Below are 56,250 nucleotides of genomic sequence, written 5' to 3' on the forward strand. Positions count from 1 at the left end.
GCGTCGCGAACGCGGTCGAGGAGGTCGACGCGGTCCGCGTGCCGATGGGGGAGGGCAACGCCTACGGCAATGCGTTCACCAAGCGCACGACGCGCCTGCGCACCGAGGCGGAGGGTGCGCGCGACGCCGACCCCGTCGCCGGTCGCGTCTGGCACATCGTCAACACCGAGCGGCAGAACCGGCTCGGCCGCCCCGTCGGCTACGAGCTCCGGGCGGAGGGCACGCCGACGCTCCTCGCCGACCCCGAGTCGGTGATCGCCAAGCGCGCCGGCTTCACGCGCAAGCACCTCTGGGTCACCCGCTACGACCAGGACGAGCGCTACCCGGCGGGCGACCTCGTGAACCAGAACCCCGGCGGCGACGGCCTCCCGCGCTACACCGAGGCCGACCGCTCGATCGACGGCGAGGACATCGTCCTCTGGCACACCTTCGGCCCCACGCACTTCCCGCGCGTCGAGGACTGGCCGGTCATGCCCGTCGACTACGCGAAGTTCACGCTCAAGCCGTACGGCTTCTTCGGGCGGAACCCCACCCTGAACGTCCCCTCCTCCGAGGCGATGGGCATGGCCTGCCACACGGATGCCGCGGCCGGCGGATGCCACTGCGAGGCGGGCGCGTGCACGTGCTCGGGGCACGGGCACGGGGCCTGACGCCCGGGCGATCGAACGACGGCGGGCGGATGTCGCGGGGCGCGGCATCCGCCCTTCGCCGTCCCCGCAAGGAGGTCTACGCTGTCCCGGGTGGGCGACGCACTGGACGAGGGGCCGTTCTACCACGGCACGAAGGCCGACCTGGAGGTCGGGGACCTCGTGACGGCGGGGTTCCGCTCGAACTACCGCCCCGAGGTGGTCATGAACCACGTCTACTTCACGGCGCTTCCGGATGGCGCCGGCCTCGCGGCCGAACTCGCCGCCGGCGACGGCGAGCCGCGCGTCTACGCGGTCGAGCCGACCGGATCGTTCGAGGACGACCCGAACGTCACCGACCGGAAGTTCCCCGGCAACCCGACGCGGTCGTATCGGAGCACGGAACCGTTGCGGGTCGTCGGCGAGGTCGCCGACTGGACCCGGCTCGCGCCGGAGGCGCTGCAGGCGTGGCGGGATCGCCTGGCGGAGCTCGCGGCAGACGAGCGCGGCGAGATCATCAACTGACCCGCGCCACCGGCGCAGCGGCATCCGTCGCCTTCGACAGACCGCGGTCGGCGGTCAGCGCAGGAGGTCGAGGTAGCCGTCGAGCGATCGGGTCAGTCGGTCCGTGGCGGCGCTCGCCGGAGCGACGACCGCGATGACCTGCACGCCGTCGAGCATCGCCATGAGGTGATCGACGACGACCGGGATGTCGACGTCGTCGCGGATCTCGCCGAGGCGCTTGGCGTCGGCGAGGTGCCCTCCGAACTCGACGCGCCACTGGTCCATGGTGCGCTCGTGCAGGGCGAGCAGGTCGGGTTCATTGGCCGCGTACTCCCAGAACGGGATGACGATGCGCGCCTCGAGGATCCGCTCCTCGTCGAGGGGGAAGATCTGCAGCATCAGCTCGCGGAGGGCCGCCATGCCCTCGAGGTCGGCGCGCACGGCCGCGAAGCGCTCGTTCGTGGCGGCGAACACGTGCTCGAACGTCGCCCCGATCAGCTCCTCCTTGTTGCGGAAGTAGGGGAAGAGCCCGCCGTTCGCGACGCCCGACGCCTTCGCGATCTCGCGCATCGTGGTCGCACGGAACCCCTTCTCCGCGATCAGGCGCCAGGTCGCATGCACGATCTCGAGGCGGCGCGCGTCGTGGTCGACGATCTTCGGCATGGTCCCCTCTCGCGACGCCGCGGCGTCGGGGTCAACGATACGCGCCGCGGCGGGCCGACCTCGGCAGGCGGGGACGGGAGCGCGGCACGGCGAGGGCCGGGAGCGCGATCGCGCTCCCGGCCCATCCCTGCCCGCCCCCGCGGACGCTCCGCAGGTCAGCCGTTGACGACCTGCGGGACGCCGAGCGCCTTGAGGCCCTCGACGCCGAACTCGAGCCCGTAGCCGGACTGCTTCGCGCCGCCGAACGGCGCCATCGGGTGGACCGCGCCGTGCGCGTTGATCCACACCGTGCCGGCCTCCAGGCGCGCGGCGATGCGGCGCGCCTCGTCGCGGTCGGTGGACCACACCGACGCGCCGAGCCCGACCTCGACGCCGTTCGCCATCGCGATCGCCTCGTCGAGGTCGTGGTAGCGGATGATCGGCAGCGCCGGCCCGAACTGCTCCTCCTGCACGAGCGGCGCGGCGTCATCGATGTCGGCCACGAGCGTCGTCGGGTAGAAGTTGCCGGGTTGCGTGCGATCCGGGTCGCCGCCGAGCAGCACCCGCGCGCCGCCGGCCTTCGCCGACTCCACGAGCCGGTCGACGATGTCGAACTGCGGCCGGTTCTGCAGCGGCCCGAGCACGTTCGCCTCGTCGAGCCCGACGCCCATGGGCATCGCGCGTGCGACGTCGACGAGCGCCTCGCACACGGCGTCGTAGACCTCGTCATGCACATACAGCCGCTTCAGCGCGGCGCACGTCTGACCCGTGTTGATGAAGGCGCCCCAGAACACGCCCTCGGCGATCGCCTTCGGGTCGACGTCGGGCAGGACGATGCCGGCGTCGTTGCCGCCGAGTTCGAGCGTGAGGCGCTTGACCGTGTCGGCCGAGCTGCGGATGATCGCCTTGCCGGTCGCCGTCGAGCCGGTGAACATGACCTTCCCGATCGACGGGTGCGACGCCAGCGCCGCGCCGACGTCGCGGCCACCTGAGACGACCGAGACGACGCCCTCGGGCAGCACGCGGTTGATGACCTCGATGAGCGCGAGCACGCTGAGCGGCGTGTACTCCGACGGCTTCACGACGACCGTGTTGCCCATCCGGAGCGCAGGCGCGACCTGCCAGATGGTGATCATCTGCGGCCAGTTCCACGGCCCGATCGCGCCGACGACGCCGATCGGGCGGTAGTGCAGCTCCGCACGCGTCTCGCCGTCGTCGACGACGACCTCGGCCTCGAGCGGCGTCGCGGCGGCGGCCCGCATCCACCCGGATGCCGCGCCGACCTCGAAGCGCGCGTTGGGACCGTTCAGCGGCTTGCCCTGCTCGCGCGACAGCACGTGCGCGAGGGCCTCCGCCTCGGCGTCGATCGCGTCAGCCGCCCGCATGAGCAGTTCGCTACGGCGCTCGTGCCCGAGTGCCGCCCATGCCGGCTGGGCCGCCTTCGCGCGGGAAACCGCACGCTCGAGGTCCGCGACGGAGTGCACCGGGGCGTGACCGACGAGCCCGCCCGTCGCCGGGTCGAGGATCTCGCGGCGTTCGCCGTCCTGCGGCGTGATCTCGGCGAGCAGGTCGGTCTGCGTGTCGTCGAGGACAGGGATCGGGCTGTTCATGGCACCTCCACGTTGAGTCGGGGTTCCACGGTAGGCAGCGCACTCGTCCACCTCGTTGCCCGTGGGTGCGGCGCGCTTGGACGTGCGCGCACGAAGCGCTCACGGCCGGGACTAGGGTGTCAGGGTGTCCAGTCGTACCAGCGGTTCCGATTCGAGCGGGTACTGGTACGGTCCCGATGACGCGCGCATCGGGAGCGTCGACGTCCTGAACCTGCTGCGCCGCTACCGCGCCGCCGACCAGGAGATGCGGCGGCGCACGCGCGATTCGATGGGCATGGGCGAGACCGACCTGCTTGCGCTCCGGTACGTCCTGCGTGCGGAGCGCGAGGGCGAGATGCTGACGCCCGGCGTGCTCGCGAAGCTGCTCGGCATCTCGACCGCGTCGACGACGGTGCTCATCGACCGGCTCGCGCGGAGCGGGCACCTGGTCCGGCGGCCGCACCCGAGCGATCGCCGTTCGCTCGTCGTCGGGAGCACGACCGGGAGCGATGCCGAGGTGCGCGCGACGCTCGGGCGGATGCACCAGGCCATGATCGAGGTCGCCGACGGACTGGCGCCCGACGAGCTGGCCGTGGTGGCGCGTTTCCTCGCGGGCATGATCGAGGCGATGGAGCTCGTGGAGACGCACGCGCACGACCCGGCGGGCGAGGGCCCCACGACGGACGGTCCCGCGACGGACGGCTCCGGACACGACGACGCCGCCGGGCACCCTTCAGGTGCCGGCGGCGAGTCGGGCCCCACCGGGGGCTGATCACCGGGTCGCGTCGCGCGACCCGGTGGAGGCGATCAGACCCTCCGGCTGCCGGTGAGCATGCGCACGAGCCAGACGATCACGGCCAGCACGAGCAGGATGATGCCCACCCAGAGCAGGAAGTTCAGCGACTCCACGAAGCCTCCGGTGAAGAGCAGGATGACGGCGATGATTCCGACGATGATGAGCAGGATGTTCACGGAAGTGCCTTTCTGATCGGCGATGACGCCGTGCATGCACGGCGTTCGGGAACGTGGGCCCCGGGAGGCAGGTGCCTCCCGGGGGTCGGTCCCCCCGGTGTGATCGCCCGCGTAGCGGTCGTTCCCTGGTCCGCGATCACGGGTCCAGCATCCCGCGGCGGTCGCCGGGTCGTCCAGCCATTCCGGCGGAGGCGGGAATCCGCTATTGTTCGCGCGCCTGAGCGGGTTCGGCCTGGCCCTCAGAGCGTGTTGCCGAGCTTGAAGCCCTTCTCCTCGTCGCCCATGCGGGTGTACGAGAAGCCGTCCGCGCCGATGGTCACGGCCATCTCCGAGTCGTCGGTGCGTGCGACGACGGGCTTCGGGTTGCCGTCGAGGTCGAGCACGAGCGACGCCTCGGTGTACCACGACGGCACCACGGGGTTGCCCCACCAGTCGCGGCGCTGGTTGTCGTGCACGTCCCACGTGACGACGGGGTTGTCGGGGTCGCCGGTGTAGTAGTCCTGCGTGTAGATCTCGACGCGGTGGCCGTCGGGGTCGCGCAGGTAGAGGTAGAACGCGTTCGAGACGCCGTGACGGCCGGGGCCGCGCTCGATCGCGTCCGACATGCGCAGCGCGCCCAGCTTGTCGCAGATGGCGAGGATGTTGTGCTTCTCGTGCGTCGAGAACGCGACGTGGTGCATGCGGGGGCCGTCGCCGCCGGTCATGGCGGTGTCGTGCACGGTGGGCTTGCGGCGCATCCACGCCGCGTAGACCGTGCCGGCCTCGTCCTGGATGTCCTCCGTCACGCGGAACCCGAGGTCCTGCATGAAGCCGACCGCGCGCGGCACGTCGGGCGTGACCTGGTTGAAGTGGTCGAGGCGCACGAGCGCGCCGGGCGTGTAGAGGTCGTAGCGCCACGCGAGGCGCTCGACGTGCTCGACGTCGTGGAAGAACTCGTACGGGAAGCCGAGCGGGTCCTCGACGCGCACCGACTCGCCGATGCCCTTCGTCCAGCCCTCCGTGCGGCGCTCGACGCGGCATCCGAGCTCGGTGTAGAAGGCGACCGCCTTGTCGAGGTCTTCGGGGGTGCGCACGCGGTAGCTGAACGCGGCGACCGCCGCGACCGGACCCGTGCGGAGCACGAGGTTGTGGTGGATGAACTCCTCGAGCGAACGGAGGTAGACGGTCTCGTCGTCCTCCTCGGTCACGGTGAGGCCGAGCACCTCGACGTAGAAGTTCCGGCTCGCCGCGAGGTCGGTGACGACGAGTTCCATGTACGCGCAGCGCAGGATGTCGGGCGCCGGAGCCGTCGGGGTCGGGATCGGGTTCTCGCTCCGGATCGGCGCCTCCTGGGAGACGTAGAAGCCGGAGGAGGTGAGGGTCATGTCGTCGCGGTTGGTCATGTCAGCGTCCTTGCTTTCGATGGTGGGGATCTCGATACGGCGCTGCGCGCCGACTCGATCAGCGGTGGGAGTTCAGCCCTTGCCGAACGTGGGGTTGTGGACGGCCCCGAGGGTGATGTGCACCGCCTGCTGGTCGGTGTAGAAGTCGATCGAGCGGTAGCCGCCCTCATGGCCGAGGCCTGAGGCCTTCACGCCGCCGAACGGGGTGCGGAGGTCGCGCACGTTGTTCGAGTTCAGCCAGACCATGCCGGCCTCGACCGCCTGCGAGAAGTTGTGCGCCCGCTTGAGGTCGTTCGTCCAGATGTACGCGGCGAGGCCGTACTTCACGCCGTTGGCGAGCTCGAGCGCCTCCTCGTCGCTGTCGAATGGCGTGATCGCGACGACCGGGCCGAAGATCTCCTCCTGGAAGATGCGGGCGTCCTTGGCGACATCCGCGAACACCGTCGGGGCGACGTAGTTTCCGTTCGGCAGGCCCTCGGGGCGGCCGCCACCGGCGACGAGGCGACCCTCGCCCTTGCCGATCTCCACGTAGCTCATGACCTTGTCGTAGTGCTCGGGGTGCACGAGCGCGCCGACCTCGGTCTTCGGGTCGTGCGGGTCGCCGACGACGACGCGCTTCGCCTGCGCGGCGTACTTCTCGACGAACTCGTCGTAGACCGAGCGCTCGACGAGGATGCGGCTGCCCGCCGTGCAGCGCTCGCCGTTCAGCGAGAACACGCCGAAGATCGTCGCGTCGACCGCGGCGTCGAGGTCGGCGTCGGCGAACACGACGGCCGGGCTCTTGCCGCCGAGCTCCATCGAGAGGCCCTTGAGGAACGGTGCGGCGTTGCCGAAGATGATCTGCCCGGTCCGGCTCTCGCCCGTGAACGAGATGAGCGGCACATCCGGATGCTTCACCAGCGCGTCGCCCGCCTCCTCGCCGAGCCCGTTGACGAGGTTGAACACGCCCTGCGGCAGGCCGGCCTCCTCGAAGATCTCGGCCCACAGCGACGCGGAGAGCGGGGTGAACTCGGCCGGCTTCAGCACCACGGTGTTGCCGGTGGCGATCGCGGGGGCGAGCTTCCACGACTCGAGCATGAACGGCGTGTTCCACGGCGTGATGAGGCCGGCGACGCCGATCGGCTTGCGGTTGACGTAGTTCACCTGGCGACCGGGCACCTTGTAGGTGTCGTCGGCCTGCGCGACGATCAGGTCGGCGAAGAAGCGGAAGTTCTCGGCCGCGCGTCGCGCCTGGCCGAGCGCCTGCGTGATCGGCAGCCCGGTGTCGAAGGTCTCGAGCTCCGCAAGGCGCGCGTCGCGCGACTCGACGAGGTCGGCGATCCGGTGCAGCACGCGCGAGCGCTCGCGCGGCAGCATCCGCGGCCACGGGCCCTCGGTGAACGCGCGGCGCGCGGCGACGACGGCGAGATCGATGTCAGCCTGCTGGCCGGCAGCGGCCTGCACGTACGTCTCGTTCGACACGGGGTCGAGCACGTCGAACGTCTCGCCGCCGACCGAGTCGACGAATTCGCCGTCGATGTAGTGGCGGATGCGGTCGGGCAGGCCCTCGGGGATGTAGTGGGTCATGCTGGTGGATCCTCTCGGAGTGGTGCTGGGCGGGCGGCGTGCGTCGATGGGCGCCGCGGGATGGTCGGTGAGTGGCGGGGTCAGGTGGCGACGGCCTCCGTCGCCGGAGCGCCCGCCGGCCGGTGGTCGGCCTGGTAGGCGAGCACCGCGTCGAGCGTCGCGGTGCGGTGCCGTCGGGCGGCGAGTTCGATCTCGAGCGCGTCGGCGCCCTGCTCGATGAGGTCGATGATGCGCTCGTGCTCCTCGACGGAGGCGCGGGCACGGCCCGGGACGAAGCTGAACGACGAGTCGCGGAGCACGCGCATCCGATTCCAGCCGCGGTGCACGAGATCGAGCACGTGCGGGTTCGGGCACCCCTCGAAGAGCACCGCATGGAACTCGAGGTTGAGCTCGGTGAACCGGTGCGGCTCGAAGTCCTCGAGCGTGCGGCGCATCTCGGCGTTGATCGCCCTGGCCCGGCCGAGTTGCTCGGGTGAGAGGTACGGCGCGGTGAGCGACGTCGCGAAGCCCTCGACGAGCGCGAGCGTCTCCATCGTGTGCAGGTACTCGGTCTCCTTGATGAGCGCGACCTGCGCGCCGACGTTCTTCTGGAACGTCACGAGTCCCTCGGCCTCGAGGCGCCGGATGGCCTCGCGCACGGGCACCACGGACACGTCGAGTTCGCCGGCGATCTGCGCGAGCACGAGCCGGTAGCCCGGCACGTAGCGGCCGTCGTCGATGCGCTCCCGGATGAAGCGGTACGCCTGCTGCGACTTGCTCTCGACGCTCATCGCGACTCCTCGGCGCGGCCTTCGACGGCGCCGGATGCCGCGGCATCCCGCTCGCGCTCGTAGCGCGCGCGCCACGCGCGGTCCATGGGGAACAGCCCGTCGACCGGCTCGCCCTCGGCCACGCGCTCGGCGACCCACGCGTCGGCGGCGTCCTGTTCGGCGGCCTCGGCCGCGACCTCGGCGACGAGGTGCGGCGGGATCACGATGACACCGTCGCCGTCGCCCACGATCACGTCGCCGGGCTGCACGGCGGCACCGCCGCACGCGATCGTCACGTCGGTCTCCCACGGCACGTGGCGCCGGCCGAGCACGCTCGGGTGCGGGCCCTGCGAGAAGACGGGGATGCCGATCTCGGCGACCGCGTCGAAGTCGCGCACGCCGCCGTCGGTCACGATCCCCGCGGCGCCGCGCACCTTCGCCCGGAGGGCGAGCACGTCGCCGACCGTGCCGGTGCCGCGCTCGCCGCGGGCGTCGACCACGAGCACCTCGCCCGCGCCGACCGAGTCGAATGCGCGCTTCTGGGCGTTGTAGCCGCCGCCGTGCACGGCGAAGAGGTCGGGCCGGGCGGGGATGAAGCGGAGCGTCCGGGCGCGGCCGACGACGCGGTCGCCCGGGTGGTTCGCGAAGACGCCCTCGATGAACACGTCGTGGTAGCCGCGCTTGCGGAGGGCGACCGAGAGCGTTGCGACGGCGACGGACGAGAGCTGGGCGCGCAGCGCGTCGGTGAGCTCGAACGCGGGCTCGGCGGCATCCGTCGCCTCGGCGGCGGCGGCGTCGTCGGCGTCGGCCGCGGCATCGGCGTCGAGCGGCGTCGCCCGGGCGGCCGCGACCGCCGCGGCGTGGGCAGCCTCAGACCCCCAGGCCTCGACGCGCTGCAGGTCGTCGACGGCGGGCTTCGAGCCGTAGTCGCCGAACGCGACCTCGCCCTGCGCCACGGTCGTGACGAGGCGACCGGTCGTCGGTGCGCCCGGCGCGCGCGGCGCATCGACCTCGACCTCGACGACATCGCCGGGGACGACGACCGACGAGCCGGCGGGGGTGCCCGTGAGGATCACGTCGCCCGTCTCGAGGGTGAAGTGCTGCGAGAGGTCGGCGACGAGCCGACCGAAGTCGAAGAGGAGCGTGTCCGACGTGTCCTCCTGGACGAGTTCGCCGTTCACCCACGTACGCACACGCCAGTCGCCCTGGCCGATTCCCTCGGTCGGGATCGCGACGGGGCCGAGCGGCGTGAAACCGTCGCCGCCCTTGGAGCGGACGTTCGAGCCCTTGTCGGCGGCGCGCAGGTCGTAGAGGCCGAAGTCGTTCGCGGCCGTGACGGCGGCGACGTGGGACCAGCCGTCGGCGGGGGAGACGCGGCGGGCCGGCTCGCCGATGATGAGCGCGATCTCGCCCTCGAATGCGAGCAACTCGGTGCCGGCGGGGCGTTCGACGGTGCCGCCGGTGTCGCCCAGGGAACTCTGCGGCTTGAGGAAGTAGCTCGGCTGCGCCGGCGTGCGACCGCGCTGCGCCGCGCGCGACGGGTAGTTGAGGTGCACGGCGATGATCTTGCCGGGCTTCGAGATGGCGGTCATGGACTCCCTCGTCTTCCGATATCTGAAATCATATACGATCTGGCGATGCCTGGCAAGGGGGCGGATGCCGCGGCCGCTCAGTAGCTCTGACGCTCGCCGGTTCCGGTGCTCGTGCCGGTCGCTGACGACCCGCCGCCCCCTCCGGCGGCTCCGTCGGACCTGCCGCCCGAGGCATCCGCCGCCCCGTCGGCGCCGATGAAACGATCGGCAAGGGCCTCGGACGCGCGCGCGAGCAGCGCGACATCCGCTCCGACCGCGACGAACGACGCGCCCGCGTCGAGGTAGCGCTCGGCGTCGGCCGCGACGAACGCGTTCACGCCGACCGGGATGCCCGCCCTGACGCCCGCGCGGATCGACGTGAGCACCGCCTCGACGACCTCGTGGTGCGACTGCTGGCCGAGGTGACCCATCGACGCGGCGAGGTCGGCCGGGCCGACGAAGAGCCCGTCGACCCCGGGCGTCACGGCGATGGCGTCGACCGCCGCGACCGCCGCGGCGGACTCGATCTGCACGAAGAGGCTGATCGTCGACGAGGCATCCGCCAGGTAGTCCTCGACGCGGTTCCAGCGCGAGGCGCGCGCGAGCGACGAGCCCACCCCGCGGACGCCGCCCGTGGGGTAGCGCACCCCGCGGACGATCTCGGCGGCCTGCTCGGCCGAGTCGACCATCGGCACGAGCAGGTTCTGCACGCCGAGGTCGAGGAACTGCTTGATGACGACCGTGTCGCCGTAGGGCACGCGCACCACCGGGGCGACGGGGTAGGCCGCGACGGCCTGCAGCTGCGCGAGGATCGACTCGAGACCGTTGGGGGAGTGCTCGCCGTCGATGAGCACCCAGTCGAGGCCGCTGCCCGCGGCGATCTCGGCGACGAGCGGGCTGCCCGAGCACACCCACATGCCGACCTGCGGTCGGTCGGCCTCGTCGATGCGCGCGGCGAAGGTCGGCGGCAGGGTCAGGCGAATCGGCACGAGATGCTCCCGAGGTCGTGGTAGTCGGCGTGGACCGTGTCGCCGCGCTCGACCCACATGGGCCGCGTGAAGCTGCCGGCGAGGATGATCTCGCCGGCGCCGAGCGACTGCCCGTGCGCGGCGAGCTTGTCCGCGAGCCAGGCGACGCCCATGGCGGGGTGGCCGAGCACCGCGCCGGCGACGCCCGACTCCTCGATGGTCTCGTTGCGCGAGAGGAGCGCGCCCACCCAGCGGAGGTCGACGTCGTCCACCTTCACTGGGCGCCCGCCGACGACCATCGCGCCCATCGCGGCGTTGTCGCTGATGGTGTCGACGATCGTGCGGCCCTCGAGCGCGATGTGCGAGTTCAGCACCTCGAGCGCGGGCACGACGTACTCGGTCGCGCGCAGCACGTCGAAGATCGTCGTGTCAGGGCCCTCCAGCGGGGCACCGAGCACGAACGCGAGCTCGACCTCGATGCGCACGTTCGAGAAGCGGTCGAACTCGATCACCGAACCCGACTCGTAGACCATGTCGTCGAAGATCACGCCGTAGTCGGGCTCGGTGATGCCCGTGGCGACCTGCATGACCTTCGAGGTGAGGCCGATCTTCCGGCCGACGAGCCTGGCGCCCGCCGACCTCCGCCGCTCGGCCCACTCGCGCTGCACTGCGTACGCATCCTCGACGGTCATGCCGGGATTGCGCGCGGTCAGGAGGGGGACGGTCGTGCGGTCGCGGTCGGCGGCGAAGAGCTCGTCGGCGATCTCCCGGATGCGAGACGGGTCTGGCACGTGATCTCCACTTCGTCGTGAGCGTTCGCGTCGATCGTATCGAACCGCGAGTCGCATTTAATATCTCAGATCATATATGATCTGCGGTACGCTCGACCGGTAGATTCCGGCGGCACTCCCGCCGCCGGCGTGGACCTCGGTGGCGTTCTACATCGCTGGCGTCATGCTCGTCGCCTTCGCGGCGATCCTGCTGCTGCGCGACCGCACCGACATCCCGCTCGGGCCCGAGCACGAGGCATCCGTCATCTGCGCGGGGGAGCGTCAGGAGTTCACGCGGATGATCTCGTGCTGGTACGGCGCCACGATCCGGTCCGAGACCCGGCAGTCGAGGAGCAGGAAGCGCCGCTCGGCGACGGGCTCGGCCGCCCAGGCTTCGAGCCGGTCGAGGTCGGCGAGCTCGCGGACGACGACGCCCTCGGCGCCGACGGCCGTCGCGAGGCCCGCGAAGTCGACCTCCGGGATCCGCATCGGCGGCTCGGCGAGGCCCTTGCGGCCGTACAGGTGCACCTCGGCGCCGTAGGCGGTGTCGTTCCAGACCACGGCGATGCCGCGGCCGCCCGCGGTGCGGACGGCGGTCTCCAGGTCGGCGATCGCCATCAGGCCGCCGCCGTCGCCGGTCGTGAGCACGATCGCCGCGTCGGGCTTCGCCGTCGCGGCGCCGGGCACGCTCGGGAAGCCGAGCCCGATCGACTGGAACGCGGTGCCGATCATCATCATGCGGTCGGGTGACGCCACGGGCCAGTACATGTTCGCCCAGCCGATGAAGTGGCCGCCGTCGGAGACGACGACGCGGTCCTCCGGCAGGAGTTCCGCGAGGCGCGCGGCCACCGAGCGGGGGTCGAGGCGGCCGTCCTCGGGCACGATGCCGACGCCCGGATCGTGCGCGCGGAGCGGCGCGAGGTCGATCGACTCGCGCCATCCGGAGGTCTCGGCGCCGAGCGCGCCGAGCTCCTCGACGAGCGCACGGGCGACGAGCGCCGCGTCGCCCCTCACGTAGGCGCCGACGTGCGGGTGCGTCGCGGCCGGCGCGACGTCGACCTGCGCGACGTGCGTGCCCGGCGCGAACAGGTCGCCGAAGCGCATCGTGAACTGGTTGAGCGAGGCGCCGAAGACCACGGCGACGTCGGCCTCGCGGATGAGTTCCATCGCGCCCTCGGCGCCGAAGCCGCCCGTCACGCCGAGGTCGTAGCGCGCGTCGGGGAAGACGCCTCGCCCGAGCGCGGTCGATGCGGTGACCGCTCCGGTCGCCGCCGCGAGCTCGCCGAGGGCCTCGCCGGCGCCCGCGAGCCAGGCGCCGCGGCCCGCGATCAGCACCGGGCGGCTCGCACCGGCGAGCGCGCGGGCGAGCGAGGCGATCGCGCCCGCGGCGAACTCGCCGCGGGGAGCGAGCGGACCGGGCAGGGTCGGCGCAGCGGTCTCCGGCACGGGCCCGGCCTCGAGTGCGGCGACGTCGTAGGGGATCGCGAGCACGGTCGGCACCCGGTACGCCAGGGCGTGCTCGATGGCGATGACGGTCGTGGCCGCGGCATCCGCTCGGCCCACGGTGTAGGTGCGGGCGCCGACGCCCGACGCGAGCGCGATCTGGTCGACGCCCCACGGGCGCGGGCCCGAGGTCGGCTCGTCGCCGACGACGAGGACGAGCGGCACGTGCGCCTGCACCGCCTCGGCGAGGGCGGTCAGCGTGTTCGTGAACCCGGCCCCGTACGTCGCGGTCGCCGCGGCGAGCCGGTTCGAGGCGCGGAAGTGCGCGTCTGCCGCGACCACGCCGCCGACCTCGTGGCGGACCGGGGTGAACGCGGCATCCGTCTCGCGCTCGAGCGCATCGAGGAACCAGGCGTTGCCGTTGCCCATGACGCCGAAGACGTGGTCGACGTGGGCGGCGAGCGTGCGGGCGACGTGCGCGGAGACGGTGGGCATGGCGGAGCCTTTCGAGACGGGACGGATGCGGGATTTCCGTATGTGTCTCGCGGGGCCGGCCGGACCGGCCAGACGCTTCGCGCCCATTTTTCGAGCGCCGGTGCCGGTGCGGAGCGTGCGATCCGCGGCGCCTGGACCCTCGCAGTCTATGCGAGCGGGCGGAGCCGCCCGAGCCTCGTGGCGTCATGAGCCGCCGCGGTGGGGGAGGATGGCACGCGTGAAGACCATCCAGCTGCGCCGGTACACGCTCGTCGACGGGGAATACGACGCCTTCGTGGCGTGGTGGAACGAGTGGATGCCGCGCGTGCGGCCCGCCGCCGGGTTCGCGATCGAGTTCGCCTACGGCATCCGCGAGACCAACGAGTTCGTGTGGGCGGTCAGCGCGCCCGGCGATGCCGACGCCTTCCGGGCACTCGAGGCCGCCTACCTCGCCTCGGAGAGGCGCGCCGCCGCCTTCGACGGCGTGCCGCAGCGCGTCGCGGTCTACGACATCGCCCTCGTCGACGACGTCTTCGCCTGAGCGGCAGAGCGGATGCCACGGCTCGCCGCCGCGGCATCCGTCGCCGCCGTCACCGGACGTCGTGTACAGCGCCCTCGCAGCAGCGCGCTGGTTATGATCTGAGCATCCCCTTGGACAACCCCCGTGGTCGACGCTGCCCACCCGTGAGCGCGACCCGAACCAGGCCGACGAGGTCCCACCCGCGGCTGGAAGGAAGAGTCGTGAGCCACGAGTTCGACGCCCGCCGTGAGGATTGGATCGCCCGAGAGGAGCTCGCCGAGCGCATGATCCCGCTGATCGGCGGGTTGTACCGCCGGCACGGGGTCGTCACCTCGATCCACGGCCGGCGGCTCATCAACCGCTCCGCCGTCGAGTTGCTCAAGGCGCACCGCTTCGCACGCCAGGCCGGCGATGTCGAGCTCGACCTCGCCGACACCATGCGCGTGCTCGAGGCCCTCACCGAGATCGCCCCCGGCCCGGCCTCGATCGACGTGGCCCGCCTCGTCTCCCGCTTCCACGCGGCGCCCGAGGGCACCGACCTCGTGGACTTCCTCCGGTCCGAGCTCGCGCCCGTGCTCGTCGACGCGGCGGCCGACGCCGACGCCGCGGAGACGGCGGCATCCGGCACCGACGTCGTGCTCTACGGCTTCGGCCGCATCGGGCGCCTGCTCGCCCGCATCCTCATCGCGCACGCCGGGGGCGGCCAGGGCCTGCGCCTGCGCGCGATCGTCGTGCGCAAGGGCGCCGAGAACGACCTGCAGAAGCGCGCGAGTCTGCTCCGCCGCGACTCGGTGCACGGCCCCTTCCAGGGCACGATCACGGTCGACGAGGAGGCGAACACGATCCTCGCGAACGGGACGCTGATCCAGGTCATCTACTCCGACGACCCGGGCACGATCGACTACACCGCCTACGGCATCTCCGACGCGATCGTCGTCGACAACACGGGCCGCTGGCGCGACGAGGCGGGCCTCAGCCGTCACCTCGAGTCGACGGGCGTCGCGCGCGTGCTCCTCACAGCGCCGGGCAAGGGCGCGATCAAGAACATCGTGCACGGCATCAACCACGGCGACATCGAGCCGGGCGACCGCATCCTCTCGGCCGCCTCGTGCACGACGAACGCGATCACCCCGGTGCTCGCCGCGATCGAGGACGCCTACGGCATCGTGCGCGGCCACGTCGAGACCGTGCACTCGTTCACGAACGACCAGAACCTGATCGACAACTTCCACAAGGGCGACCGCCGCGGCCGCTCGGCGGTGCTCAACATGGTCATCGCCGAGACCGGCGCCGCGAAGGCCGTCTCGAAGGCGCTGCCCGCGCTCGAGGGCAAGCTCACCGGCTCGGCGATCCGCGTGCCCACGCCCGACGTGAGCCTCGCCATCCTGAACCTGCAGCTCGAGCGCCCGACCGACAAGGCGACGCTGAACGCGTACCTCCGCAAGGTCTCGCTCACCTCGCCGCTGCGCCAGCAGGTCGACTACATCGAGTCGGCCGAGGTCGTCTCGACCGACTTCGTCGGCAGCCACCGCGCGGGCATCGTCGACGGCCTCGCGACCATCGCCGACGGCACCGACGTCGTGCTCTACGTCTGGTACGACAACGAGTACGGCTACTCGTGCCAGGTCGTCCGCGTCATCGAGGCCATGGCGGGCACCCACCCGGTCGTGCTGCCCGAGCGCGAGCCCGTGCGCATCGAGCAGGTCGCCGCGGCGGCCGTGCCCGAGGTCGCCGAGGTCGGCTGAGCGGATGCCGCGGGGCGGGCGCCGCACGGCGGCGACCCGCTCCCAGGCCGGCCGGGCCGTGCCGCTCTCGCCCGGCCGTAGGCTGATGGCATGAGCAGCGAAGCCGTCATCGTCGACGTCGTCCGCACCCCCGTGGGGCGCGGCAAGCCCGGGGGCATGCTGAGCGAGGTCCATCCCGTGGACCTCCTGGCCGGCGTGCTCACCGCGATCGTCGACCGGAACGACCTCGACCCGGCCCTCATCGACGACGTCATCGGCGGGTGCGTCAGCCAGATCGGCGAGCAGTCGTACAACGTCACGCGGAACGCCGTGCTCGCCGCCGGCTTCCCCGAGCACGTTCCGGGGACGACGATCGACCGGCAGTGCGGCTCGAGCCAGCAGGCGGCGACGTTCGCCGCGCAGGCGATCCTCGCCGGGCAGGCCGACATCGTGATCGCGTGCGGCGTCGAGTCCATGAGCCGGGTGCCGCTCGGCTCGAGTGCGGCCGGCGCCGAGCCGTACGGCCTGCGGCTGAAGGCCAGGTACCCCGAGGGGCTCGTGAACCAGGGCGTGTCGGCCGAGCTCATCGCGGCGAAATGGGGCTTCTCGCGCGCCGACCTCGACGCGTTCGCGGCACGTTCGCACGAGCTCGCCGCCGCCGCGGGGGAGTCCGGCGCCTTCGCGACCGAGGTCGTGCCCGTCGCGGGCGTGGACAGGCTGGTCGACGAGACGGTCCGTCCCGGCACGACGGTCGAATCGCTCGCGGGACTGAATGCGGCCTTCCGCACCGACGCGCTCGCCGAGCGCTTCCCCGACCTCGACTGGCGCATCACGCCGGGCAACTCGTCGCCCCTCACCGACGGCGCATCCGCGGCGCTCATCATGAGCGCCGACGCTGCCGAGAAGCTCGGCCTCACGCCGCGCGCTCGCTTCCGGGCGTTCTCGGTCGTCGGCAGCGACCCGCTGTACATGCTCACGGGCGTCATCCCGGCGACCGCCAAGGTGCTCGAGCGCGCCGGCCTGGCGCACGACGACATCGACGCGTACGAGGTGAACGAGGCGTTCGCGTCGGTGCCGCTCGCCTGGCTCGCCGAGACCGGCGCGGAGCCGGGCAAGCTCAACCCGCGCGGCGGCGCCATCGCCCTCGGCCACGCGCTCGGCTCGTCGGGAACGCGCCTGCTCACGACGCTCGTCAACCAGCTCGAGTCCACCGGCGGCCGCTACGGCCTCCAGACGATGTGCGAGGGCGGCGGCATGGCCAACGCCTACATCGTCGAACGCCTCTGACCCCCTCGCGTGTGATACACCTCTCGCCGACTGATACAGGTCCACCGGCATCACTCGGCGCGAGGTGTATCACTCGGCGAGATCCAACCGAACGAAGGAGCAGCATGGAACTCAGCGGAGCATCTGCGATCGTCACGGGCGGCGCGTCCGGCCTCGGCCGCGCGACCGCGCAGGCCCTCGTCGACGGCGGTGCGCACGTCGTCCTCGTCGACCTGCCCGGCCCGCGCGGCGAGCAGGCCGCGGCCGAGCTCGGCGACCACGCGCGGTTCGTGCCGGCCGACGTCGCCGACGAGTCGCAGGTCGCCGAGGCGGTCGCCGCGGCATCCGCCCTCGGGCCCCTGCGCGTGGCCGTGAACTGCGCGGGCATCGTGACCGCGAACCGCACCGTCGGCCGTGACGGACCCGCACCGCTCGACGCGTTCGAGCGCACCATCCGGGTGAACCTCATCGGCACGTTCAACGTCATCCGCCTCGCCGCCGAGGCGATGGCCGGGACCGAGCCCGTGTCGGCGGGCGTCGCGGGCGGTCCGGCGACGCTCGAGCGCGGCGTCATCGTCAACACCGCCTCCGTCGCCGCGTTCGACGGGCAGATCGGCCAGGCAGCGTACTCGGCGTCGAAGGCCGGCGTGGCCGGTATGACACTGCCCATCGCGCGCGACCTGTCGAAGCTGCTCGTCCGCGTCGTCACGATCGCGCCCGGCATCTTCGAGACGCCCATGATGGCGGGCATGTCCGACGACGTGCGAGCCTCGCTCGAGGCGCAGGTGCCGCACCCGTCGCGCCTCGGCCACCCGAGCGAGTACGCCGCGCTCGTGCGGTCGATCATCGCGAACCCGATGCTGAACGGCGAGGTGATCCGCCTCGACGGCGCGATCCGGATGCAGCCGAAGTAGGCGGCCGCCGCGCCGGCGGCCGCCTGGGCCGAGGGGCCTGGGCCGGCGGCCGTCGGGGCTCAGCCGAAGGATGCCGCGTCGGCGTGCTCCGCGAGGGCGCGCGCCGTCCAGCGCATGAGCGCATCGGTCTCGCGATCGTCGCGGGCCTCGGCGCTCGGCTCGACGAGGCGTCCGTCGTCGTAGTACTCGCCGCCCGCGGCATCCGTCGTCAACGCGTCGACCACGTTCGACGCACCGTGCTCGACCGAGGCGCCCGACGCGCCGAACATCGCGTGCAGCAGGTCGGTGCTGATCACGCCCGGACTCAGGCTGACGGCGGTCGCGCCACGGGGGAGCCGCCCGGCGAGCCAGCGGGTGTACATGATGATCGCGAGCTTCGAGCGCGCATAGGCGCGAACGCCCGAGTAGCCGTGCTCGAGCTCGATGTCGTCGAGGTCGAGCGAGGTCATCTCGTGCGTCGCCGAGCCGAGGTTCACGATGCGCGCCGCGTCGTCGAGCGCCGGACGCAACCGGGCGGTGAGCAGCACCATCGCGAGGTAGTTCACCTGCAGGGTCCGCTCGTGCCCGTCGACCGTGAGCCGGCGCACGTCGGCGCCGGGAATGCCCGCGTTGTTCACGAGGGCGTCGATCGGACCGGCCGCCGCGGCGGCGATCGCGGCGGCGCCGTCGACGACGGATGCCAGTCGGCTGAAGTCGCACGAGACGTACTCGACGTCGGCACCCTGCGTCCGGATGCTCGCGATGAGGTCGTCGACGCGCTCCTCCGGTTCAGGGCCCTGCACCACCAGGCGGTCGACGCGTTCGGCGAGCCGTCTCGCCGTCTCGAGCCCGATGCCGCTCGTCGCGCCCGTCACCACGACGGTTCCCCGCAGCATCCGCATGTCGTTCCCTCCGCGTCGTGCGCACCGACGTCCCGCCGTCGCGAGGCTCGCGCCGTGGCGGGAACTGCTCATACCCTAGGCCCGGGAGGCGGGCATGGGGAATCGCGAGATCGTCGAGGCGGCATTCCGGGACTGGGCGAACGGCGAGGGCCACGTGTCGCGCATATTCGCCCCCGACATGCGCTGGGAGATCGCCGGTCGGTCGGCCGTGGCCGGGACGTACGACGACGCCGCCGCCTTCCAGGAGGAGGTGCTCGCGCCATTCGCGCGACGGTTCCCCGCGGAGGCGCCGTTCCGGCCCGTGCGGATCCGGAGCGTGCACGCCGACGCGGACGCCGACGCGGACGCGGACGCCGACGGCGACACGGTCGTGGTCGTCTGGGATGGCGCCGGGACGACCACCGCCGGCACCGAGTACGCGAACACCTACGCCTGGATCATGCGCGTGAGCGGTGGGCGGGTCGTCGAGGGGCTCGCGTTCTTCGACAGCATCGCATTCGACGAGCTCTGGCACGGGGTCCCGCCGACCCCGCCGGCCGGCTGACCGAGCGGAGCCGGTGCCCCGCCGCCGACCCGACGGCGCGGCACCGGATCAGATCCGGCCGAGCGTGAGCGCAGACCCGCCGCGGCCGCGGACGGTCTTGATCACCCCGTCGACGACGTCCCAGATGCTCACCGCCACGAACACGAACACGATGATCGTCGTCACGACGCTCCCGGCCTCACCCCACGGCCACCCGATCACCTCGAGGAACACGGGGTTGAAGAGCTGCCCGGTCGTGAACAGCCACAGTGCCGGCACCGCGAACGCGATGTTGAGGAGCAGGTTGACGACGGCGAGCCACCAGTTCCAGCCCCACGCGTAGATCGCGGCGGCGAACACCATCTCGAGGCCGATGATCACGAGGAACCACGGGATCCAGAACGACCACAGGTCGGGCGAGAGCACCGGGACGGCCTCGCCCATCGGCCGCTCGATCGGCGCGCCGTAGCCCTGCCAGATGATGAGGATCGCGAACAGCCCGAGGAAGACGAGCGACGCGATGAGGTCGCCCAGTCGCCCGCGGCGGCCGGTCTCCGGGAGGTCGGGGAGCATCTCCGGGTTCCAGGTGAGGTCCGGCGCGCGACCAGGCGAGCGCTCGAGGATGGCGAAGACCAGGGTCGGCCAGAACCCGAGGTGCACCGCGAGCGCGAACGCGACGGAGAACGCGTCGGCGAACGCCTCGCCGATGGGTGCCTGCGACACCATCTTCGCCAGGAGCACGGCGCCCGCCGCGATCGGGAGCACGATCGCATAGAGCATCTTCACGAGCCGCCACCAGGTGAGGAAGTAGCTCGGGCCGATGAGCTGCAGCGGGCGGTCGACGTACCCGGCCGCGAGCGCGGCCGGGTCGCCGAGCTCGACGAGGGCCATGCGCTCGGCGTCGGCGGGAGTGCGGCCGGTGCCGACGAGGGCGTCGGATGCGTCGCCGATGCGCTCGCGCAGCTCGCGGTCGAGGTCGGCGCGCTGGGCATCGGGCACGGTGCGGACGGCGGCCCAGACGTAGCGGTCGGTGAGGGTTGCAGCGGGGGTGGTCATGATTCGTCTCCCGAAGTGAGCCGGGCGAGGGCCCGGTCGATGTTCTTCCAATCGGCGGTCAGGACGCCGGCGAGCTGCTCGCCCGCCGGGCTGGTGCGGTAGAACTTCCGAGGTCGGGCCTCCTCGGTGTTCCACTCGCTCGTGAGGAGGCCCTGCTTCTCGAGACGCCGGAGCAGCGGATACAGGGTGTTCGCATCGACGGTGATGCCGATGCGGTTCAGCGACTCGAGCAGGGCGTACCCGTAGTCGGGCTCGCGCAGCCGGACGAGGCAGCCGAGCACGACCGTGCCGCGCCGCAGTTCCTGCAGTTGACCGGCAGTCGTGTCATCCATGCTCATGTCATGCACTGTACTGTGCAACGCACATTATCGCAACGGCTCGGTACCGTTCTCAGGATCGGGCGACGGAATCACCGCGCTTCTCAGGACGACACTCCGGTGCCCGCGGCGACACGCCGAAATCCTCCTGAGAACGGCACCCCACCGCTACTCGGTGGCGTGGGCCTCGAGGAAGGCGTAGACCTCGGCGTCGTCGACGCCCGGGAAGGTGCCCGACGGCAGCGGCGAGAGCACGTGCGCGTGCAGGCGCGCGCTCGGCCACGCCTGCCCGGCCCAGCGCTCGGCGAGGCCGTCGGGCGCGCGCCGGCAGCACGACTCGTCGGGGCAGGTCGAGACCGCGCGAAGGGTGGTCTCGCGGCCGCGGAACCACTTCGCCTGGCTGAACGGCACGCCCACGGTGATCGAGAACTCCGTGGCATCCGTGCGCCCGGTCTGGGTGGCGCACCAGAACGTGCCGACCGGCGTGTCGGTGTACTGGTAGTTCTCGGTCGTGCGGTTGGTGTGCTCGAAGGCCGTGCGCGCGCTCCACTTCTTGCACACCCACTGGCCCTCGATGGAGCCGGTGACATCGGTCGGCAGCGGCAGGCCGTCGTTCTCGTAGCCCTTCAGCAGGGCGCCGTCGCCGTTCACCCGCAGGAAGTGCACCGTCATGTCGAGCTGACTCGTGGCGAGGTTCGTGAACCGCAGCGCGGCGGCCTCGTGGGTGACGCCGAACGCGTCGCGGAAGTCCTCGATCGCGAGGCGCTTGTCCTTCTTCGCCTCCTGCAGGAAGGCGACGGATGCCTCCTGCGGCATCAGGCACGCGGCGGCGAAGTAGTTGATCTCGAGCCGCTGCCAGAGGAACTCGTCGTAGCTCGCCGGCGGCTGGTGGCCGAGGAGGCGATGCGCCATGGCCTGCAGCGCCATCGACCGCAGGCCGTGGCCGCCGGGGATCGAGGCCGGCGGCAGGTAGATGCGGCCGTTCGCGAGATCGGTGATCGACCGGGTCGAGTCGGGCAGGTCGTTGACGTAGATGAGCTGGAAGCCGAGGCGCTCGGCCATGACGCTCACCTCGCGGTGCGTGAGCGCACCCTGCCGGTGCCCCGAGGCGCGCACCTGCTCCTCGGCGAGTTGCTCGATCTCGGGCAGGTAGTTGCTGCGCGCCCGCATGCGCTCCCGCAGCTCGGTGTTGGCGCGCCGCGCCTCCTCGGGCGTCGCGATCGCCTCGCTCGCTCGGCGTTGCAGTTCGTGATGCAGGCCCACGATCGCCTCGAGCGACTCGTCGCTCATGCCGCGTGACGGCTTCACGTGCGGCAGGCCGAGCGCGGCGTAGAGCGGGCTCGACTGCGCGCGCCCGAGCTCGAGCTCGAGCTCGGCGCGCCGGCTCGGCGCCTCGCGGCTGAGCAGGTCGGCGAGGTCGACCTCGAGCGCCGAGGCGAGGGCGTCGAGCGTCGAGAGCTTGGGTTCGCGCTTGCCGTTCTCGATGAGCGAGAGCTGGCTGCCCGCGAGGCCCACGCGATCGCCCAGTTGGTCGAGCGTGAGGCCGAGGTCGGTGCGGTAGTGGCGGATGCGGTGGCCGAGGGTGGCCAGGTCGGGGCTGCCGAGCTTCATGGCTTCAGATTATCGAAAGATCGCGGATTCTTAACAACGGAATTGGCGGAATGGATGTCTCATCCTCGCTCAGACTGGAAACACGCCACCGGTCACGGCGGCACTCCGAACTCCTCGAAAGGACGACGATGACCATCTCCGACTTCTCGGTCAGCGCCTCCGGACCCGCCTCGGACGCGGAGGACCGCCGCCACGGCACGAGCGACCCGGCGCTGCGCGCCTGGGTCGCCGAGATCGCCGCGATCACGCAGCCCGACGACATCGTCTGGTGCGACGGCTCCAAGCAGGAGGCCGATCGGCTCACCCGCCAGCTCATCGCCGAGGGCAAGCTCATCAAGCTCAACCCCGAGTGGCGCCCCAACAGCTACCTCGCCCGCACCGACCCGTCGGACGTCGCGCGCGTCGAGGACCGCACGTTCATCTGCTCCACCTACGAGGAGGACGCGGGCCCGACGAACAACTGGCGCGACCCGCACGCGATGCGCGAGGAGCTCACCGAGGTCTTCACCGGCTCGATGAAGGGCCGGACGATGTACGTCGTGCCGTTCTCGATGGGCCCGCTCGGCGGCGAGATCAGCCAGCTCGGCGTCGAGATCACGGACTCGCCCTACGTCGTCCTGTCGATGGGCATCATGACCCGCATGGGCGAGCAGGTGTACCGCCTGATCGAGGCCGGCGAGCCGTGGGTGCGCACCATCCACTCGCTCGGCTACCCGCTCGTCGACGGCGTCGGCCACCGCCGCGATGACGTCGAGTGGCCCTGCAACGAGACCAAGTACATCGTCCAGTTCCCCGACTCGCGCGAGATCTGGTCGTACGGCTCGGGGTACGGCGGCAACGCGCTGCTGGCGAAGAAGGCGTTCGCGCTCCGCATCGCCAGCGTGATGGCCCGCGACGAGGGATGGCTCGCCGAGCACATGCTCCTCATCAAGGTGACGTCGCCCGCGGGCAAGGCGTACCACATCGCCGCAGCGTTCCCGTCGGCCTGCGGTAAGACGAACCTGGCGATGCTGCGCCCGACGATCCCCGGCTGGAAGGTCGAGACCATCGGCGACGACATCGCCTGGATGCGCCCCGGCGAGGACGGCCGCCTCTACGCGATCAACCCCGAGGCCGGCTTCTTCGGCGTCGCGCCCGGCACCGGCGAGACGACGAACCCGACCGCCGTGCAGACGCTCTGGGGCAACACGATCTTCACGAACGTCGCGCTCCGGCCCGACGGCGACGTCTGGTGGGAGGGCCTGACCGACACCGTGCCCGCCGAGCTCACCGACTGGGAGGGCAACCCGTGGACGCCGGCGTCCGGCCGGCCGGCGGCGCACCCGAACTCGCGCTTCACGGTCGCCGCGGCGCAGTGCCCCCAGATCTCGGACGACTGGGACGCCCACGACGGCGTGCCGATCGACGCGATCCTGTTCGGCGGGCGCCGTGCCACGAACGTCCCGCTCGTGGCCGAGGCCCGCAGCTGGAAGCACGGCGTGTTCATGGGCGCGACGATCTCTTCCGAGCAGACCGCCGCGGCCGAGGGCACCGTCGGCGAGCTCCGCCGCGATCCGTTCGCCATGCTCCCGTTCTGCGGCTACAACATGGCCGACTACTGGGGCCACTGGGTCAAGATGGGCCGCGTGCTCGGCACGAACGCCCCGAAGATCTTCCAGGTCAACTGGTTCCGCAAGGGCCACGACGGGAAGTTCCTCTGGCCCGGATTCGGTGAGAACTCCCGCGTGATCGAGTGGATCGTGGGCCGCATCGAGGGCACCGCCGAGGCTGAGGAGACCCCGATCGGCAACCTGCCGGCCGCCGGTTCGCTCGACCTCGACGGAATCGAGATCTCCGACGACGCGCTCGAGCAGCTCTTCGAGGTCGACCCGAAGACCTGGCTCGCCGAGTGCGACCTCACCGAGGAGTACTTCGGCCAGTTCGGCGACCGGGTGCCCGCGGCGCTCAACGCCGAGCTCTCCAGCCTCCGCTACCACCTCAAGCAGCAGGTGGCGTAGCGGGCCCCTTCCGCCGGTCGTCGCTCAGGGGTGGGCGACGACCGGCGGTATCGCGCCTGAGGGCGCAAGGCGACGGATGCCGCGGGCGCGACGTGCACGGGAAGGCGCGTCACGCCCGCGGCATCCGTCGCCGTTCTCGTGCAGGCGAGCGCCGGGTCAGTGGATCTGGCCGCGGATCTCGCCGCCGGGGATGTCGCCCGGCTCGTTCGTCACCGGACCGCCGTCGTTCGTGTGCACGTTGACGTAGGCGTCGCCCGAGTCGAGCAGGTCGACGAGTTCGCTGAGCGACGCGCCCGCCAGCGGACCGACGAGGTTCGCCGCGGTGATGGTGCCGGTGGCGATCACGCCGCTCGTCCGACCGCCTCCGGGTGCTGCGGGACCGAACAGGAACGCGACGACAGGCCCGTTCACGCCGGCAGGTGCGAGGTGGATGTGCGCCGCGACGGGGTTGTCGAGGTTCGCCACGACGAGGCGGTAGTCCAGTTCGGTGCCGTCGGCCGACAGCATGAAGATCGCCGCGCCGCGCGCGAGCGAGTCGTTCGTCGGGACCTCCTGCGCTGCGCTGAGCTGAGCGGTGTAGGTGGAGTCGTCCGCCTGGGCGGCGACGGGCATCAGCGTCGCGGCGGCGGCCAGCGCCGCAGCGGCCAGGATTCGGGTTGCGTTCATCATCGGTCCCCTCGAGTAGGAATCGACCGGCATCGGCGTCGGCCGATGCGCGCATTCTCGTCCTGCTCCGCCGCGGCCGGAAGCCCCAGTCGGCGTGCCGGCTCGATCGCGGGCCACCGCCCGCGCAGCACGCCACGCGCGGCGCTTCCGCCGTCGCAGCGGGCCGCGGGGCTACCGTGACCGCGGAGGGACCATGGAATTCGGGACGCTCATCACGCAGGTCGGCGAGGTCATCGACGTCCTCGGCGTGGTCGCGATCGTCGTCGGCGTGCTCTACGCGATGGCGGATGCCGCGATCCGGCGGCTCCGCAGGCTCGGTCCGGTCTACACCCGGTTCCGGCGCGTGCTCGGCCGCGGCATCCTGATCGGCCTCGAGCTGCTGGTGGCCGCGGACATCATCCGCACGGTCGCCGTCACGCCGACGATCGAGTCCGTGACGGTGCTCGCGCTCATCGTCGTCATCCGGACCTTCCTCAGCTGGTCGCTCGAGGTCGAGATCTCAGGTCACTGGCCGTGGCAGAAGTCCCGTGCCGCCGCCACCACCGAGGACGCCGCCACGTCGTCCGTCACGCCGACGGCCGACGCCGACCGCGCGTAGGTCGGGGTGCCGCAGGGCCGGTGCGCACGTGCGCCGGACGGTCAGTCGTCGAGCGACCAGACGGCGGCCACCGAGCGCATCGCGCGGCCTTCCGGCGGGCGCAGGTCGACGAGCGCGACCTGGACGAGCCGGGCGGTGCGGCCCGTCGGCATCGACCCGTGCTCGGTGTCGGTCACGTGCGGCCTGAAGTCGAACCGAGCCCGGGCGACATCGACGTCGGCCTCGCGCAGGGCATCGAGCAGGCGCGTGCGCATCGCGCCGAGCGGGCCGTCGTCGCCGACCAGGGTCACGGGCACGTCATGGCGTCGGCCGAACATGGCCCGGTCGAACGCCGTGACCTCGACCGCCCGTCGCCCGTGCAGCACGGGGCCGATGAGGCCCGCGACCCACGCGGCGTCGTTGCGGGTCTCGAACGGCTCGACGACCGTGACGTGCAGCGGCCAAGACGAGACCGGGAACGACGCGCCCGCGTTGAGCGGGTCGACCGGCAGCACCACGGCGAAGCGTCCCATGCGGCGAGGCTACGCCGCATGGGACGCCCGCGGGTCTCAGACGCCGGCCTCGCCGAAGAGGTCGAGCAGCGCGTCGGGCGCGAAGCGCACGTCGACCGAGCCGGTCGGGCCGCGGTCGGCCGCACCGACCCACAGCCCGGAGCCCTCGTGCAGCCGCATCCAGCCGTCGCGGAAGACGATGTCGGCGCCGACGACGATGCCGATCACGGGGGAGTCGCCCGCTCGGACGGCGATCGAGCCCTCGATGTCCTGCTCGGCCTGCGCGTCGACGTCCTCCCGGGCGGCGACGCCGACCAGCGGCCGGACCGTCGGGGTCGCGAAGCCCGGCACGTCGAACGGGCTGCCGGTCGCGGCATCCGGAACGACGCCGACGTGCACGCTCGTCGAGACGAGCGCGGTCTCGGCGCGACCGTCGAGCACGAGGCGGCTGCCGACGCGGAAGCGGTAGAACACCCGGCCGTCGGCGGGCGCGGTGGGGAGCACGACCGCGGTGACCCAGTTGCGGGTCCAGGCGAGCGGGTCGCCGCCGCGGCTCGGCGGGTCGTAGAGGCTCGCGGTCAGCCGCACGGCGCCGTCGGTGCGCGTGGGCGCGGCGCGGAGCGAGGTGGGTCGGTCGCCGGCGGGGGCGATCGAGCGCGCCTGCTCGAATGCGGGCAGTCGCTGGGTGTCCCACTCCCGCAGCCACGACTGCAGGCGGGCGCGGAGCGCGTCGAACGAGGGCTCGGGCGAGGCGGGCGCCTCATCGGCGACATCCGCTGCGGGGGCGGACAGGACGGCGGCGAGGTCGCGCACGGTCGTCGCGCCGCGGGCAGCGGTCCTGGGGGCGTCGAGCAAGGTCATGATGGTCCTCCGGGGTGGATGGCGCGAGCGCGCCGCAAATCCGATGGAGGACACGCTACGAACGGTCGACGGGTCGCGGCATCCGCGCTGGCCCCGGGGTGGGGTGGGGGAGAACCCTGAACCTCGAGGGTGCCGGCGGCTCAGACGAGCAGCTGGTGCTCGGCGAGTTCGCGGTAGAGCGGCACCGTCTCGACGAGCTCCTGGTGCGTGCCCTCGCCGATGACCCGGCCCTCCTCGACGACCACGATCCGGTCGGAGTCGACGACCGTCGACAGCCGGTGTGCGATGACGATGAGCGTGCGCCCCGCCGCGACCGCGTCGATGGCCTCGCGCATCATGCGCTCGTTGACGCCGTCGAGCGACGACGTCGACTCGTCGAGCAGCAGGATCGGCGGTGCGGCCAGCAGCGCCCGCGCGATCGCGAGGCGCTGGCGCTCGCCGCCCGAGAGCATGATGCCGTTCTCGCCGACCTGCGCGTCGAGCCCGGCGGGGTCGCGTTCGAGGACCGAGCCGAGGTTGACCGCGTGCAGCACGTGCTCGCACTCCGCGTCGGTCGCGTCGGGGCTGCCGAGCCTGAGGTTGTCGCGGATCGTGCCGGCGAGCACCGGCGCATCCTGCTCGACGTAGCCGATCTGCGCGCGGAGCTCCGCGCGGTCGAGCGCACGGAGGTCGAGCCCGCCGAGCCGGACCGTGCCGACGCTCGGGTCGTAGAAGCGCTCGATGAGCGCGAGGATCGTCGACTTGCCGGCGCCCGACGGACCGACGAGCGCGATGCGCCGCCCGCGCGGCACGCGGAACGAGACGCCGCGCAGCACGGGCTGGCGTTCGGTCACGTCGGGCTCGGGCAGGTGCTCGTCGGGCGAGTCGTTGCCGGGGTCGGCGGGGTCGGACGGCCGCGTGAGCGCGTACGCGAAGTGCACGTCGTCGAACTCGACGGCCGGGGCCTCCGGCAGGAGGCCCTCGTTGGCGGGGCCGACCATCACGGCTCGTGCGGCGAGCTGCCGATCGTGCGCGTCCTCGTCGGGCAGGTCGAGGATCTCCTGGATGCGCCCGAGCGCGCCGAGCGCCTGGTTCACGGAGGTGATGGCCCCGAACGCCTGCCCGAGCGGCAGGATCATCATGAAGAGGAAGAGGATGAACGTGACGAGGTCGGCGATCGAGATCGCGCCCGACGCCACCCGGAAGCCGCCGACGCCGAGCACGACGAGGAACGAGACCTGCATCGCGATGCCCGCGATGGGAACGATCAGCGCGGAGATCTTCGCGACGGTGACGCCCATACGCCAGGCGCCCTCGGCCTCGGCCTCGACGTCGCGCACCTCGCGCTCGGTCGCACCGGCGGCCCGGATGGTGCGCACCGAGGTGATCGCGCGCTCGACGGATGCCGCGACGTCGCCGACCTTCGCCTGCGCCGCGTGCGAGGCCTCGCGCACACGCGAGGAGAGCAGGGTCACGGTCGTGATCGCGACCGCGATGACGAGGACGGTGAGGCCGAGCAGCACGGGGTCGATCAAGAGCATCGCGATGAGCGCGCCGACGAAGGTGACGGCGCCGCCGATCGCCTCGACCAGCCCCTGGGTCAGCACCGCGCGGAGCATGGTCGTGTCGCTGCCGACCCGGGAGACGAGGTCGCCCGTGCGACGGGTGTCGAACTCGGCGATCGGCAGGTGCAGGATCTTCGCGATGAGCCGTCGACGGCTCGAGAGGACGATCCCCTCGCCCGTGCGCTGCAGCAGGTAGTGCTGGTAGCCGGTGATGAGGCCGCTGACGACGACGAGTGCGACGAGCGCCCAGACGAGCCCGTCGAGCGGGTCGCCGGCCTCGACGATCGTGATCACGCGGCCGACGAGGAGGGGCTGCGCGAGGCTCGCGATCGCGCCGACGATCGAGAGGGCCGCGACGAGGATGAGCACCGGGCGGTGCTCGAAGATGAAGGGCAGCAGCTGGCGGAAGGTCGCGCGGGGGCCGGGCGGCGTCTCGCCGCGGCGGCCGAACGGGCTGCGGCGCGGCGTGCGCCGGCCCGGCCCCGCCGTCGTGCCGCGGTCGTCGGTCGTCGGTCGGTCCGCCCCGTGGGCCTGCTCCCGCTTCGCGCTCGCGTCCCGGCGCCCGATGATCGGGATGCCCCCGGTGCGGGCGGCTCGCTCGGCCGCGCGTTCGGCGGCGCGCGCGGCGGCTCTCGTGCCTGGTGTGATCTCGGTGTCGCTCATGAGGTGTCCTTCGCGGCGCACGGCGGCATCCGTCGTCGGGGGATGCGCGGGCCGCCTTGCAGCATACGTCGCCCGACTGGGAGATCGGGCCCGTCCGCAGTTCCTGTGGACAGCCGACGTGCCGCCCCCGACCACCCGGCCCGGTCCGGCCCGACCCCGCCCGGCCCGACCCCGCCCGGCCCGACCCGTCAGCCGGCGTCGACCGCGTCGCCGCCGGGCGAGCCGATGACGGATGCCGCGGCGGCGTGCCCCGCGAGGCAGCACGCCCCGGCATCCGCCCCGCCCATCGCTTCGGCCAGGTACCCCGCGGCGAAGGCGTCGCCCGCCCCGGTCAGGTCGCGGACGCGGGCGACCGGGGCGACCGGCACGCGAGCGACGAGCGCCCCGTCGTCGAACACCTCGGTCGGTTCCGGTCCGTGCTTGACCACGACGCGCCCGGCCACGGAGGCCGCGGCCGGGCCGCCGCCGGCGACGCCGAGGAGCAGGCCCTCCGTCTCGTTCGCGAACAGCACGTCGGGGTGCAGGGCGACCAGCCAGCCCAGCACGCGCTCGACGCCGAGCGACTCGATCAGTCCGGTGGACGACGCGTCGATCGACACGCGCGCACCACGCTCCCGCGCGAGTTCGACGAGGCGGCGCACCTCGCCGCGCATCGGTTCGTGCTCGAAGCCGTAGCTCGGCACGTGCAGCCGGGCGACGCCGTCGAGCCATGCCGGGTCGACGGCCGCGAGCTCGGCCGCCGCCGCGCGGTCGGGGAACATGGTGCGCTCGCCGTCGGGTGCGATGACGAGGACGACGGCGCCCGTCCGGCCCGCGCGCTGGACGCGCACGTCGACGCCGCTCGCGGCGAGCGCGGCCACGAGCGCGGCGCCGGCCCCGTCGTCGCCCACGCGTCCGACGAACCGTGTGGGCGCGCGGGAGGCGGCGTGCGCGGCGACGTTCGCGGCGCTGCCGCCCCGCGAGCGGAACACCTGCGCCGCCGAGTCTGTCGCCGCGCGAATCGGCTCGGTCGCCCAGACCACGATGTCCTCGAGCAGGTCGCCGACGACCACGAGGACGCCGGGCGCCGACGCATCCGGCGGGGCCGCGCCGGCCGTAGCCCGGCTCGCCGGTTCAGCGGGCGAGCTCACGCGCGATCTCCGCACCGAGCCGGGCGTTGCCGCGATAGACCGCGAGGTTCGCCTCGAGGCTGCGGCCGCCCGTCGCGCGCTGGACGAAGTCGAGGAGGAACGGCGTCGTGTCGTGCCCGGCGACGCCCGCGGCATCCGCTGCGGCCAGTGCTTCCGCGAGGACGCGCCCGTGGACCTTGGGGTCGAGCTGCTCGGCCTCGGCGACCGGGTTCGCGACGAGCACCGCCGAGGCCAGGCCGAGCTCGTCGCGGGCGCGCGCCACCGCGGCGGCCTCCGCCGCCGACTCGACGCGCGCCGGCACGGCGAAGCCCGAGTCGGCGACGTAGAAGCCGGGGAAGCGGTCCGTCCGGAACCCCAGCACCGTGATCCCGAGCGTCTCGAGGCGTTCGAGCGTCGCACCCACGTCGAGGATTGACTTCACGCCGGCGCTCACGACCACGATCGGCGTCGCGGCGAGCGCGGGCAGGTCGGTCGACTCGTCGAACGTGTCGCTCGCACCGCGGTGCACGCCGCCGAGGCCGCCGGTCGAGAACACCCGGATGCCGGCGCGGTGCGCGAGCCACGCCGTCGCCGCGACCGTCGTGCCGGCGTCGAGGCCCGCGGCGCGGGCGACCGGAAGGTCGCGCGTGCTCGCCTTGACGACGTCGCCCGACGTGCAGAGCCGCTCGATCTCGCGCTCGTCGAGGCCGACGACCGCCCTGCCGCCGACGACGCCGATCGTGGCGGGCTCGACCCCGGCGTCGCGCACGAGCGCCTCGGTCGCGAGGCCGACCTCGAGGTTGCGGGGGCTCGGCAGCCCGTGCGTCAGGATCGTCGACTCGAGGGCGAGGACGGGCCGCCCGGCGGCGACGGCGTCGCGCACGCGATCGGCCACGCGCAGGGCGGGGGAGCGGTCGGGCTGCATGCGCCTCATCGTATGTCGGCGCCGGAGGGTAGTCTCGGGATCCGTGCCGGAGCCCGTGATCATCGCCGAGAACCTCGTCAAGCGCTACGGGGAGTTCGCCGCGGTCGACGGGCTCTCCTTCGAGGTCGCGCCCGGCGAGTCCTTCGGCCTGCTCGGGCCGAACGGCGCAGGCAAGTCCACGACCATGCGCATGATCGGCGCCGTTTCGGCGCGTTCCGGCGGCGACCTGTCGATCCTCGGGCTCGATCCCGACCGGCACGGCCCCGACATCCGATCCCAGCTCGGCGTCGTGCCGCAGTCCGACAACCTCGACGCCGAGCTCCGCGTCCGCGAGAACCTGCTCGTCTACGGCCGCTACTTCGGGCTGCCCCGGCGCGTGGTCGCCGAGCGCGCCGACGAGCTGCTCCGGTTCGCGCAACTGGAGGACCGCGGCGCGGCCAAGGTCGATGCGCTCTCGGGCGGCATGAAGCGGCGGCTCACGATCGCCCGCGGCCTCATCAACGACCCCCGCATCCTGCTGCTCGACGAGCCGACGACCGGGCTCGACCCGCAGGCGCGGCACATCCTGTGGGATCGCCTGTTCCGGCTCAAGGAGCAGGGCAAGACCCTGGTCGTCACGACGCACTACATGGACGAGGCCGAGCAGCTCTGCGACCGGCTCGTCGTCGTCGACCACGGGCGGATCATGGCCGAGGGCACGCCGGCCGAGCTCATCCGCCGCTACTCCTCGCGCGAGGTGCTCGAGCTGCGCTTCGGCTCCGACCGCAACGAGGAGGTGGCGCGCGCCCTCGAGGGCACCGGCGACCGGATCGAGGTGCTGCCCGACCGCATCCTCGTGTACACGCCCGACGGCGAGGCCGAGCTCGAGCGCATCGCCGAGGCGGGCCTGCACCCGCTCACGAGCCTCGTGCGCCGCTCGAGCCTGGAGGACGTCTTCCTCCGGCTGACCGGACGGAGCCTCATCGAATGAGCGACGAGTCCGCCGCGGTCGCCGCGCGACCTCCGACCCGGTCCGATGACGCCCGCCGTGCGCTCTCCGGCGGCGTGAAGCCCCGCCGGTTCGGCGCCTGGTACGTGGCGGAGCATCGGCTGCGCGTCATGTGGTCGTACGCGCAGACGATCCTCGCGACCGGGTTCGGCGAGCCGCTCATCTACCTCTACGCGATGGGCGTGGGCCTCGCGACGCTCGTCGACCAGAACCTCGGGCTCGAGGCGCAGGGCGTCGGCTACCTCGTCTACGTCGCGCCCGCCCTGCTGTGCAGCGCGGGCCTCACGACCGCGACCATCGAGTTCTCGTACCCCGTGCTGCTCGGCTACAAGTGGAATCCCACGTTCGCCGGCATGCACGCCGGGCCGATCAGTCCCGGGCAGGTGGTCGACGGGCTGGTAATCTCGGTGGTCGCCCGGCTCACGGCGACGATGATCGTCTACTTCGGCTTCATGCTCCTGGTCGGCGCCGTGCCGTCGGCCACCGGGTGGCTCGCGATCGTCGTCGCCATCCTCACCGGGATGGCGTTCGGCACGCTCCTGATGGCGTACGCGTCGACGATCCGGGAGGACACGGGCCAGCTCGCCATGGTGCAGCGGCTCGTCGTCGTGCCGCTCACCCTGTTCTCCGGCACGTTCTTCCCGCTCACCGAGCTGCCGTGGTTCCTGCAGTGGATCGGCTGGATCTCGCCGCTGTGGCACGGCACGGAGCTCTCGCGGGTGCTCACGTTCGGCTACGCCGAACCCGCCTGGCTCACCGTCACGCACCTCGTCGTCCTCGTGGCCATGACCGCGGTCGGCTGGCTGTGGTCGCGGCGCATCGCGATGCGGAGGCTCACCGCATGACCCTCGTCGACCACGCCCTCGAGCACCGCGCGCCGCGCCGCGGCGTCGGCGCGCTGTACGCCGGCAACGCCCGCGCGGTCATGTACCGCGGATGGCGCGCGACGCGATCCACGAACTGGCTGGTGATGCTGAGCGGCCTGTTCGAGCCGATCTTCTACCTGCTCTCGCTCGGCATCGGGCTCGGCGCGCTGGTCGGCACCGTGGCCGTCGACGGCCGCGAGGTGCCGTACGCCGCGTTCATCGCGCCCGCCCTGCTCGCGGTCGCCGCGATGAACGGCGCGATCTACGACTCGACCTGGAACGTGTTCTTCAAGATCCGCTTCGCCAAGCTCTACGAGGGCATGCTCGCCACCTCGCTCGGACCGCTGGACGTCGCGCTCGGCGAGATCTCGCTGGCGCTGCTCCGCGGCGGGCTCTACGCCGCCGGCTTCATGCTGGTCATGCAGGTGCTCGGGCTCGCGCTGTCGTGGTGGGCCGTGCTCGCCTTCCCGGCGGTGCTGCTCATCGCGTTCGGGTTCGCGAGCGTCGGCATGGCCGTGACGAGCTACCTGACCTCGTTCCAGCAGATGGACTGGATCAACTTCGTGATGCTGCCGATGTTCCTGTTCTCGGCGACGTTCTACCCGCTGTCGGTCTACCCGGAGCCGATCCAGTGGGTCATCCAGGCGCTGCCGCTCTGGCACGGCGTCGAGCTCGTCCGCGGGCTCACGACGGGCGCGGTCGATGCGTCGTTGCTCATCCACGTCGCGTACTACCTCGTGATGATCGCGGCGGGCATGGTCTTCACCACGAAGCGGCTGCGAGCGCTCTTCCTGGGCTGAGGCGCGGACTGTTGCCGCGTGTGACGGCGCCCCGCGACATCCGTCATGCCCCGGCGTATCGTCGCCTGCACGAACCGACCGAACGACCGAGGAGCATCGCCATGTCGCCGCAGAACCCGCACGCCGCCGCCGAGTCCCGCACGGGCCTCGCGATGGGCATGCGCGGCTGCGTCGACGGGGAGGCGTGCACGAGCGACCGACCGGGCCACGGGCTGAACGCCATCCAGGACCGGCTCTCCCGCATCGTCGCGAGCCGCTGGGTCGACGCGGTCGTGACCGCGTCCGGCGCCGACGGCTTCGTCGAGCTGCTCGACCTCGACGGCGGCGTGCACCGCGTCTGGCATCACGGGGCGCTGCGCGGCGAGATCGCCGTCGGCGATCCGGTCGCGCTGCACCCCGTGTACGGCGTGCTCGCGCGCGGCGACGAGCGGTTCAGCATCGCCGCCGTCTGAGCCGAGGGAGCGTCAGCTCGCCGGCATCTCCTCCATCGCGCCCATCATCTTCTCCATGGCCATCACGGCCTGGTCGCAGGCCATGGCGCACATGCGGCAGTGCTCGCTCATCTCGGCGTGCTGCGAGCACTCGGCGGAGCAGGCCCGGCACATGGTGACGCAGGCCTCCATCATCGACGTCATGACCCGCACGTCGTAGCCGGTGGTGCGGAGCATCATCCGCATCATCGTGTCGCACACGTCGGCGCAGTTCGAGCACATCGCCGCGCACCGGCCCATGCTCTCGCCCGCGTCGGCGTCGGCGCACATGAGGCATGCCTGCATGCACGCGGAGAGCGCCTCGACGGCCTCCTGCATCATCGACAGGTCCACGTCCTTCATGGGCCGGTCCGACGCCGACATGGCGCCCTTCATCATGTCCATCGTCAGGTTCATGCCGCACCTCGCCGTCCCGGGGGCCGGGCGTCGGTCCTGCCGGCATTGGGACCCGGCGACCCCGTCGAGCCGAATGCTACGCCGCGCGCCACGCGTCGAGAAGGGGGTCGACCGGCGCTCGCCGGCGTGCAGCGGGCGGATGCCGCGGGGCGGATGCCGCGGGCTGCGCGAGCCCGCGGCATCCGCCCCGTTCGATCGATGCGCCGTGCGGCTAGAGCGACGCCGCCTCGGCCTCGCCCTCGGCGATCCGTCCCTGCGCGGGAACGCCCGCGGCCTCGTAGTCGACGTCCTTGGTCTCCTTCGAGACGAGCAGCGCCACGAGGGTCAGCACGCCCATCGCGGAGAGGTAGACGCCGACCGGCCACGGCTCGCCGCCGGCCGCCGCCCAGAGCGCGACCGCGATGAGGGGTGCGACCGCCGCTCCGAGGATGGACGAGACGTTGTACGCGATCGCCGAGCCCGTGTAGCGGACGTTCGTCGGGAACAGCTCGGGCAGCAGCGCGCCCATCGGCCCGAACGTCGCACCCATGAGCATGAACCCGAACACGAGGAACGCCTGCGTGAGCGCGCCCGTGAACTTCGGGTCGAGCTGGGGCATGAGGAACAGGTTGAACGTCAGGCCGAAGACGATGATCGCCGAGGTGACCCAGATGAGCAGGCGCCGGCGGCCGATCGCGTCGGCGATCGGACCGGACAGCAGCGTGAAGACGCCGAAGAACACGACCCCGATGATCTGCATGGTCACGAAGTCCGCGTAGCCGAACCCGAGGCCGGGGTAGAACTGGGCCGCGAACGCGCTCGCGTCGAACTGGGTGCCGGAGGCCTCGGCGGCGGCCTGCGCGGCGGCGGACGCGGTCTCGAGGTCGGCGGCCTTCGTGCCGTACGAGAGCGTGAAGTTCGTCATCAGGTAGAAGAGCACGTAGGTCGCGAGCATGAAGAACGTGCCGAGGACGAGCTCGCGCCAGTTGTGCCGGAACACCGTGCCGAGCGGGAGCTTGCGGATGGCGCCCATCCCGCTCGCCTTGGTGAAGGCGCTCGACTCGACGAGCCGCAGGCGCACCCAGAGGCCGACGATCACCATGACGGCCGAGAAGAGGAACGGCACGCGCCAGCCCCACTCGAAGAACCACTCGCGCGACGGCGCCGCGAGGTTGATCGCGAGGAAGAGGCCGTTGGCGATGATGAAGCCGAGCGGCGCGCCGAGCTGCGGGAACGTGCCGTACCAGGCGCGCGTGCCGGCGGGGGCGTTCTCGGTCGCGACGAGCGCCGCGCCCGACCACTCGCCGCCGAGGGCGAAGCCCTGCGCGAGCCGGAGGACGAGCAGCAGCAGCGCCGCGAACCATCCGATCTGCTCGAAGGTCGGCAGGAGGCCGATGAGGAACGTCGCGATGCCCATGACGAGCAGCGACGCGACGAGCGTCGCCTTGCGGCCGTGCTTGTCGCCGAAGTGGCCGAACACGATCGCGCCGATGGGTCGCGCGATCATCGCCGCCCCGAAGACGCCGAACGAGGCGAGGAGTGCGGTGGTCTGGTTGCCGGTGGGGAAGAAGAGGATCGGGAACACGAGGACGGCGGCCGTCGCGTACGCGTAGAAGTCGTAGAACTCGATCGTCGTGCCGACGAGGCTGGCGAGGATGACCCGGCCGCGCGAGTTCACGGGCGCGGCGGGGGTCGTGGCCGAGGCGTCGGCGGGGGACTGGGTTGCGGTCATTGCGGTGCGGGAACTTCCGATGGGGAGCGAGGCCCTCGCGGGGCGCGTCGATCGGGCGCCGCACCGCGCGGGTCGAGTGGATCCGCTGCTTGTGGCAACCTGCACACCCTACGCGCGCGGCACCGAGCGGACGAACCGGATGCGACGAGCGGCGGCGCCCGTGCGACGAGCGGTGCGGCCAGCGTGGCCTCGGGGGCGGTCGAGCGGATGCCGCGCCCGCACGCGTCACGGACCGTCGCGGATTTCGAGGCCCGCGTCGCGTCGAGTAAGGTAAGCCTCACCTTCCCGCCGATCCGGCGGAATCCGCCCCCTCGAACCGGACACCGCCATGCCCATGCTCCTGACCAGGACCGAGCCGACGCTCGACCTCCTCGGCGGCGACCCCGGCGCTCCGGCGCTCGTGACCCCGACCGCGCAGGTCGACTACGCCGAGCTCCGCGACCGGATCGACGACCGCCGTACCGCGCTCGGCGCGGGCCGCCGCCTGGTCTTCCTCTCCGGCTCGAACACGGTCGAGTCGATCGTCACCTACCTCGCCGCCCTCGCGGCGGGGCACCCGGTGCTGCTCCTCCCGGCGGGTGTCGAGGGTGCGGCGCTCGAAGCGCTCGTCGACCGGTACGTCCCCGACGTCGTGGCGCGCGCAGACCGGGGCGGGTTCGGTCTGTCGGGCACGACGGACGGCGCCCCGCGCGAGTTCCACCCCGAGCTCGCCCTACTCGCGAGCACGTCGGGATCGACCGGCTCCCCGAAGCTCGTGCGGCTCTCGCGCACGAACGTGACTGCGAACGCACGGAGCATCGCCGACTACCTCGGCCTCACGCCCGACGACCGGGCCGCGACGACGCTGCCCCTCGGCTACTGCTACGGGCTCTCGGTCGTGAACAGCCACCTCGCGGCCGGCGCGAGCCTGCTGCTCAGCGACCGATCGGTCGTCGAACTGGCGTTCTGGAGCGAGTTCGCGGCCCTCGGCGCGACCTCCTTCGCCGGCGTCCCGTACACGTACGAGCTGCTCGAGGGCACCGACTTCGCCGAACGCGACCTGCCCGACCTCCGCTACGTCACGCAGGCCGGCGGCCGCCTCGCCCCCGAGCGGGTCCGCGCGCTCGCGCGCCTCGGACGCCGGCGGGGCTTCGACGTCTACGTGATGTACGGCCAGACCGAGGCTACCGCGCGCATGGCCTACCTGCCGCCCGCGCTCGCCGAGACGGCCGCGGGCGCGATCGGCGTGCCGATCCCCGGCGGGTCGTTCCGCATCGACGAGTCCGCCGCGGGCGCGTCGCTGGGCGAGGGCGAGCTCGTCTACTCCGGCCCGAACGTGATGATGGGCTATGCCGAGTCACCGGCCGACCTCTCCCGAGGCGCCGAGCTCGCCGAGCTGCGCACGGGCGACCTCGCCCGTCGCCGCGACGACGGGCTGATCGAGATCACGGGCCGGATCAGCCGGTTCGCGAAGAGCTTCGGGCTCCGACTGGACCTCGACCGGATCGAGCGGCTCCTCGCCGACGACGGCGTCGAGGCGCGCACCGTCGCGGTCGACGAGCGGCTCGCGGTGTTCGTCCGGCACGACCGGTTCGCGGGACACGCTCGTGACGCGGTCGCCCGGCACACGGGACTGCCCGCGCACGCGTTCGACGTCCACGCGCTCGCCGAGTTCCCGCGCACCGCGAACGGCAAGCCCGACCACGCCGCGCTCCGCGCGCATGCGGCACTCCTGCGGGCGACGGATGCCGCGGCACCGCGTCCGCAGACGGCTGTCGCCGACGCGTCGTCGTCGACCGCTCCGCCGCTCGCGGACGGCTCAACCCCGGCCGCCGCCGCGACGGTCGACCTCCGCGACCTCTACGCCGAACTGCTCGGCCGGCCCGACGCGACCGAGGACGACAGCTTCGCCTCGCTCGACGGCGACTCCCTGAACTACGTCGAGCTCGCGCTGCGCCTCGAGGAGCGGATCGGCGCGCTGCCCGCCGACTGGCCGAGCCGGAGCATCCGTTCGCTCGGCGGCGCGGTGCCGCAGCCCGAGCCGGCCGGCGCCGACACTGAACCCGACGCGGCAACCGCGGGAGCGACCACGCCCACGACGGCGCGCATCGCGCGCGCCGCAGCCTCCCCGCGGCGTCGCCGCATCGCGTGGCTCGAGACCTCGGTGGTGCTGCGTGCCGCTGCGATCGCGCTGATCGTCGCCACGCACGCCGACGTGGTCCAGTTGAAGGGCGGCGCGCACCTGCTGCTCGCGGTCGCGGGCTTCAACCTCGCCCGGTTCCGTTTCGCCGGGAGTGCCGGTCGGCTCGCCGACGAACGCCCGGAGCGCCGCCGGCGCGTGCGGGGCCTGCTGCGCAGTGCGGCGCTCATCGCCGTGCCCGCCGTGCTCTGGATCGGCGGCGTCGCGCTCGTCGCCCGCACGTACGACCCCGCGACGGTGCTGCTGTCGAACCAGCTCGTGCCGGGAGCCACCGCGTGGAGCGAGCAGTGGCAGTTCTGGTTCCTCGAGGCGCTCGTCTGGTCGATCGTCGGTCTCGCCGCGCTGTTCGCCGTGCCGGGCGTCACCCGACTCGAACGGCGATACCCGTACGCGTTCGCGCTCGTCGTCCTCGGCGTCGCCCTCGCGTTCCGCTACGCGGTCACCGGCGGGATCACGCCCTCCTCGCCGCTGCGGTACGCGCTCCCGGCGATCGCGTGGTTCATCGCGCTCGGCTGGCTCGTCGCCCGGTCGACGACGCCGCCGCGTCGGCTCGTCGCGAGCGCGATCGCCCTCGCGACCGTGCCGGGCTTCTTCGGCGATCCCGTCCGCGAGGTCGTCGTGCTCGTCGGGCTCGGCCTGCTGATCTGGGTGACGAGCCTCCCGGTGCCCGCCGTGCTGGCGGGAGCGGTCGGCACCGTGGCATCCGGCTCGATGTTCGTCTACCTCACGCACTGGCAGGTGTACCCGCCCATCGAGGAGTGGTCGCCGCCGCTCGCGATCGTCGCGTCGTTCGCGGTCGGGCTCACCGCCTGGTGGGCGTGGGGCAGGGCGACCGGATGGCTCGGTGCCGCCCGTCGCCGCCGGATCGCCGGGCGCACGGCGGGGCGCGCACCCCTGCGCTGACCGGCGGCCCCATAGGATGGCCGCGAACTGCGCTCGACGCCCGACCGTGTGGGAGGCAGGATGACCGGCGCGACCAGCGAACTGCCGGAGCCGATCCTGCCCTCGACGCTGCAGCTCCGACGGCGCCACCTCAACCGACTGCGCCTGGCCGACCTCCTCGAGGGCGCCGCGTGGTTCTCCACCGTGGTGGTCCTGGCGCTCTTCCTCGCCGACGGCGGGGCGTCGACCTTCACGACCTGGCGCGAGGTGCCCACCGGCCTCGGCATCGTCGCCGGGCTCATCGGCAGCAACGTCGTCCTCATCATGCTGCTGCTCGTCGCGCGGGTTCCGCTGGTCGACCGGACGTTCGGCGCCGATCAGACCATGGCCGCGCACCGCCGGCTCGGCAAGCCGGCGATCCTGCTGCTCATCGCCCACGCGCTCCTGCTCATCTGGGGCTACGGCCTCGCGCTCGGCAGGGACCCCATCGCGCAGGGCGCGGCGATGCTCACCTCCATGCCCGACATGCCCCAGGCCTTCGCGGCCCTGGCCGGGTTCATCCTCGTCGTCGTGACCTCGCTCGTGGTCGTGCGTCGGGTCGTGTCGCACGAGTTCTGGTACGCGGTGCACCTCGTGACCTACGCGGCGGTGCTCCTCGCGCTGCCGCACCAGTTCTCGCACGGCGGACTCTTCGCGGAGGGCACCTGGGCGCGCTGGTACTGGCTCGCGCTCTCGTTCGGCGTGCTTGCGCTGATCCTGGTGTTCCGGGTGCTCATCCCGCTCGGACGCAACGCACGCCATCGCCTGCGCGTGTCGGAGGTGGCGGCGGAGGCGCCGGGCGTGGCATCCGTGACCATGACGGGCCGGAACCTCGACCGCCTCCACGCCCGGGGCGGCCAGTACTCGATCTGGCGGTTCTGGTCGCCGGGCCTGCGGTGGGAGGGCCACCCGTACTCGCTCTCGGCCGCCCCCGACGGGCGCTCGTTCCGCATCACGGTCCGCGACCTCGGCGACGACAGCCGACGCGTGCTCTCGCTGGAGCCCGGCACGCGCGTCTACTTCGAGGGCCCGTACGGAGTGTTCACCACGGCGACGCGGACGAGCCCCGACGCCGTCCTCATGGGCGCGGGGATCGGCATCACGCCGATCCGCGCGCTCGCCGACTCGATGCTGCGCGCCGCTCGCACCGTGACGATCATCCTCCGGGCCAACGAGGACGGGCAGCTCTACCTCCGCCGCGAGTTCGACGCGCTCCGCGAGCACGCGTCGGTCCGGGTCGTCGAGATCGTGGGACCGCCGGCCACCCGGGAGCGCACCTGGCTTCCCGACTCGATGGCCGACGACTCGCTCGCCACGATCGTGCCCGACCTGGCCGATGCCGACGTCTACGTGTGCGGACCGGCCGTGTGGGCCGACCTCGTCATCGCCGACGCCCGATCGGCGGGCCTCCGGCGCCGCCAGATCCACAGCGAGCGGTTCGCCTGGTGATGCGGCGATCCAGTGCGGTGATCCTCGTGTCCGCGTCGACGGTGACGCTCGGCGCGGGGTGGCTGGCGGGTGCGGGGTACGGGATCGACTCCGGGTCGGGCACGGCCACCGTGCCGTCGTCGCCGGGGCCCGGTGCGACCGAGACGGATGCCGCGACCAGCGCGCCGAGCACCGCGCCGACCGAGACGGCGACCGGTCCGGTCACCGTCGACGGCGCGGTCGTCGACACGAAGTACGGCACCGTGCAGGTGCAGGTGGTGGTCGAGGCCGACGCCATCGTGGACCTCATCGCGGTGAAGCTGACAGACTCGAGCGAGACGTCGGTCGAGGTCAGTGCGAGGGCCGCGCCGATCCTCCGGGAGGAGATCCTGGCCGCGCAGTCGACCGAGGTCGGGAACGTCTCGGGTGCCACCTACACCTCGGAGGCCTACCGGTCGTCGGTCCAGTCCGCGCTCGACGCGATCGGGTCCGCCGAATAGGCGTTCCACCCGACTCGAGGTTCTGCGACCGAGGGCCGATCGGCGCCGCCGGTCTCGGCGGCGCCGGTGCACGGCCGGTCAGCCGCGCAGCGCCCGCAGCGTGTTCGCCGTGGCGATCGCGGCCTCCGCCGCCTCGCGCCCCTTGTCCTCCTTCGAGCCCGGCAGGCCGGCCCGGTCGAGGCCCTGCTGCTCGTCGTCGAGGGTGAGCACGCCGAAGCCGACCGGCTTGCCGGTGTCGAGCGCGACGCGGGTGAGGCCGTCGGTCGCCGCCGACGACACGTACTCGAAGTGCGGCGTGCCGCCGCGGATGATGACGCCGAGCGCCACGACCGCGTCGGCGCCCGCCTCGAGGGCGGCCTTCGACACCACGGGGAGCTCGAAGCTGCCCGGCACGCGGACCAGCTCGAACGATGCGCCGGCCGCCTCGAGCGTGCGCGTCGCGCCCGCGATGAGGCCGTCGGAGATCTCGTCGTGCCAGCTCCCGGCGACGATCACGACGTTGAGGCCCTCGCCGTCGACGTCGAGTTCGGGTGATCCTGCTCCGCTCATGATGCGTGTCCCTTCAGGAGTTCGTCGGCAGCATCGGTCAGCTGCCGGTCGTCGATGGCGTGTCCCATGCGGGTGCGCTTGGTCTCGAGGTAGCCGGCGTTGACGGCGCCGACGCCGACGACGAGCGGCAGGCGGTCCGCGATGCGGATGCCGTGGGCCTCGAGCTGGTGCACCTTCTCGGGGTTGTTCGTGAGCAGTCGCACCCGGTCGACGCCGAGGTCGTCGAGGATGGCGCTCGCCGCCGAGTAGTCTCGAGCGTCGATCGGCAGGCCGAGCGCGAGGTTCGCGTCGAGGGTGTCGAGCCCGCCCTCCTGGAGGCGGTATGCGCGCAGCTTGTTGATGAGGCCGATGCCGCGGCCCTCGTGGCCGCGCAGGTAGACCACGACGCCGCCGTGCTCGGCGATCGTCGACAGCGCGGTGTCGAGCTGCGGCCCGCACTCGCACTTCAGCGAGCCGATCGCCTCGCCGGTCAGGCACTCGGAGTGCACGCGCGTGATCGCGCCCGCCGGGTCGGCGGCGGGGTCGCCCGCGATGATCGCGAGGTGGTCGGCCCCGGTGTTCCGGTCGCGGTAGGCGCGCACGCGGAACGTGCCGTGCATGGTCGGCAGGTTCGTCTCGACCTCGAACTGCACGCGCGGCGACTCGTCGATCGGGGCCGGCGTCTCGCCCGCCGCGAGGTCCTGGCCGCCGTGCTGCTCGTGGAGCCAGTCGATGAGCGCGGCGACGGTCGTGACGGGCAGCCCCTCGCGCTCGCCGAGCTCGATGAGCCCTGGGAGGCGCATCATCTCGCCGTCGTCCTCGACGAGTTCGCCGATCACGCCGACGGGCGAGAGGCCCGCGAGCCGCATCAGGTCGACGGCCGCCTCGGTGTGTCCAGCCCGCTCGCGCACGCCGCCGTCCACCGCGCGGAGCGGCAGGATGTGGCCGGGCCGGATGAGCCGGTCGGGCGTCGACTCCGGGTCGGCGAGCACGCGCAGGGTGTGCGCCCGGTCGGAGGCCGAGATGCCCGTCGACGTGCGATCGGACGCGTCCACCGAGACGGTGTACGCCGTGCCGCGCGCGTCCTCGTTGCGTTCGACCATGAGCGGGAGCCCGAGCCGGTCGGCGAATGCGTTCGGCATGGGCGCGCAGAGGTACCCGCTCGTGTTGCGCACCATCCACGCGATCCACTCGCGGGTGGCGAACTCGGCGGCCATGATGGCGTCGCCCTCGTTCTCGCGGGCCTCGTCGTCGGCGACGATGACGGGCTTGCCCGCGCGAAGCGCGTCGAGCACCTCGGGGATCGTGGCCAGGCTCATCGGTCGCCCCCGATCGTCGACGACGCGGGTTCGTCGGCGCGGTGCTCGAGGCCGGGACCGCCCGGTTCGGCGAGCGACGAGGGCAGCGCGTGGTGCGCGTCCAGGCGCAGCATCCGCTGCACGTGACGGGCGAGCACGTCGGTCTCGAGATTGACGCGGTCGCCCGGCTCGAGGGAACCGAGGGTCGTCGCGGCGAGCGTCTCGGGGATGAGCGAGACCTCGAACCAGGACCCGCCCGGCTCGTCGCCGAGCCCGCTCACGGTGAGGGAGACGCCGTCGACCGCGATCGAGCCCTTGTCGACGACGAGGGCGGCCAGGCCGGCCGGCAGCGAGAATCGCACGACGCGCCAGGCGTCGCCGGGGACGACGTCGAGCACCTCGGCCGTCCCGTCGACGTGGCCCTGCACGATGTGGCCGCCGAGCCGGTCGCCCACGAGGGCGGCGCGCTCGAGATTGACGCGCCGGCCGGCCTCCACGGAGTCGAGCGTCGACATCGCCAGCGTCTGGGCCATGACGTCGGCGGTGAACGAGTCGGCGTCGGAGTCGACGACGGTGAGGCAGACGCCGGAGACCGCGATCGAATCGCCGTGGCGGACGCCCTCGACGACCTTCGGCCCGTGGACGGTCACGCGCATGACGTCGGCAGCGGGCTCGACGCGCGTCACCTCGCCGAGCTCCTCGATGATTCCGGTGAACATGTCAGGCCCTCTCTCGGGTGGTGGTCTCCGGGTGCCCGGCGGCTCGGGGCCGCGCGACGACGAGGAGGTCCTCGCCGAGTCGCACCAGGTCGGTGATGTGGAAACGACGGGTGTCGGCGATCGTCGCGACGCCGATGTCGCCGACCGCGGTGCGCGGACCGCCGATGACGGCGGGCGCCAGGTAGACGAGCAGCTCGTCGGCGAGGCCGGCCGCGAGGAAAGCGCTCGCGAGCGTCGGTCCGCCCTCGACGAAGAGCGAGCGGATGCCGCGACGCTGGAGCTCCTCGAGGTCGGCCGCGAGCTCGGTGCCGGCCAGCGTGATCGCCTCGAGCGGATGCCGCAGCACCGCGGCGTCGGCGGGGACGGCGCGTCGTCCGAACACGACCGGGACCGGCTGGTCGTCGAGCAGGGCGCCGTCGTCGTCGCGCGCGGTGAGCGCCGGGTCGTCGGCGAGCACGGTGCCCGTGCCCACGGCGATGGCGTCGGCGGTCGCCCGTCGGCGGTGCACGTCGGCGCGGGCCTCGGCACCGGTGATCCAGCGGCTCGAGCCGTCGGCCGCCGCGACGCGCCCGTCGAGGCTCGACGCCCACTTCAGGATGACGCGGGGGCGCCGCTCGCGCGTGGCGAAGACCCAGTCCTCGAGGAACGCCGCGACCTCGTCGGCGAGCACGCCGCGGTCGACCTCGACGCCCGCGTCGCGGAGCGTGCGGGCTCCGCCCGCCGAGCGCCGGCCCGGATCGTCGACCGCGTAGACGACCCGCGCGACCCCGGCGTCGACGAGCGCCTGCGCGCACGGGCCGGTCCGGCCGACGTGGTTGCACGGCTCGAGCGTGACCACGGCGGTCGCGCCGCGCGCCGCTCCGGGCGCGAGCTTCGACAGCGCGTCGACCTCGGCGTGCGCGGTGCCCGCGCCGCGGTGCCACCCCTCGGCGAGCACCTCGCCGTCGGGGGAGAGGATGACGCAGCCGACGCGCGGGTTCACGCCTCGCGCCGGACCGCGCTCCGCGAGCTCCAGCGCCCGACGCATCGTCGCGGCATCCGTTGCCGCGCGCGTGGCCGTGGTCATCGCCTCTCGCCTGCCTTCCAGGCTCCGGGGCGCCCGGGCAACGCCGGACCGGTCGACGACGCGCACGGCGTCGCCGACACGTGCTGCCTCCCATCCGGACTTTCACCGTCGGTCCCGGAATCCCACCGGATCAACCGTCCGCGCGCGACCGGATGGTCACGCGCTCGCGGCTCGCGGACTCTCACCGCCGGTTCGGACTTGCACCGACCCCGGAGCACGTTACGTGTTCGATTCTAGGTCAACGTCCGAGGGCGGCGGGTATTCCCGGTCTCGGCCGTGCGTGCCCCGACCGGCGGTCGGCCCGGTCGCGCGCGTTCACCCGTCAGCGGCAGGCTGACGCGGCCTGGATCTGCGCGTCGCTCGGCCGGCCGTACGCCTCGATCCCGGCTCCGGGCACGTCGTAGCCCATGCCGATCGCCCACGCCGTGGCCCAGACCTCGTGGTCGCCCGCGAACTCCGCTCCGCTGAAGATCGTCGCGCAGTCCTCGCGCATCACCTGCACGTGGCCGACCTCGTGCACGACCACGGCCTTCGCGTTCTCGTCCCACGACCAGGCGTCCTCGATGCTGTACGTGAGCGAGATCAGCCCGTAGCCCTCGCCGTCGGCGTCCTGGAAGAACTCGGCCGTGCCCGAGTAGTACCCGTCGCTCGAGTACCCGCCGACCACCTCCGCCCAGACGACGTCGAACGGCACCCCGAAGGCGACGGACCGTGCGAACGCCTCGATGTCGGCGCGGACGGGGAATTCGGCGAGCCGTGCCGTCTCGGTGGCGTGCGAGTCGCGGAGCGCGGCCACGGCGGCGGCGAGGTCGGCGTAGCGGCTCGAGTCGCCTGACGACACGGTGGGGGAGTTCCGGAGCGCGGCGATCGCCTCGTCGACTTCGACCCGCGCGGTGACCGTGGCCGACGGGTTCTCCTCGATCGCGGCGGCGGCGCGCGCCTCGGTCCCGGCGATGAGCGCCTCCGTGGCGTCGGCGATCGCCAGGCTGCCGTCGGCGACGCGGTCGCGCGCGGCGTCGTAGCGGGCGGTCGCCTCCTCGCGGGACGGGACGAGGTCGATCAGCTCGACGAGGTCGGCGTAGCGCTCCCACGCGGGAGCGAATGTGCCCGGATCGCCGAGCGCGGCGATGCCGGGGCTCGCCGGGCGCTCGGCGAGCCGCGCACGGGCGTCGGCGATCGCCTGTTCGAGGGCGGCGCGGTCGCCGTCGGCGACGAGGTCGCCGGTGGCGATGCCGACGAGTGCGTCGCCACGGTCGGCCGCACTCCCGGCGCGTTCGGCGGTCTCGCGGTAGTCGGCCGCCGCCTCGTCGTACGCGGCGTCGGCGGCGGACCAGGTCGGCCACACCTGCGCGTGGACCACGGTCGCGACGACCTGGTGGCCGACCGCCCACACCGCGACCACGGCGGCGATGATCGCCGCACCGGCGAGGCCGCTGACCCCGCGGCCGGCGCGGGGGGAGCGAGGCTCGGGCGGGACCATGACGAACTCGATCGGCTGGTCGGCGTCGTGCATCAGGTCTCCTCGTGCGCGCGCCCGCGCGGGCGGGCGCGAGGGCAAACCTATCGCGCGGAGCGCGTGGGCGGGATCACGATTGCGTCGCAGCTCCGGTTCGGGCCGCGCGATCGTCGTCGTCGCCGCCCGAACCCTCGACCAGCCGTCGCGCGGTGCCCTCGTCGACGATCAGGTCGGTGATGAGGCCAGCCGCGAGCGCGCCGATGAGACCCGGCAGCTTCGCCTGCCCCGAGACGACGCAGATCCGCCGCGGCGCGCGCCGCAGCACCGAGAAGTCGGGCCCGGTCGCGCGGGCGTTCAGTGCGATGCCCTCGGTCGTGCCATCCGCTCGGTAGAAGACGGTGGCCACGTCGCCGACGACGCCGTCGCGCGACAGAGCCTGATAGTCGGCGCGCTCGAGGTACCCGCCCTGGTACACGTGGCTCGGCACCTCGGCGAACGGGGAGCCGATGCCGAAGATCGCGACGTCCATCGACGCCTGCAGGTCGAGCAGGCGGCGCGTACTGCGCTCGCGCCAGAACGCCTCCTTCGTGGCGGGGTCGTCGAAGAAGGCCGGCACCGGGAACTGCTGCACGCGCGCCCCGAACGCGTCGCCGAACCTGCGCAGCAGTTCCGAGGCGTAGAGGATGCCGGTGGTGCGCAGGTTGCCCGCGCCGTTCAGCTGCACGATCTCGGAGTTGTGCGTCGCCTTGGGCGCGAGGTGGCGGCTCATCGCGCTCATCGTGGAGCCCCACGCGACGCCGATCGTCTGGTTCGAGTCGATGAACCGAGTGAGAATCCGTGCAGCCGAGAGCGCGACGCGCTCGAGCCGGTCGACGTCGCTCGCGTGATCCGGCACCGGGACGACGTGGGCGGAGACCTCGTGCCGCTCGAGGATCTCCTGCTCGAGCCGGCTCGGCAGGTCGAGCGGGGAGTGGATCGAGATCTCGACGAGCCCGGTCGCGCGCGCGTGGCTCAACAGGCGCGAAACCGAGGAACGGGAGGTGTGCAGCTCCTTCGCGATGGCGTCCATGGTGAGGTCCTGCAGGTAGTACAGGTGTGCCGCGCGCAGCGCGTCGCGCGTCTTGCCGGTGGGCAGCTCGTGCCCGGCGGTCGGTCCCGCGGCATCCGTCACGACCATCGGATCATCCCCCTGCACATCTGTTCATTCGGCTTGCAAGCATGTTCAGCACTGCCACGATGTATTCATCCACAGCCGGGGCACGCACCGCAACCCGGCGTGACCAGCTCGAAAGGACAGCGATGTCGCCCACCACGTCGCCGACGACGAACCGCCCCACGCACGCCCCCGGCACCCGCGCCGAGATCGCCGCGCTCCGAGACCGACCCACCGCCGAGGTCGTGATCATCGGCGGCGGCATCAACGGCATCGCCACCTTCCGCGACCTCGCCCTGCAGGGCGTCGACGTCGTGCTCGTCGAGCGCGACGACTTCGTCTCGGGCGCGTCCGCCGCCTCGAGCCACATGATCCACGGCGGCATCCGCTACCTCGAGAACGGCGAGTTCCGCCTCGTGCAGGAATCGGTGCAGGAGCGCAACGGGCTGCTGAGGATCGCGCCGCACTACGTCAAGCCGCTGCGCACGACCGTCCCGATCTTCTCCACCTTCTCCGGCATCCTCTCGGCGCCGCTGCGCTTCCTGACGCACCGCCAGGGCAGGCCCGCCGAGCGCGGCGCGGCCCTCATCAAGGCGGGCCTCACGATCTACGACGCGTTCTCGCGTGACGGCGGGTCGGTCCCGCGCCACCGGTTCCTCGGCGCGCGGAGGTCGCTCGCCGAACTGCCCGCGCTCAACCCCGGACTGAAGTACACCGCGACGTACTACGACGCGAGCATGCACGACCCCGAGCGCCTCGCGCTCGACGTGCTGCACGACGGACTCGCCGCCGGCCCGCACGCCCGCGCGGCGAACGCGCTCGAGGCCGTCGGCCTCGGCGCCCACGGCGTCCGGGTGCGCGACGGGCTCACCGGCCAGGAGTTCGACCTCGCCGCCGACGTCGTCGTGAACACCTCCGGCCCGTGGACCGACCTCACCAACGCGCAGCTCGGCCGCGGCACCCGCTTCATGGGCGGCACCAAGGGTTCGCACATCGTGCTCGAGAACGACGAGCTCCTCGCCGCCACCGGCGGACGCGAGATCTTCTTCGAGCACGAGGACGGCCGGATCGTGCTCATCTATCCGCTCAAGGGGCGGGTCATGGTGGGCACGACCGACCTCGAGCACGACATGCGCGAGCCCGCCGTCTGCACCGAGGAGGAGGTCGACTACTTCTTCGACCTCGTCGCGCACGTCTTCCCGGGGATCGCGGTCGACCGCTCGCAGATCGTCTTCCGCTTCTCCGGTGTCCGGCCGCTGCCGCGGCACGACGACACCCAGCCCGGGTTCGTGAGCCGCGACTACCGCATCGAGCGGGCGGAGGTCGCGGAGCGCCCCGGCACGACCCTGCTGAGCCTCGTGGGCGGCAAGTGGACGACGTTCCGCGCCCTCGCCGAGCACCTCTCCGACGAGGTGCTCGGGCTCCTGGGCCGCCACCGCGTGCGGTCGACGAAGGGCCTGCCGATCGGCGGCGGCGCCGGGTTCCCGACCACGGATGACGCGCGGCTGGTGTGGATCGCCGGCCACGGCGACGGCGTGGGGCGCGAGCGGGCCGAACAACTGCTGGAGCGGTACGGCGCGCGCGCCGAGGCGGTCATCGAGGCGATCGAGGATGCCGCGGAGACGCCGCTCGCAGCGGCGCCGTCGTACTCGCGCGAGGAGATCGCGTGGCTCGCCGCGAACGAGCGCGTCGTGCACCTCCTCGACGTGGTGCTGCGCCGGACCAGCCTGGCGTTCACCGGAGCGGTGACCTCCGCGCTGCTCGTCGAGCTCGCCGACGTCGTCGGCGATGCGCTCGGCTGGACGGACGTGCGGCGACGCGACGAGGTCGAGTCGACCCGACGGGTGCTCGCCGAACGGCACGGCGTCGCGCTCGATTCGCCCGTCACGGCGTGACTCCGGCGCGGGGCGCGGCGGTAGCGGTGCCGGGCGGCGCTCGCCGGCGGCCTCGCGAATCTGCACGGATGTGCACGTGGAACGGCCGCTGACCGGCGGATCCCGCGGGTACGTTTCATGCGGGCCGCTCGGATGACGGCTCATCCGGCCGCTTTCGATGCGGCCCGCAACGGCGGTCCGCCCCCGGGCCGCCCGGTCCTACCCAGAAAGGTCAACGTGGACAATCTCGGAGTGCTGTTCCTCTCGGAACTCGTCGGCACCGCCATGCTCGTGCTGCTCGGCTGCGGCGTCGTCGCCAACGTCGCCCTGGCGAAGAACAAGGGGCACAACGGCGGCTTCCTCATGGTCAACATCGGCTGGGGCCTCGCGGTGTTCGCGGGCGTCGTCGTCGCCTACGCCTCGGGCGCGCACCTGAACCCCGCCGTCACGCTCGGACTCGTCGCGAACGGCGCGAGCGAGTTCGGCAACGCCGCCGCGGGCACGACCGTCCCGGTCGACGCGCTGTCGGTGCTCACCTACCTCGGTGCGCAGCTCATCGGCGCCTTCCTCGGCGCGGTCGTCGTCTGGCTCGGCTACAAGCAGCACTTCGACGCCGAGCCCGAGGCCGCGAACAAGCTCGGCGTGTTCTCGACCGGCCCCGCGATCCGCTCGTACGGGTGGAACCTCGTGACCGAGATCATCGGCACCTTCGTGCTGGTCTTCGTCGTCATCGGCTTCGGCCGGAACGGCGACGCCTCGGGCCTCGCGGCGCTCGGCGCACTGCCGGTGGCCCTCCTGGTGATCGGTATCGGCGCCTCGCTCGGTGGCCCGACCGGCTACGCGATCAACCCGGCCCGCGACCTCGGACCGCGCATCGCGCACGCCGTGCTGCCCATCGCCGGCAAGGGCTCGAGCGACTGGGGCTACTCCTGGGTCCCGGTCGTCGGCCCGATCATCGGCGGCGTGCTCGCCGGCCTCGCCGCGATCCCGCTCCTCCCGCTGCTCGGCTGAGCGCGGCACCCGAATCACCCCACCACCCACCCCACTGACAGCAACGGAGTTCTCAGATGGCTGACTACGTCCTCGCGATCGACCAGGGCACGACCTCGTCGCGCGCGATCATCTTCGACAAGCAGGGCTCGATCGTCTCGACCGGGCAGCTCGAGCACGAGCAGATCTTCCCCAAGGCCGGCTGGGTCGAGCACGACCCGAAGGAGATCTGGGCCAACACCCGCGAGGTGATCGGCCAGGCCCTCGGCAAGGCCGACCTCACGCGTCACGACATCGCCGCCGTCGGCATCACCAACCAGCGCGAGACCGCGGTGGTCTGGGACCGCACGACCGGCGAGCCCGTGTACAACGCGATCGTCTGGCAGGACACGCGCACGCAGCCGATCGTCGACCGCCTCGCGGCCGACGGCGGCGTCGAGCGCTTCAAGGCGAAGGTCGGCCTGCCGCTGGCGACCTACTTCTCCGGCACCAAGATCGTCTGGATCCTCGAGAACGTGCCCGGGGCGCGCGAGAAGGCCGAGGCCGGCGACCTGATCTTCGGCACGACCGACACCTGGGTCCTCTGGAACCTCACGGGCGGCGTCGAGGGCGGCGTGCACGCGACGGATGTCACCAACGCGAGCCGCACGCTCTTCATGGACCTCGAGACCCTGCAGTGGGACGACGAGATCCTCGGGATCTTCGGCGTCCCGCGCTCGATGCTCCCCGAGATCAAGTCCTCCTCCGAGGTCTACGGGGCCGTCGAGTCGTCGAGCCTCCTCCGCGAGACGCCCATCGCGGGCATCCTCGGCGACCAGCAGGCGGCCACCTTCGGGCAGGCCGCCTTCGCGGCCGGCGAGGCGAAGAACACCTACGGCACGGGCAACTTCCTGATCTTCAACACGGGCGAGGAGATCGTCCACTCGAAGAACGGCCTCCTCACGACCGTCGGCTACAAGCTCGGCGACCAGCCCGTGCACTACGCACTCGAGGGCTCGATCGCGGTGACCGGGTCGCTCGTGCAGTGGCTGCGCGACAACCTCGGCCTCATCTCGTCGGCTCCCGAGATCGAGGAGCTGGCGAAGTCCGTCGAGGACAACGGCGGCGCGTACTTCGTGCCCGCCTTCTCGGGGCTCTTCGCCCCGTACTGGCGTCCGGATGCGCGCGGTGCGCTCGTGGGCCTGACCCGCTACGTGAACAAGGGGCACATCGCGCGGGCGGCACTCGAGGCGATCGCGTTCCAGACGCGCGACGTCGTGGAAGCCGTGAACGCCGATGCGGGGATCGACCTCACGGAGCTGCGCGTCGACGGCGGCGCGACGGCCAACGACACGCTGCTGCAGTTCCAGGCCGACATCCTCGGCGTGCCCGTCGTGCGTCCGGTCGTCGCCGAGACGACCGCGCTCGGCGCGGCCTACGCCGCGGGTCTCGCGGTCGGCTTCTGGGCCGACCTCGACGACCTCGCGAAGAACTGGCAGGAGGACCGTCGCTGGGAGCCGTCGATGGACGAGGCCGAGCAGGGGCGCCTCGTGCGCAACTGGAAGAAGGCCGTCACGAAGACCCTCGACTGGGTCGACGACGACGTCCGCTGACGCGGGCGGGATGACACGGGCCGGGCGCGCGGGAAGGCGCCCGGCCCGTTTCCGTGCTCCGCAGGCCGGTCTCGATACGCTCCGGCTGGCGGTGCTATTCGACCGCCAACGAATCGGCGAGGAGGGGCGCGAGCTCCGCGAGCGTGCGGATCTCGTGCACGCCCGCGGCCGCGGCATCCGTCGCCTCGACCTCGGCGGGCCGTTCACCCGATCGGTTGAGCCACACCCCGACCAGCCCCGCCTCGGCCGCGCCGATCGCGTCGGTGCGCAGGCGGTCTCCGATGTACGCCGCGCCCGAGACCGCGCCGTCGGCCTCGAAGCGCGAGACCGCGACCTCGAAGATGCGCCGGTCGGGCTTGGTCACGCCCTCGGCGCCGGATGCCACGAGGTGCCCGATGCGCCCCGGATGCCCGACCTCGAGCCCCAGCCGCACCAGCTTCGCGAGCTGGAAGTCGGCCTCGCCGTTCGTGATGATGCCGAACCGCACGCCGGGAAGCGCGGCCTCGACCGCGTCGAGCGCGGGCAGGACGTCGTCGTGCAGCGCCCAGGCCTCGCGGTAGCGCTCGAAGTAGCGCGCGAACCAGGCTCCGGCGGCCTCGCCGTCGAGCTCGTCGCCGTGTGCGCGCGCGAACTCCGTCGCCCGCGCCCGCCGTTGCCCCTCGAACGTCAGCTCGCCCGCGAGGTACGCGTGGTAGTGCCGTTCCTCGAGCTCGTGCCACAGCACCTGCGCCGCGACCACCGCGGCGTCGTCGGCCGCCGCGTACCCGCGCTCGCGCAGGTGCAGCACGATGCCCGCGGCGACCGCCTCGCGGTGCGCCATGAGCGTGTCGTCGAGGTCGAACAGCACGACGGGGCGGCCGGCAGCGGTCGATGCGCCGCCGACCGCATCACCCGGCCCGGCGGGCGTCACGGCCGGCGCAGGAAGCCGACCCGGTCGTACACCGTGGCCAGCGTGCGCTCGGCACGTTCCGACGCCTTGTCGGCGCCGATCGCGAGCAGCCGGTCGAGCTCGGCCGGGTCGGCCATGAGCTCGAGCGTGCGCTCCCGGATCGGCGCGACGCGCTCGACGACGACGTCGGCGAGGTCCTTCTTCAGGTCGCCGTAGCCCTTGCCGTCGTACTCCGCCTCGAGCTCGGGGATCGAGCGGCCCGTGACGGTCGCGTAGATGTCGAGCAGGTTCGCGATCCCGGGCTTCGCCTGCGGGTCGTAGCGGATCTCGCGCTCGGTGTCGGTCACGGCGCTGCGGATGCGCTTGGCGATGACCTTCGGATCGTCCATGAGGTTGATCAGGCCGTTCGGGCTCGCCGCCGACTTCGACATCTTGGCGGTGGGCTCCTGGAGGTCGTAGATGCGGGCCGACTCCTTCGGGATCATCGCCTCGGGCACGACGAACGTCTCGCCGTAGCGCGAGTTGAAGCGCCCGGCGAGGTCGCGCGTGAGCTCGAGGTGCTGCCGCTGGTCGTCGCCGACGGGCACCAGGTGCGTGCCGTAGAGCAGGATGTCGGCGGCCATGAGCACCGGGTACGTGAAGAGCCCGACCGTGGTGGAGTCGGTGCCGTAGCGGGCCGACTTGTCCTTGAACTGCGTCATCCGGCTCGCCTCGCCGAAGCCCGTGAGGGTGCCGAGCACCCACGCGAGCTCGGTGTGCGCCGGCACGTGCGACTGCACGAACAGCGTCGAGCGGCTCAGGTCGACGCCCGCGGCGAGGTACTGCGCGGCCGTGCGGCGCGTCGCCTCGCGGAGCGTCGCCGGGTCCTGCTGGACGGTGATCGCGTGCAGGTCGACCACGCAGTAGATCGGGTCGTGGTCGTCCTGGAGCGCGACCCAGTTGACCAGGGCGCCCAGGTAGTTGCCGAGGTGGAGCGAGTCGCCCGACGGCTGCATGCCGGAGAAGACGACGGGGCGTGCGGTGTTCATCGTGGTTCGGGGGTCCTTCGGTCTCAGATGGCGTAGTCGACGACGACGGGGGCGTGGTCGGACCATCGCTCGTCGTAGGCGTCGGCCCGGTCGACGACGTACGACACCATCGCGTCGGCGAGCGCCGGGGTCGCGAGGTGGTAGTCGATGCGCCATCCGCTGTCGTTGTCGAATGCCTTGCCGCGCCACGACCACCACGTGTAGGGGCCGGGCACCTCGCCCGCGGAGCGGCGGCCGAGGTCGATCCAGCCCAGGCCGGCGCCGGCGTTGTAGCCCTCCTCGCCCTCGCCGCCCATGAAGCGGTCGAAGTACGCGCGCTCCCCGGGCAGGAACCCGGCGCGCTTGACGTTGCCCTTCCAGTTCTTGATGTCGAGCGTGCGGTGGCCGACGTTCAGGTCGCCGACGACCACGGCCAGCTCGTGCGTCGCGAGCTCCGACATCCGCTCGCTCATCGCGTCGAGGAACCGGTACTTGTCGACCTGCTTCGGCGTCTCGGCCTCACCCGAGGGCACGTAGCAGCTCACCACGGTGACGATCCGGTCGTTCACCTCGTAGTCGGCCTCGAGCCACCGGCCCGCCGTGTCGTGGTCGGCGGTGCCGAGCTCGACGCGGTGGATGCTCGCGCCCGCGCGGCTCGCGATCGCCACGCCCGCGCGACCCTTGGCGGTCGCGGGGTCGTGCAGGATGCTCCACTCGTCGCCGAGGAGCGCCGCGAGGTCGTCGGTCGAGGCCCGAACCTCCTGCATGGCGAGGATGTCGACGTCGCGCGCCGCGAGCCAGTCGCCCATGCCGCGCCGGAACGCCGCCCGGACCCCGTTCACGTTGGCGCTGGCGATCCGGAGCGGGGAGGGGGAGGGCATGCCTTCGATCCTAGGCGTTGCCACCCCCACGGCCGTTCCCGTTCAGCCACGAGGGCTTGGCGGGCGGCGGGGGCGGGGCGGATGCCTCGAGCTCGTCGAGGTCGCGACGCGCCTTCGCCAGTCGGCGGCCCGCGGGGACCCGCTCGTACCAGCGCGCCGATTCGGCCGCGGCCCGGGCCTCGCGGACCCGGACCCGCGCCGCCGTGAGGAGCGCCTCGTATTCGCGCTGGCGCCGCTCCGCCTCGAGCTGCGCCGCGGTGACGCGTCGGAGCGACTCGTTCCGGTCGGCGGCCTCCACCGCGATCCAGGCAGCGGCGACGAGGATGATGATGCTCGCGATGCGGAACCAGAGCAGCAGCGCCACGATCACCGTGAAGGTCGCGAGCAGCGGGTTGCTGCCGGCCCAGGAGAGCACGAGCCCGCCGAGCATCTGCAGCACGCTGAGCGCCGCCGAGCCGAGCAGCGAGCCCGTCCACATCCGGCGCCACGCCACCTCGGCGCCCGAGAGGAACCGGAACATGACGGCGAGGGCGAGCGTGTCGATGACGAACACGACGAGGATGGCGCCGACCTGCAGGCCGACGCGCACGGCGGGGGACTCCGCCGTCAGGTCGACGCCGAGGAGGCCGAAGATCCAATCGAGGAATCCGGTCGCGACGATCGAGAGGACGGCCGCGACGAGGATCGCCACGCCGAACATGAAGGCCGCGGCGAAGTCGCGCGCCTTGAGGTAGAGGTACGCCCGGTCGTCCTTCGGCAGGAGGAAGATGCTGCGGACCGCCATGCGGGAGTACGTCACCCACCCGATCGCGGTCCAGATCAGGCCGCCGAGGGCGACGGCACCCGTCCAGCCGAAGAGGCTCGTGCTCGCGGTCGCCGCCTCCTGGAGCGCCTCCGGGGTGATGATCCCGTTCTCGCCGACGAGCCCGGGCGCATACGTGTTGATGAGGAGGTAGAGCGCCTGGAGCGTGTCCTGGTCGTTGAACAGCCAGATGCCGGCGACGGCGAACACGATGTAGATCGCCGCGAAGACCGCGAAGAGCGACTGGTAGCTCATCCCCGCCGTGAGCAGGAACCCGTTCCGGGCGAGGAAGTGCCGCCAGACACGCACGGGGAACAGTGCCATCGTCTGCTGCGTGACCTGTTCCGCCCAGGTGATCGGCTCGTCGAAGCGCTCGAGGATCGGCGCGCTCGCCGCTTCGATCCGCTCGCGGACGCGGTTCGACGCGGTCGGCGCCTTCGCGTCCGCCGTCGTCGCATCGGAGGCAGGCGCGCTCGTCGGGGACTTCGCGGCGCGCGACGATGCGCTCGATGTCGACGTCGACGTCGATGGCGGCGACGCGGTCGCATCCGAGCCCGCGGCCGCGGGCACGGCGTCGCCCGGCCGCGCGGAACCCGCGCCGCGTCCCCGTCCGCGATCGCTCACACGATCACCCTAGCGAGCCGATGCCGCGGGGTACGCGGCGCACGCGGCATCCGCCCGGGAACGACGGAGGGGCCGGTGCTCGCGCACCGGCCCCTCCGTCACGTGGTCGCCCTCGGTCAGGGCTTGCCGCGCATGATGGCCTGCTTGACCTCGGCGATGGCCTTGGTCA

Annotated in this window: 53 protein-coding genes and 1 riboswitch (2 of these 54 only partly in view); of the genes, 20 read left to right on the forward strand and 33 right to left on the reverse strand. The window is 72.4% G+C overall.

Features of this window, described 5'->3' with window-relative positions:
* Together ACQ393_RS05770 and arr are read left to right on the forward strand one after the other, a co-directional pair.
* Nucleotides 1–650: the end of a primary-amine oxidase gene (locus ACQ393_RS05770; protein ID WP_430645874.1), read on the forward strand. It extends 1,375 nt beyond the left edge of the window; only the last 650 of its 2,025 coding nucleotides appear in the window; the start codon falls outside the window, past its left edge; its stop codon occupies nt 648–650.
* 90 nt (nt 651–740) lie between these two features.
* Complete coding sequence (gene arr, locus ACQ393_RS05775) at nt 741–1,151, forward strand: NAD(+)--rifampin ADP-ribosyltransferase (RefSeq protein ID WP_430645875.1); 411 nt, start codon at nt 741–743, stop codon at nt 1,149–1,151.
* A gap of 54 nt (nt 1,152–1,205) precedes the next feature.
* On the opposite strand, the gene ACQ393_RS05780 is transcribed toward arr, so the two are convergent.
* Both ACQ393_RS05780 and ACQ393_RS05785 read right to left on the reverse strand, forming a co-directional pair.
* Nucleotides 1,206–1,793: a TetR/AcrR family transcriptional regulator gene (locus ACQ393_RS05780; RefSeq protein ID WP_430645876.1), complete on the reverse strand. Its 588-nt coding sequence runs from the start codon at nt 1,791–1,793 to the stop codon at nt 1,206–1,208.
* A 155-nt stretch (nt 1,794–1,948) separates the two neighbouring features.
* Nucleotides 1,949–3,382: an aldehyde dehydrogenase family protein gene (locus ACQ393_RS05785; protein ID WP_430645877.1), complete on the reverse strand. Its 1,434-nt coding sequence runs from the start codon at nt 3,380–3,382 to the stop codon at nt 1,949–1,951.
* A 124-nt stretch (nt 3,383–3,506) separates the two neighbouring features.
* On the opposite strand from ACQ393_RS05785, the gene ACQ393_RS05790 reads away from it, so the two are divergent.
* A complete protein-coding gene (locus ACQ393_RS05790) occupies nt 3,507–4,133 on the forward strand; it encodes a MarR family winged helix-turn-helix transcriptional regulator (RefSeq protein WP_430645878.1) in 627 nt (208 codons plus the stop codon).
* A 35-nt stretch (nt 4,134–4,168) separates the two neighbouring features.
* Here ACQ393_RS05790 and ACQ393_RS05795 read toward each other — a convergent pair whose 3' ends face one another.
* From ACQ393_RS05795 to ACQ393_RS05830, 8 genes are all read right to left on the reverse strand, one after another.
* Entirely contained in the window at nt 4,169–4,333 is a 165-nt protein-coding gene (locus tag ACQ393_RS05795) for a hypothetical protein (protein ID WP_430645879.1), read from the reverse strand.
* 239 nt (nt 4,334–4,572) lie between these two features.
* Entirely contained in the window at nt 4,573–5,715 is a 1,143-nt protein-coding gene (hpaD, locus tag ACQ393_RS05800; RefSeq protein ID WP_430645880.1) for a 3,4-dihydroxyphenylacetate 2,3-dioxygenase, read from the reverse strand.
* A gap of 72 nt (nt 5,716–5,787) precedes the next feature.
* Nucleotides 5,788–7,281 carry a 5-carboxymethyl-2-hydroxymuconate semialdehyde dehydrogenase gene (gene hpaE, locus ACQ393_RS05805; protein WP_430645881.1) on the reverse strand — a complete coding sequence of 498 codons (1,494 nt, stop codon included), beginning with the start codon at nt 7,279–7,281 and terminating at the stop codon, nt 5,788–5,790.
* An 80-nt stretch (nt 7,282–7,361) separates the two neighbouring features.
* A complete protein-coding gene (locus ACQ393_RS05810; protein WP_430645882.1) occupies nt 7,362–8,051 on the reverse strand; it encodes a GntR family transcriptional regulator in 690 nt (229 codons plus the stop codon).
* Nucleotides 8,048–9,622 (reverse strand): fumarylacetoacetate hydrolase family protein, encoded by a 1,575-nt coding sequence (locus ACQ393_RS05815; RefSeq protein ID WP_430645883.1) that lies wholly within the window; start codon nt 9,620–9,622, stop codon nt 8,048–8,050. Before ACQ393_RS05815 ends, ACQ393_RS05810 begins: the two co-directional genes overlap by 4 nt.
* Nucleotides 9,623–9,699: 77 nt before the next feature.
* Nucleotides 9,700–10,590, reverse strand: a complete 891-nt coding sequence (locus ACQ393_RS05820) for an HpcH/HpaI aldolase family protein (RefSeq protein ID WP_430645884.1) — start codon at nt 10,588–10,590, stop codon at nt 9,700–9,702.
* Nucleotides 10,575–11,360 carry a 2-oxo-hept-4-ene-1,7-dioate hydratase gene (gene hpaH, locus ACQ393_RS05825; protein ID WP_430645885.1) on the reverse strand — a complete coding sequence of 262 codons (786 nt, stop codon included), beginning with the start codon at nt 11,358–11,360 and terminating at the stop codon, nt 10,575–10,577. The genes ACQ393_RS05820 and hpaH overlap by 16 nt, the downstream gene beginning before the upstream one ends.
* Before the next feature lie 261 nt (nt 11,361–11,621).
* Nucleotides 11,622–13,277: a thiamine pyrophosphate-binding protein gene (locus ACQ393_RS05830; protein ID WP_430645886.1), complete on the reverse strand. Its 1,656-nt coding sequence runs from the start codon at nt 13,275–13,277 to the stop codon at nt 11,622–11,624.
* Between the two features lie 217 nt (nt 13,278–13,494).
* Here ACQ393_RS05830 and ACQ393_RS05835 point away from each other — a divergent pair, with 217 nt between their 5' ends.
* From ACQ393_RS05835 to ACQ393_RS05850, 4 genes are all read left to right on the forward strand, one after another.
* On the forward strand, nt 13,495–13,797 hold the full coding sequence (locus tag ACQ393_RS05835; RefSeq protein WP_430645887.1) for a hypothetical protein: 303 nt from the start codon (nt 13,495–13,497) through the stop codon (nt 13,795–13,797).
* 200 nt (nt 13,798–13,997) lie between these two features.
* Nucleotides 13,998–15,521 (forward strand): glyceraldehyde-3-phosphate dehydrogenase, encoded by a 1,524-nt coding sequence (locus ACQ393_RS05840; protein WP_430645888.1) that lies wholly within the window; start codon nt 13,998–14,000, stop codon nt 15,519–15,521.
* A 90-nt stretch (nt 15,522–15,611) separates the two neighbouring features.
* Nucleotides 15,612–16,787, forward strand: a complete 1,176-nt coding sequence (locus ACQ393_RS05845; protein ID WP_430645889.1) for a thiolase family protein — start codon at nt 15,612–15,614, stop codon at nt 16,785–16,787.
* A 104-nt stretch (nt 16,788–16,891) separates the two neighbouring features.
* The gene (locus tag ACQ393_RS05850; RefSeq protein WP_430645890.1) at nt 16,892–17,680 is read left to right on the forward strand and encodes a 3-hydroxyacyl-CoA dehydrogenase; all 789 of its coding nucleotides are present in this window, start codon (nt 16,892–16,894) and stop codon (nt 17,678–17,680) included.
* A 59-nt stretch (nt 17,681–17,739) separates the two neighbouring features.
* On the opposite strand, the gene ACQ393_RS05855 is transcribed toward ACQ393_RS05850, so the two are convergent.
* Nucleotides 17,740–18,555, reverse strand: coding sequence for an SDR family NAD(P)-dependent oxidoreductase (locus ACQ393_RS05855; protein ID WP_430645891.1), 816 nt, complete (start codon nt 18,553–18,555; stop codon nt 17,740–17,742).
* 100 nt (nt 18,556–18,655) lie between these two features.
* Between ACQ393_RS05855 and ACQ393_RS05860 the strand changes: the two genes are divergently transcribed.
* Nucleotides 18,656–19,105: a nuclear transport factor 2 family protein gene (locus ACQ393_RS05860; protein WP_430645892.1), complete on the forward strand. Its 450-nt coding sequence runs from the start codon at nt 18,656–18,658 to the stop codon at nt 19,103–19,105.
* A 48-nt stretch (nt 19,106–19,153) separates the two neighbouring features.
* On the opposite strand, the gene ACQ393_RS05865 is transcribed toward ACQ393_RS05860, so the two are convergent.
* From ACQ393_RS05865 to ACQ393_RS05875, 3 genes are all read right to left on the reverse strand, one after another.
* Nucleotides 19,154–20,140 carry a permease prefix domain 1-containing protein gene (locus tag ACQ393_RS05865; protein ID WP_430645893.1) on the reverse strand — a complete coding sequence of 329 codons (987 nt, stop codon included), beginning with the start codon at nt 20,138–20,140 and terminating at the stop codon, nt 19,154–19,156.
* A complete protein-coding gene (locus tag ACQ393_RS05870; protein WP_430646296.1) occupies nt 20,137–20,472 on the reverse strand; it encodes a PadR family transcriptional regulator in 336 nt (111 codons plus the stop codon). Before ACQ393_RS05870 ends, ACQ393_RS05865 begins: the two co-directional genes overlap by 4 nt.
* Nucleotides 20,473–20,625: 153 nt before the next feature.
* Nucleotides 20,626–22,068, reverse strand: coding sequence for a helix-turn-helix domain-containing protein (locus tag ACQ393_RS05875; RefSeq protein ID WP_430645894.1), 1,443 nt, complete (start codon nt 22,066–22,068; stop codon nt 20,626–20,628).
* A gap of 128 nt (nt 22,069–22,196) precedes the next feature.
* Between ACQ393_RS05875 and ACQ393_RS05880 the strand changes: the two genes are divergently transcribed.
* Nucleotides 22,197–24,065, forward strand: coding sequence for a phosphoenolpyruvate carboxykinase (GTP) (locus tag ACQ393_RS05880; RefSeq protein WP_430645895.1), 1,869 nt, complete (start codon nt 22,197–22,199; stop codon nt 24,063–24,065).
* 156 nt (nt 24,066–24,221) lie between these two features.
* Here the strand turns inward: ACQ393_RS05880 and ACQ393_RS05885 are convergent, their stop codons facing one another.
* On the reverse strand, nt 24,222–24,731 hold the full coding sequence (locus ACQ393_RS05885; protein WP_430645896.1) for a CHRD domain-containing protein: 510 nt from the start codon (nt 24,729–24,731) through the stop codon (nt 24,222–24,224).
* A gap of 193 nt (nt 24,732–24,924) precedes the next feature.
* On the opposite strand from ACQ393_RS05885, the gene ACQ393_RS05890 reads away from it, so the two are divergent.
* Complete coding sequence (locus ACQ393_RS05890) at nt 24,925–25,329, forward strand: DUF1622 domain-containing protein (RefSeq protein ID WP_430645897.1); 405 nt, start codon at nt 24,925–24,927, stop codon at nt 25,327–25,329.
* Nucleotides 25,330–25,370: 41 nt separating this feature from the next.
* Here ACQ393_RS05890 and ACQ393_RS05895 read toward each other — a convergent pair whose 3' ends face one another.
* The 5 genes from ACQ393_RS05895 to ACQ393_RS05915 all read right to left on the reverse strand — a co-directional run bounded on the left by ACQ393_RS05895 (nt 25,371) and on the right by ACQ393_RS05915 (nt 30,922).
* Nucleotides 25,371–25,841: a 2'-5' RNA ligase family protein gene (locus ACQ393_RS05895; RefSeq protein WP_430645898.1), complete on the reverse strand. Its 471-nt coding sequence runs from the start codon at nt 25,839–25,841 to the stop codon at nt 25,371–25,373.
* A 36-nt stretch (nt 25,842–25,877) separates the two neighbouring features.
* Nucleotides 25,878–26,681 (reverse strand): hypothetical protein, encoded by an 804-nt coding sequence (locus ACQ393_RS05900; protein WP_430645899.1) that lies wholly within the window; start codon nt 26,679–26,681, stop codon nt 25,878–25,880.
* Between the two features lie 140 nt (nt 26,682–26,821).
* Entirely contained in the window at nt 26,822–28,888 is a 2,067-nt protein-coding gene (locus tag ACQ393_RS05905) for an ABC transporter ATP-binding protein (RefSeq protein WP_430645900.1), read from the reverse strand.
* A gap of 188 nt (nt 28,889–29,076) precedes the next feature.
* Nucleotides 29,077–30,018, reverse strand: coding sequence for a carbohydrate kinase family protein (locus tag ACQ393_RS05910; RefSeq protein ID WP_430645901.1), 942 nt, complete (start codon nt 30,016–30,018; stop codon nt 29,077–29,079).
* Nucleotides 30,002–30,922, reverse strand: coding sequence for a pseudouridine-5'-phosphate glycosidase (locus ACQ393_RS05915; protein ID WP_430645902.1), 921 nt, complete (start codon nt 30,920–30,922; stop codon nt 30,002–30,004). Before ACQ393_RS05915 ends, ACQ393_RS05910 begins: the two co-directional genes overlap by 17 nt.
* Before the next feature lie 43 nt (nt 30,923–30,965).
* Here ACQ393_RS05915 and ACQ393_RS05920 point away from each other — a divergent pair, with 43 nt between their 5' ends.
* The 4 genes from ACQ393_RS05920 to ACQ393_RS05935 all read left to right on the forward strand — a co-directional run bounded on the left by ACQ393_RS05920 (nt 30,966) and on the right by ACQ393_RS05935 (nt 34,028).
* Nucleotides 30,966–31,892, forward strand: a complete 927-nt coding sequence (locus tag ACQ393_RS05920; protein ID WP_430645903.1) for an ABC transporter ATP-binding protein — start codon at nt 30,966–30,968, stop codon at nt 31,890–31,892.
* Nucleotides 31,889–32,755: an ABC transporter permease gene (locus tag ACQ393_RS05925; RefSeq protein ID WP_430645904.1), complete on the forward strand. Its 867-nt coding sequence runs from the start codon at nt 31,889–31,891 to the stop codon at nt 32,753–32,755. Before ACQ393_RS05920 ends, ACQ393_RS05925 begins: the two co-directional genes overlap by 4 nt.
* Entirely contained in the window at nt 32,752–33,576 is an 825-nt protein-coding gene (locus ACQ393_RS05930) for an ABC transporter permease (RefSeq protein WP_430645905.1), read from the forward strand. The genes ACQ393_RS05925 and ACQ393_RS05930 overlap by 4 nt, the downstream gene beginning before the upstream one ends.
* 101 nt (nt 33,577–33,677) lie before the next feature.
* Nucleotides 33,678–34,028: a hypothetical protein gene (locus tag ACQ393_RS05935; protein WP_430645906.1), complete on the forward strand. Its 351-nt coding sequence runs from the start codon at nt 33,678–33,680 to the stop codon at nt 34,026–34,028.
* Between the two features lie 12 nt (nt 34,029–34,040).
* Here the strand turns inward: ACQ393_RS05935 and ACQ393_RS05940 are convergent, their stop codons facing one another.
* Both ACQ393_RS05940 and ACQ393_RS05945 read right to left on the reverse strand, forming a co-directional pair.
* Nucleotides 34,041–34,463, reverse strand: coding sequence for an aldehyde dehydrogenase (locus ACQ393_RS05940; RefSeq protein ID WP_430645907.1), 423 nt, complete (start codon nt 34,461–34,463; stop codon nt 34,041–34,043).
* A 211-nt stretch (nt 34,464–34,674) separates the two neighbouring features.
* Complete coding sequence (locus ACQ393_RS05945; protein ID WP_430645908.1) at nt 34,675–36,174, reverse strand: MFS transporter; 1,500 nt, start codon at nt 36,172–36,174, stop codon at nt 34,675–34,677.
* A 328-nt stretch (nt 36,175–36,502) separates the two neighbouring features.
* Here ACQ393_RS05945 and ACQ393_RS05950 point away from each other — a divergent pair, with 328 nt between their 5' ends.
* From ACQ393_RS05950 to ACQ393_RS05960, 3 genes are read left to right on the forward strand one after another with little or no spacing between them, the layout of a single operon-like run.
* Nucleotides 36,503–39,256, forward strand: coding sequence for an AMP-binding protein (locus ACQ393_RS05950; protein WP_430645909.1), 2,754 nt, complete (start codon nt 36,503–36,505; stop codon nt 39,254–39,256).
* 60 nt (nt 39,257–39,316) lie between these two features.
* Nucleotides 39,317–40,723 (forward strand): ferredoxin reductase family protein, encoded by a 1,407-nt coding sequence (locus tag ACQ393_RS05955; protein WP_430645910.1) that lies wholly within the window; start codon nt 39,317–39,319, stop codon nt 40,721–40,723.
* A gap of 17 nt (nt 40,724–40,740) precedes the next feature.
* Entirely contained in the window at nt 40,741–41,202 is a 462-nt protein-coding gene (locus tag ACQ393_RS05960; protein WP_430645911.1) for an FMN-binding protein, read from the forward strand.
* 78 nt (nt 41,203–41,280) lie between these two features.
* On the opposite strand, the gene ribH is transcribed toward ACQ393_RS05960, so the two are convergent.
* The 6 genes from ribH to ACQ393_RS05990 form a co-directional block, all read right to left on the reverse strand.
* On the reverse strand, nt 41,281–41,751 hold the full coding sequence (gene ribH, locus ACQ393_RS05965; protein WP_430645912.1) for a 6,7-dimethyl-8-ribityllumazine synthase: 471 nt from the start codon (nt 41,749–41,751) through the stop codon (nt 41,281–41,283).
* Nucleotides 41,748–43,049, reverse strand: a complete 1,302-nt coding sequence (gene ribA, locus ACQ393_RS05970) for a GTP cyclohydrolase II (RefSeq protein ID WP_430645913.1) — start codon at nt 43,047–43,049, stop codon at nt 41,748–41,750. Before ribA ends, ribH begins: the two co-directional genes overlap by 4 nt.
* Nucleotides 43,046–43,747: a riboflavin synthase gene (locus ACQ393_RS05975; protein WP_430645914.1), complete on the reverse strand. Its 702-nt coding sequence runs from the start codon at nt 43,745–43,747 to the stop codon at nt 43,046–43,048. Before ACQ393_RS05975 ends, ribA begins: the two co-directional genes overlap by 4 nt.
* Before the next feature lies 1 nt (nt 43,748).
* Nucleotides 43,749–44,813, reverse strand: coding sequence for a bifunctional diaminohydroxyphosphoribosylaminopyrimidine deaminase/5-amino-6-(5-phosphoribosylamino)uracil reductase RibD (ribD, locus tag ACQ393_RS05980; RefSeq protein WP_430645915.1), 1,065 nt, complete (start codon nt 44,811–44,813; stop codon nt 43,749–43,751).
* A gap of 76 nt (nt 44,814–44,889) precedes the next feature.
* Nucleotides 44,890–45,035, reverse strand: a riboswitch (FMN riboswitch).
* A 100-nt stretch (nt 45,036–45,135) separates the two neighbouring features.
* Nucleotides 45,136–46,326 (reverse strand): hypothetical protein, encoded by a 1,191-nt coding sequence (locus ACQ393_RS05985; RefSeq protein ID WP_430645916.1) that lies wholly within the window; start codon nt 46,324–46,326, stop codon nt 45,136–45,138.
* Between the two features lie 73 nt (nt 46,327–46,399).
* Nucleotides 46,400–47,446, reverse strand: coding sequence for a sugar-binding transcriptional regulator (locus ACQ393_RS05990; RefSeq protein WP_430646297.1), 1,047 nt, complete (start codon nt 47,444–47,446; stop codon nt 46,400–46,402).
* 122 nt (nt 47,447–47,568) lie between these two features.
* Here ACQ393_RS05990 and ACQ393_RS05995 point away from each other — a divergent pair, with 122 nt between their 5' ends.
* From ACQ393_RS05995 to glpK, 3 genes are all read left to right on the forward strand, one after another.
* The gene (locus ACQ393_RS05995) at nt 47,569–49,317 is read left to right on the forward strand and encodes a glycerol-3-phosphate dehydrogenase/oxidase (RefSeq protein ID WP_430645917.1); all 1,749 of its coding nucleotides are present in this window, start codon (nt 47,569–47,571) and stop codon (nt 49,315–49,317) included.
* Between the two features lie 216 nt (nt 49,318–49,533).
* Entirely contained in the window at nt 49,534–50,307 is a 774-nt protein-coding gene (locus ACQ393_RS06000; RefSeq protein WP_430645918.1) for an MIP/aquaporin family protein, read from the forward strand.
* Nucleotides 50,308–50,363: 56 nt separating this feature from the next.
* Nucleotides 50,364–51,878, forward strand: a complete 1,515-nt coding sequence (glpK, locus tag ACQ393_RS06005) for a glycerol kinase GlpK (protein ID WP_430645919.1) — start codon at nt 50,364–50,366, stop codon at nt 51,876–51,878.
* 94 nt (nt 51,879–51,972) lie between these two features.
* Here glpK and ACQ393_RS06010 read toward each other — a convergent pair whose 3' ends face one another.
* The 5 genes from ACQ393_RS06010 to ACQ393_RS06030 form a co-directional block, all read right to left on the reverse strand.
* Entirely contained in the window at nt 51,973–52,788 is an 816-nt protein-coding gene (locus ACQ393_RS06010) for an HAD family hydrolase (protein WP_430645920.1), read from the reverse strand.
* Entirely contained in the window at nt 52,785–53,795 is a 1,011-nt protein-coding gene (trpS, locus tag ACQ393_RS06015; protein ID WP_430645921.1) for a tryptophan--tRNA ligase, read from the reverse strand. The genes ACQ393_RS06010 and trpS overlap by 4 nt, the downstream gene beginning before the upstream one ends.
* A gap of 23 nt (nt 53,796–53,818) precedes the next feature.
* Nucleotides 53,819–54,655 carry an exodeoxyribonuclease III gene (locus ACQ393_RS06020; RefSeq protein WP_430645922.1) on the reverse strand — a complete coding sequence of 279 codons (837 nt, stop codon included), beginning with the start codon at nt 54,653–54,655 and terminating at the stop codon, nt 53,819–53,821.
* Between the two features lie 10 nt (nt 54,656–54,665).
* On the reverse strand, nt 54,666–56,081 hold the full coding sequence (locus tag ACQ393_RS06025; protein WP_430645923.1) for a YihY/virulence factor BrkB family protein: 1,416 nt from the start codon (nt 56,079–56,081) through the stop codon (nt 54,666–54,668).
* 116 nt (nt 56,082–56,197) lie between these two features.
* Nucleotides 56,198–56,250, reverse strand: partial view of a succinate dehydrogenase iron-sulfur subunit gene (locus ACQ393_RS06030; RefSeq protein ID WP_430645924.1) — the final stretch only. Its footprint extends 706 nt past the window's final position; the window shows 53 of its 759 coding nt (coding positions 707–759); the start codon falls outside the window, past its right edge — the gene reads right to left on this strand; its stop codon occupies nt 56,198–56,200.

Source organism: Agromyces sp. GXS1127 (genome assembly GCF_050565425.1).
GTDB lineage: Bacteria > Actinomycetota > Actinomycetes > Actinomycetales > Microbacteriaceae > Agromyces.

Bases quoted from the DNA above. Each gene is read 5' to 3' on its own strand.
- ACQ393_RS05940 (WP_430645907.1), bottom strand. From the start codon at position 34,463: ATGAACCTGACGATGGACATGATGAAGGGCGCCATGTCGGCGTCGGAC.
- ACQ393_RS05890 (WP_430645897.1), top strand. From the start codon at position 24,925: ATGGAATTCGGGACGCTCATCACGCAGGTCGGCGAGGTCATCGACGTC.
- ACQ393_RS05905 (WP_430645900.1), bottom strand. From the start codon at position 28,888: ATGAGCGACACCGAGATCACACCAGGCACGAGAGCCGCCGCGCGCGCC.
- ribH (WP_430645912.1), bottom strand. From the start codon at position 41,751: ATGAGCGGAGCAGGATCACCCGAACTCGACGTCGACGGCGAGGGCCTC.
- ACQ393_RS05780 (WP_430645876.1), bottom strand. From the start codon at position 1,793: ATGCCGAAGATCGTCGACCACGACGCGCGCCGCCTCGAGATCGTGCAT.
- ACQ393_RS05995 (WP_430645917.1), top strand. From the start codon at position 47,569: ATGTCGCCCACCACGTCGCCGACGACGAACCGCCCCACGCACGCCCCC.
- ACQ393_RS05855 (WP_430645891.1), bottom strand. From the start codon at position 18,555: ATGCTGCGGGGAACCGTCGTGGTGACGGGCGCGACGAGCGGCATCGGG.
- ACQ393_RS05860 (WP_430645892.1), top strand. From the start codon at position 18,656: ATGGGGAATCGCGAGATCGTCGAGGCGGCATTCCGGGACTGGGCGAAC.
- ACQ393_RS05990 (WP_430646297.1), bottom strand. From the start codon at position 47,446: ATGGTCGTGACGGATGCCGCGGGACCGACCGCCGGGCACGAGCTGCCC.
- ACQ393_RS05945 (WP_430645908.1), bottom strand. From the start codon at position 36,174: ATGACCGCAACCCAGTCCCCCGCCGACGCCTCGGCCACGACCCCCGCC.
- ACQ393_RS05865 (WP_430645893.1), bottom strand. From the start codon at position 20,140: ATGACCACCCCCGCTGCAACCCTCACCGACCGCTACGTCTGGGCCGCC.
- ACQ393_RS05870 (WP_430646296.1), bottom strand. From the start codon at position 20,472: ATGGATGACACGACTGCCGGTCAACTGCAGGAACTGCGGCGCGGCACG.
- ACQ393_RS05895 (WP_430645898.1), bottom strand. From the start codon at position 25,841: ATGGGACGCTTCGCCGTGGTGCTGCCGGTCGACCCGCTCAACGCGGGC.
- ribD (WP_430645915.1), bottom strand. From the start codon at position 44,813: ATGACCACGGCCACGCGCGCGGCAACGGATGCCGCGACGATGCGTCGG.
- ACQ393_RS05955 (WP_430645910.1), top strand. From the start codon at position 39,317: ATGACCGGCGCGACCAGCGAACTGCCGGAGCCGATCCTGCCCTCGACG.
- ACQ393_RS05830 (WP_430645886.1), bottom strand. From the start codon at position 13,277: ATGCCCACCGTCTCCGCGCACGTCGCCCGCACGCTCGCCGCCCACGTC.
- ACQ393_RS05850 (WP_430645890.1), top strand. From the start codon at position 16,892: ATGGAACTCAGCGGAGCATCTGCGATCGTCACGGGCGGCGCGTCCGGC.
- ACQ393_RS05845 (WP_430645889.1), top strand. From the start codon at position 15,612: ATGAGCAGCGAAGCCGTCATCGTCGACGTCGTCCGCACCCCCGTGGGG.
- ACQ393_RS05885 (WP_430645896.1), bottom strand. From the start codon at position 24,731: ATGAACGCAACCCGAATCCTGGCCGCTGCGGCGCTGGCCGCCGCCGCG.
- trpS (WP_430645921.1), bottom strand. From the start codon at position 53,795: ATGAACACCGCACGCCCCGTCGTCTTCTCCGGCATGCAGCCGTCGGGC.
- ACQ393_RS05930 (WP_430645905.1), top strand. From the start codon at position 32,752: ATGACCCTCGTCGACCACGCCCTCGAGCACCGCGCGCCGCGCCGCGGC.
- ACQ393_RS05880 (WP_430645895.1), top strand. From the start codon at position 22,197: ATGACCATCTCCGACTTCTCGGTCAGCGCCTCCGGACCCGCCTCGGAC.
- hpaE (WP_430645881.1), bottom strand. From the start codon at position 7,281: ATGACCCACTACATCCCCGAGGGCCTGCCCGACCGCATCCGCCACTAC.
- hpaD (WP_430645880.1), bottom strand. From the start codon at position 5,715: ATGACCAACCGCGACGACATGACCCTCACCTCCTCCGGCTTCTACGTC.
- ACQ393_RS05810 (WP_430645882.1), bottom strand. From the start codon at position 8,051: ATGAGCGTCGAGAGCAAGTCGCAGCAGGCGTACCGCTTCATCCGGGAG.
- ACQ393_RS05815 (WP_430645883.1), bottom strand. From the start codon at position 9,622: ATGACCGCCATCTCGAAGCCCGGCAAGATCATCGCCGTGCACCTCAAC.
- ACQ393_RS05900 (WP_430645899.1), bottom strand. From the start codon at position 26,681: ATGACCTTGCTCGACGCCCCCAGGACCGCTGCCCGCGGCGCGACGACC.
- glpK (WP_430645919.1), top strand. From the start codon at position 50,364: ATGGCTGACTACGTCCTCGCGATCGACCAGGGCACGACCTCGTCGCGC.
- ACQ393_RS05785 (WP_430645877.1), bottom strand. From the start codon at position 3,382: ATGAACAGCCCGATCCCTGTCCTCGACGACACGCAGACCGACCTGCTC.
- ACQ393_RS06020 (WP_430645922.1), bottom strand. From the start codon at position 54,655: ATGCCCTCCCCCTCCCCGCTCCGGATCGCCAGCGCCAACGTGAACGGG.
- ACQ393_RS05975 (WP_430645914.1), bottom strand. From the start codon at position 43,747: ATGTTCACCGGAATCATCGAGGAGCTCGGCGAGGTGACGCGCGTCGAG.
- ACQ393_RS05950 (WP_430645909.1), top strand. From the start codon at position 36,503: ATGCCCATGCTCCTGACCAGGACCGAGCCGACGCTCGACCTCCTCGGC.
- ribA (WP_430645913.1), bottom strand. From the start codon at position 43,049: ATGAGCCTGGCCACGATCCCCGAGGTGCTCGACGCGCTTCGCGCGGGC.
- ACQ393_RS05915 (WP_430645902.1), bottom strand. From the start codon at position 30,922: ATGCAGCCCGACCGCTCCCCCGCCCTGCGCGTGGCCGATCGCGTGCGC.
- ACQ393_RS05875 (WP_430645894.1), bottom strand. From the start codon at position 22,068: ATGAAGCTCGGCAGCCCCGACCTGGCCACCCTCGGCCACCGCATCCGC.
- ACQ393_RS05935 (WP_430645906.1), top strand. From the start codon at position 33,678: ATGTCGCCGCAGAACCCGCACGCCGCCGCCGAGTCCCGCACGGGCCTC.
- ACQ393_RS05925 (WP_430645904.1), top strand. From the start codon at position 31,889: ATGAGCGACGAGTCCGCCGCGGTCGCCGCGCGACCTCCGACCCGGTCC.
- ACQ393_RS05985 (WP_430645916.1), bottom strand. From the start codon at position 46,326: ATGCACGACGCCGACCAGCCGATCGAGTTCGTCATGGTCCCGCCCGAG.